Annotated in this window: 49 protein-coding genes and 1 pseudogene; 30 read left to right on the top strand and 20 right to left on the bottom strand. The window is 37.2% G+C overall.

From position 1 onward, the window contains the following. Nucleotides 1-1,357: cache domain-containing protein (locus tag MRZ19_RS05155; protein ID WP_291031024.1), on the bottom strand; the 1,357-nt coding region annotated here is incomplete at its 3' end. Nucleotides 1,358-1,482: 125 nt separating this feature from the next. On the opposite strand from MRZ19_RS05155, the gene trpS reads away from it, so the two are divergent. The 7 genes from trpS to MRZ19_RS05120 all read left to right on the top strand — a co-directional run bounded on the left by trpS (nt 1,483) and on the right by MRZ19_RS05120 (nt 7,369). Continuing rightward, entirely contained in the window at nt 1,483-2,472 is a 990-nt protein-coding gene (gene trpS / locus MRZ19_RS05150) for a tryptophan--tRNA ligase (protein ID WP_291031022.1), read from the top strand. Beyond that, nucleotides 2,473-3,078: a dethiobiotin synthase gene (gene bioD, locus MRZ19_RS05145; RefSeq protein ID WP_291031020.1), complete on the top strand. Its 606-nt coding sequence runs from the start codon at nt 2,473-2,475 to the stop codon at nt 3,076-3,078. It begins immediately after the preceding gene. Nucleotides 3,079-3,156: 78 nt separating this feature from the next. Next, nucleotides 3,157-3,708 carry a DUF507 family protein gene (locus MRZ19_RS05140; protein WP_291031019.1) on the top strand — a complete coding sequence of 184 codons (552 nt, stop codon included), beginning with the start codon at nt 3,157-3,159 and terminating at the stop codon, nt 3,706-3,708. Next, nucleotides 3,708-4,847 carry a glutamine-hydrolyzing carbamoyl-phosphate synthase small subunit gene (gene carA / locus MRZ19_RS05135; RefSeq protein ID WP_291031017.1) on the top strand — a complete coding sequence of 380 codons (1,140 nt, stop codon included), beginning with the start codon at nt 3,708-3,710 and terminating at the stop codon, nt 4,845-4,847. Before MRZ19_RS05140 ends, carA begins: the two co-directional genes overlap by 1 nt. Then, nucleotides 4,847-6,010, top strand: a complete 1,164-nt coding sequence (locus tag MRZ19_RS05130; protein ID WP_291031014.1) for an aminotransferase class I/II-fold pyridoxal phosphate-dependent enzyme — start codon at nt 4,847-4,849, stop codon at nt 6,008-6,010. Before carA ends, MRZ19_RS05130 begins: the two co-directional genes overlap by 1 nt. Then, nucleotides 5,997-6,641: a pimeloyl-ACP methyl esterase BioG family protein gene (locus MRZ19_RS05125; RefSeq protein WP_291031012.1), complete on the top strand. Its 645-nt coding sequence runs from the start codon at nt 5,997-5,999 to the stop codon at nt 6,639-6,641. Before MRZ19_RS05130 ends, MRZ19_RS05125 begins: the two co-directional genes overlap by 14 nt. Then, nucleotides 6,641-7,369 (top strand): methyltransferase domain-containing protein, encoded by a 729-nt coding sequence (locus MRZ19_RS05120; RefSeq protein WP_291031010.1) that lies wholly within the window; start codon nt 6,641-6,643, stop codon nt 7,367-7,369. Before MRZ19_RS05125 ends, MRZ19_RS05120 begins: the two co-directional genes overlap by 1 nt. Here MRZ19_RS05120 and MRZ19_RS05115 read toward each other — a convergent pair. Then, nucleotides 7,353-7,670 (bottom strand): rhodanese-like domain-containing protein, encoded by a 318-nt coding sequence (locus tag MRZ19_RS05115; RefSeq protein WP_291031008.1) that lies wholly within the window; start codon nt 7,668-7,670, stop codon nt 7,353-7,355. The two genes, MRZ19_RS05120 and MRZ19_RS05115, sit on opposite strands and share 17 nt — an antisense overlap. Nucleotides 7,671-7,781: 111 nt before the next feature. Here MRZ19_RS05115 and MRZ19_RS05110 point away from each other — a divergent pair, with 111 nt between their 5' ends. The 5 genes from MRZ19_RS05110 to hemB all read left to right on the top strand — a co-directional run bounded on the left by MRZ19_RS05110 (nt 7,782) and on the right by hemB (nt 11,556). Beyond that, a complete protein-coding gene (locus MRZ19_RS05110) occupies nt 7,782-8,030 on the top strand; it encodes a tetratricopeptide repeat protein (protein WP_291031006.1) in 249 nt (82 codons plus the stop codon). Further along, nucleotides 8,021-8,392: a hypothetical protein gene (locus MRZ19_RS05105; RefSeq protein WP_291031004.1), complete on the top strand. Its 372-nt coding sequence runs from the start codon at nt 8,021-8,023 to the stop codon at nt 8,390-8,392. Before MRZ19_RS05110 ends, MRZ19_RS05105 begins: the two co-directional genes overlap by 10 nt. A gap of 265 nt (nt 8,393-8,657) precedes the next feature. Continuing rightward, nucleotides 8,658-9,341, top strand: coding sequence for a response regulator transcription factor (locus MRZ19_RS05100; protein ID WP_291031003.1), 684 nt, complete (start codon nt 8,658-8,660; stop codon nt 9,339-9,341). Beyond that, nucleotides 9,334-10,572, top strand: a complete 1,239-nt coding sequence (locus MRZ19_RS05095) for an ArsS family sensor histidine kinase (RefSeq protein ID WP_291031001.1) — start codon at nt 9,334-9,336, stop codon at nt 10,570-10,572. The genes MRZ19_RS05100 and MRZ19_RS05095 overlap by 8 nt, the downstream gene beginning before the upstream one ends. Before the next feature lie 9 nt (nt 10,573-10,581). Further along, the gene (gene hemB, locus MRZ19_RS05090) at nt 10,582-11,556 is read left to right on the top strand and encodes a porphobilinogen synthase (protein ID WP_291030999.1); all 975 of its coding nucleotides are present in this window, start codon (nt 10,582-10,584) and stop codon (nt 11,554-11,556) included. Here hemB and MRZ19_RS05085 read toward each other — a convergent pair. The 3 genes from MRZ19_RS05085 to MRZ19_RS05075 all read right to left on the bottom strand — a co-directional run bounded on the left by MRZ19_RS05085 (nt 11,542) and on the right by MRZ19_RS05075 (nt 18,452). Then, a complete protein-coding gene (locus tag MRZ19_RS05085; protein WP_291030997.1) occupies nt 11,542-12,123 on the bottom strand; it encodes a TaqI-like C-terminal specificity domain-containing protein in 582 nt (193 codons plus the stop codon). The genes hemB and MRZ19_RS05085 overlap by 15 nt on opposite strands. Continuing rightward, nucleotides 12,077-16,255, bottom strand: a complete 4,179-nt coding sequence (locus tag MRZ19_RS05080) for an Eco57I restriction-modification methylase domain-containing protein (RefSeq protein ID WP_291030995.1) — start codon at nt 16,253-16,255, stop codon at nt 12,077-12,079. Before MRZ19_RS05080 ends, MRZ19_RS05085 begins: the two co-directional genes overlap by 47 nt. A gap of 91 nt (nt 16,256-16,346) precedes the next feature. Then, nucleotides 16,347-18,452: an RNA degradosome polyphosphate kinase gene (locus tag MRZ19_RS05075; RefSeq protein ID WP_291030993.1), complete on the bottom strand. Its 2,106-nt coding sequence runs from the start codon at nt 18,450-18,452 to the stop codon at nt 16,347-16,349. Between the two features lie 143 nt (nt 18,453-18,595). On the opposite strand from MRZ19_RS05075, the gene purM reads away from it, so the two are divergent. From purM to MRZ19_RS05045, 6 genes are read left to right on the top strand one after another with little or no spacing between them, the layout of a single operon-like run. Continuing rightward, the gene (gene purM, locus MRZ19_RS05070) at nt 18,596-19,588 is read left to right on the top strand and encodes a phosphoribosylformylglycinamidine cyclo-ligase (RefSeq protein ID WP_291030991.1); all 993 of its coding nucleotides are present in this window, start codon (nt 18,596-18,598) and stop codon (nt 19,586-19,588) included. Nucleotides 19,589-19,644: 56 nt separating this feature from the next. Continuing rightward, nucleotides 19,645-20,469, top strand: coding sequence for an SH3 domain-containing protein (locus MRZ19_RS05065; protein ID WP_291030989.1), 825 nt, complete (start codon nt 19,645-19,647; stop codon nt 20,467-20,469). Between the two features lie 3 nt (nt 20,470-20,472). Then, nucleotides 20,473-21,255 carry a shikimate dehydrogenase gene (locus tag MRZ19_RS05060; protein ID WP_291030987.1) on the top strand — a complete coding sequence of 261 codons (783 nt, stop codon included), beginning with the start codon at nt 20,473-20,475 and terminating at the stop codon, nt 21,253-21,255. A gap of 43 nt (nt 21,256-21,298) precedes the next feature. Next, a complete protein-coding gene (gene raiA, locus MRZ19_RS05055; protein ID WP_291030985.1) occupies nt 21,299-21,679 on the top strand; it encodes a ribosome-associated translation inhibitor RaiA in 381 nt (126 codons plus the stop codon). After that, the gene (locus MRZ19_RS05050; protein WP_291030983.1) at nt 21,661-21,858 is read left to right on the top strand and encodes a sigma 54 modulation/S30EA ribosomal C-terminal domain-containing protein; all 198 of its coding nucleotides are present in this window, start codon (nt 21,661-21,663) and stop codon (nt 21,856-21,858) included. The genes raiA and MRZ19_RS05050 overlap by 19 nt, the downstream gene beginning before the upstream one ends. Beyond that, nucleotides 21,836-23,074, top strand: a complete 1,239-nt coding sequence (locus MRZ19_RS05045; protein WP_291030981.1) for a polynucleotide adenylyltransferase — start codon at nt 21,836-21,838, stop codon at nt 23,072-23,074. The genes MRZ19_RS05050 and MRZ19_RS05045 overlap by 23 nt, the downstream gene beginning before the upstream one ends. Here MRZ19_RS05045 and MRZ19_RS05040 read toward each other — a convergent pair. Genes MRZ19_RS05040 through rfaD form a run of 4 tightly spaced genes read right to left on the bottom strand, consistent with a single transcriptional unit; the run spans nt 23,051 to nt 26,612 of the window. Continuing rightward, entirely contained in the window at nt 23,051-23,485 is a 435-nt protein-coding gene (locus MRZ19_RS05040) for a hypothetical protein (RefSeq protein WP_291030978.1), read from the bottom strand. The genes MRZ19_RS05045 and MRZ19_RS05040 overlap by 24 nt on opposite strands. Beyond that, nucleotides 23,486-24,046, bottom strand: a complete 561-nt coding sequence (gene gmhA / locus MRZ19_RS05035) for a D-sedoheptulose 7-phosphate isomerase (RefSeq protein ID WP_291030976.1) — start codon at nt 24,044-24,046, stop codon at nt 23,486-23,488. Between the two features lie 10 nt (nt 24,047-24,056). Next, the gene (gene rfaE1 / locus MRZ19_RS05030) at nt 24,057-25,595 is read right to left on the bottom strand and encodes a D-glycero-beta-D-manno-heptose-7-phosphate kinase (protein ID WP_291030974.1); all 1,539 of its coding nucleotides are present in this window, start codon (nt 25,593-25,595) and stop codon (nt 24,057-24,059) included. Between the two features lie 3 nt (nt 25,596-25,598). Then, the gene (gene rfaD / locus MRZ19_RS05025; protein WP_291030972.1) at nt 25,599-26,612 is read right to left on the bottom strand and encodes an ADP-glyceromanno-heptose 6-epimerase; all 1,014 of its coding nucleotides are present in this window, start codon (nt 26,610-26,612) and stop codon (nt 25,599-25,601) included. 144 nt (nt 26,613-26,756) lie between these two features. Here rfaD and MRZ19_RS05020 point away from each other — a divergent pair, with 144 nt between their 5' ends. After that, on the top strand, nt 26,757-27,566 hold the full coding sequence (locus MRZ19_RS05020) for an HDOD domain-containing protein (protein WP_291030970.1): 810 nt from the start codon (nt 26,757-26,759) through the stop codon (nt 27,564-27,566). A 2-nt stretch (nt 27,567-27,568) separates the two neighbouring features. On the opposite strand, the gene ispG is transcribed toward MRZ19_RS05020, so the two are convergent. From ispG to MRZ19_RS05000, 4 genes are all read right to left on the bottom strand, one after another. Further along, nucleotides 27,569-28,654, bottom strand: coding sequence for a flavodoxin-dependent (E)-4-hydroxy-3-methylbut-2-enyl-diphosphate synthase (gene ispG, locus MRZ19_RS05015; RefSeq protein WP_291031031.1), 1,086 nt, complete (start codon nt 28,652-28,654; stop codon nt 27,569-27,571). A gap of 9 nt (nt 28,655-28,663) precedes the next feature. Then, entirely contained in the window at nt 28,664-30,841 is a 2,178-nt protein-coding gene (locus tag MRZ19_RS05010; RefSeq protein ID WP_291030967.1) for a WD40 repeat domain-containing protein, read from the bottom strand. Nucleotides 30,842-30,914: 73 nt separating this feature from the next. Further along, nucleotides 30,915-32,309 carry a glutamate--tRNA ligase gene (gene gltX, locus MRZ19_RS05005; RefSeq protein ID WP_291030965.1) on the bottom strand — a complete coding sequence of 465 codons (1,395 nt, stop codon included), beginning with the start codon at nt 32,307-32,309 and terminating at the stop codon, nt 30,915-30,917. 92 nt (nt 32,310-32,401) lie between these two features. Then, nucleotides 32,402-32,545 (bottom strand): hypothetical protein, encoded by a 144-nt coding sequence (locus tag MRZ19_RS05000; protein WP_291030963.1) that lies wholly within the window; start codon nt 32,543-32,545, stop codon nt 32,402-32,404. A 91-nt stretch (nt 32,546-32,636) separates the two neighbouring features. Here MRZ19_RS05000 and MRZ19_RS04995 point away from each other — a divergent pair, with 91 nt between their 5' ends. The 4 genes from MRZ19_RS04995 to MRZ19_RS04980 are packed head-to-tail and all read left to right on the top strand — an operon-like array spanning nt 32,637 to nt 36,110. Then, nucleotides 32,637-34,328, top strand: a complete 1,692-nt coding sequence (locus tag MRZ19_RS04995; protein ID WP_291030961.1) for an acetolactate synthase large subunit — start codon at nt 32,637-32,639, stop codon at nt 34,326-34,328. Between the two features lie 3 nt (nt 34,329-34,331). Further along, on the top strand, nt 34,332-34,805 hold the full coding sequence (ilvN, locus tag MRZ19_RS04990) for an acetolactate synthase small subunit (RefSeq protein ID WP_291030959.1): 474 nt from the start codon (nt 34,332-34,334) through the stop codon (nt 34,803-34,805). Nucleotides 34,806-34,814: 9 nt separating this feature from the next. Then, complete coding sequence (gene lpxD / locus MRZ19_RS04985) at nt 34,815-35,819, top strand: UDP-3-O-(3-hydroxymyristoyl)glucosamine N-acyltransferase (protein ID WP_291030957.1); 1,005 nt, start codon at nt 34,815-34,817, stop codon at nt 35,817-35,819. 39 nt (nt 35,820-35,858) lie between these two features. Beyond that, the gene (locus tag MRZ19_RS04980; RefSeq protein ID WP_291030955.1) at nt 35,859-36,110 is read left to right on the top strand and encodes a hypothetical protein; all 252 of its coding nucleotides are present in this window, start codon (nt 35,859-35,861) and stop codon (nt 36,108-36,110) included. Between the two features lie 45 nt (nt 36,111-36,155). On the opposite strand, the gene MRZ19_RS04975 is transcribed toward MRZ19_RS04980, so the two are convergent. The 4 genes from MRZ19_RS04975 to flhB all read right to left on the bottom strand — a co-directional run bounded on the left by MRZ19_RS04975 (nt 36,156) and on the right by flhB (nt 40,593). Next, entirely contained in the window at nt 36,156-37,607 is a 1,452-nt protein-coding gene (locus MRZ19_RS04975) for a replicative DNA helicase (RefSeq protein WP_291031029.1), read from the bottom strand. Between the two features lie 242 nt (nt 37,608-37,849). Continuing rightward, complete coding sequence (locus tag MRZ19_RS04970) at nt 37,850-38,011, bottom strand: hypothetical protein (protein ID WP_291030953.1); 162 nt, start codon at nt 38,009-38,011, stop codon at nt 37,850-37,852. Between the two features lie 9 nt (nt 38,012-38,020). Continuing rightward, on the bottom strand, nt 38,021-39,448 hold the full coding sequence (gatB, locus tag MRZ19_RS04965; protein WP_291030952.1) for an Asp-tRNA(Asn)/Glu-tRNA(Gln) amidotransferase subunit GatB: 1,428 nt from the start codon (nt 39,446-39,448) through the stop codon (nt 38,021-38,023). 83 nt (nt 39,449-39,531) lie between these two features. Next, nucleotides 39,532-40,593 carry a flagellar biosynthesis protein FlhB gene (gene flhB, locus MRZ19_RS04960; RefSeq protein ID WP_291030950.1) on the bottom strand — a complete coding sequence of 354 codons (1,062 nt, stop codon included), beginning with the start codon at nt 40,591-40,593 and terminating at the stop codon, nt 39,532-39,534. A 161-nt stretch (nt 40,594-40,754) separates the two neighbouring features. Between flhB and moaA the strand changes: the two genes are divergently transcribed. From moaA to queF, 4 genes and pseudogenes are all read left to right on the top strand, one after another. Continuing rightward, nucleotides 40,755-41,753: a GTP 3',8-cyclase MoaA gene (gene moaA, locus MRZ19_RS04955; RefSeq protein ID WP_291030948.1), complete on the top strand. Its 999-nt coding sequence runs from the start codon at nt 40,755-40,757 to the stop codon at nt 41,751-41,753. A gap of 100 nt (nt 41,754-41,853) precedes the next feature. Then, nucleotides 41,854-42,291 carry a DNA starvation/stationary phase protection protein gene (locus MRZ19_RS04950; RefSeq protein WP_291031028.1) on the top strand — a complete coding sequence of 146 codons (438 nt, stop codon included), beginning with the start codon at nt 41,854-41,856 and terminating at the stop codon, nt 42,289-42,291. 171 nt (nt 42,292-42,462) lie between these two features. After that, entirely contained in the window at nt 42,463-43,674 is a 1,212-nt protein-coding gene (gltS, locus tag MRZ19_RS04945; protein ID WP_291030946.1) for a sodium/glutamate symporter, read from the top strand. Between the two features lie 4 nt (nt 43,675-43,678). Further along, a pseudogene (queF, locus tag MRZ19_RS04940) lies at nt 43,679-44,147 on the top strand (preQ(1) synthase). A gap of 134 nt (nt 44,148-44,281) precedes the next feature. Here queF and MRZ19_RS04935 read toward each other — a convergent pair. From MRZ19_RS04935 to MRZ19_RS04925, 3 genes are read right to left on the bottom strand one after another with little or no spacing between them, the layout of a single operon-like run. Continuing rightward, complete coding sequence (locus MRZ19_RS04935) at nt 44,282-44,917, bottom strand: protein-L-isoaspartate(D-aspartate) O-methyltransferase (RefSeq protein ID WP_291030944.1); 636 nt, start codon at nt 44,915-44,917, stop codon at nt 44,282-44,284. Between the two features lie 2 nt (nt 44,918-44,919). Then, nucleotides 44,920-45,645, bottom strand: a complete 726-nt coding sequence (locus tag MRZ19_RS04930; protein ID WP_291031026.1) for a carbon-nitrogen hydrolase family protein — start codon at nt 45,643-45,645, stop codon at nt 44,920-44,922. Then, on the bottom strand, nt 45,635-46,663 hold the full coding sequence (locus MRZ19_RS04925; RefSeq protein WP_291030942.1) for a ribonucleotide-diphosphate reductase subunit beta: 1,029 nt from the start codon (nt 46,661-46,663) through the stop codon (nt 45,635-45,637). The genes MRZ19_RS04930 and MRZ19_RS04925 overlap by 11 nt, the downstream gene beginning before the upstream one ends. 93 nt (nt 46,664-46,756) lie before the next feature. Between MRZ19_RS04925 and MRZ19_RS04920 the strand changes: the two genes are divergently transcribed. Genes MRZ19_RS04920 through MRZ19_RS04910 form a run of 3 tightly spaced genes read left to right on the top strand, consistent with a single transcriptional unit; the run spans nt 46,757 to nt 50,360 of the window. Continuing rightward, nucleotides 46,757-48,907 carry a cation-translocating P-type ATPase gene (locus MRZ19_RS04920; protein ID WP_291030940.1) on the top strand — a complete coding sequence of 717 codons (2,151 nt, stop codon included), beginning with the start codon at nt 46,757-46,759 and terminating at the stop codon, nt 48,905-48,907. Further along, nucleotides 48,895-49,815, top strand: coding sequence for a flagella basal body P-ring formation protein FlgA (locus MRZ19_RS04915; RefSeq protein WP_291030938.1), 921 nt, complete (start codon nt 48,895-48,897; stop codon nt 49,813-49,815). The genes MRZ19_RS04920 and MRZ19_RS04915 overlap by 13 nt, the downstream gene beginning before the upstream one ends. Continuing rightward, on the top strand, nt 49,812-50,360 hold the full coding sequence (locus MRZ19_RS04910; RefSeq protein WP_291030936.1) for a UbiX family flavin prenyltransferase: 549 nt from the start codon (nt 49,812-49,814) through the stop codon (nt 50,358-50,360). Before MRZ19_RS04915 ends, MRZ19_RS04910 begins: the two co-directional genes overlap by 4 nt. The last annotated feature ends 173 nt before the right edge of the window (nt 50,361-50,533 follow it).

Here is a 50,533-nt window from a genome sequence, read left to right as displayed (position 1 = left end):
AAACATCTAACATATTATTGAGCACATTTTTTAATTCTATTAATTGTGGATTGTGAGGATTCTCTACAATTCTAGCTGTTAAATCTCCATCCTCTACTGCTTTAGCTGTTTCTGCTGATTGAGCAATGGCTTGGGAGTCTTTCCTTAACCCTTCCTGCACACTTTCAATATTGCGATTAATCGCTGCTGTCATAGTTCCTATTTCATCATTTGCTTTTGGCTTAACAAGATTAGGAGGAGTTTTTGTTTCGTGATTAAGATATTTAAAGAAATTTGTTAGCAAGCCAGATACAACTTGTAATCTTCCAATAACGGCAGTTCTGATATACAAGAACACACAAACTAGAATCACTATGATGGACACAATCGCGCCAATAATGATTGTATATTGAAGAGTGTGTACGGGCTGTAAAATGGATTTTAAAGGAGCGACAAACAACACAGTCCAATTTGCCGCATCATAAACCCCAAAAGAAGAAAGCCCTACAAGTGCTTCTTTGCCATCTGTTGTTTTGTAATCATACACACCATTTTGGTGTCTTAAGGAAGCATTTTTAATGGTTTCTATGGTTTTAGTATCACGATTGATTTCTGAGATGTTTTTAGACACAAAGGAAGAGTTAGGATGTGTTCCGATTGTTCCTGATTCTGTCATCACCACGCGATAATCCCCTTCAAAAGCATTTAAAATAGGGCTATTTACCCAATTTCCAATGTCTTCTAAATCCACAACAAGACCCACAGCTCCTACAGGTCTGCCATTAATATCATGAATGGGAACATTTAGTCCAACAACTAATCTGTCTTTGCGTCCATCAACATTTTGGATTGTTGGCTCTCCAATGGTTGGTTTTCCTGTTTGTAAAGCCTTTTGCACACTTCCAAAGTTTAAGATTGTCTCTGAGGCAGGAATGTGATAAAGCCCTCCTTGATTTTCAACATCATTGTCTCCTAGAATCAGTAAAAAATCTCCATTAGGAAGAATAGTGCCATTGCGTGTTGAATTAATATTTTTAAGATAGAGATATATAAAAACTGAATCCTTATCAGCATCTAGGGTTTCTTCTACAATTGTTGCTATTAAATCCCCTTCGCGCATTACATAGCCAGGCGTAGATTTAAGTGTTGCTTCAATAGTGCTTCGCAAAGTATCTGCAAATGCAAAAGTTTGATTAAATTTGCCTTGGATAGCATTTGCCGCTCTTAAAGAAGTATTTTGTAAAAGTTTTTTTGCTTCTTTAGTTTGGACAGATGTGCTAATAGAAACTACCACAGCAGTCATCACACCCATACATATAATAACGATAATAGCCAATAAGAGAGAGAGTCTCGTGCCTAATTTTAAGTTACCAAACATTCTATGTCTCCTTGTTTTAAAATACCAAAGTTGTAATTATTCCAAATCAATGTAAAAAATAAACTTAAAATGAATGCTAAAGTTGTTATAATTTTGCATTAAATTTATTTAAGGATTTTATGGAGATGAAAAAAGCACGCGTCTTTTCAGGCATTCAACCCACAGGCAATATACATTTAGGAAACTACTTAGGGGCTGTGAAAAACTGGGTAGAGCGTCAAGATTCCTATGAAAATATCTTTTGTGTGGTAAATTCTCACGCAATTACGCTTCCACAAGAGCCAAAAATACTAAGAGAGAAAACCTATAGTTTATGCGCAATGCTCCTTGCTTGTGGAATCCGCCCTAAAGAATCTACGCTGTTTATCCAATCAGAAGTGCAAGAACACACTTCTTTAGCGTGGCTTTTAACTTGTATCACGCCAATGGGTGATTTAAGCCGTATGACGCAATTTAAGGACAAAAGCCAAAAGAATCCTAAAAGCATTTTTGCAGGGCTTTTTAACTATCCTAATTTAATGAGTGCGGATATTTTGCTTTATAAGGCTAAGTTTGTGCCTGTGGGGGAGGATCAGAAGCAACATATTGAGCTAGCGCGCGATACGGCAATGCGTTTTAACCGCGATTATGGAGAGATTTTTGTTGTGCCTGAACCTTTGATTATACAAGAAGGGGCTAGGATTATGGGGCTTGATGACCCAACTAAAAAGATGAGTAAAAGTTCAAGCGATAAACCAAGCCATTCTATTGCCTTAATTGATGAGCCTGATGTGATTTTAAAAAAGATTAAAAAGGCAACAACAGATAGTGAAGGTATCATCGCCTTTGATAAGGAGCGTGCTGGCGTGTTTAATCTACTAACAATTTATCAATGTTTTTGCAAGCAGGATAGGGATAGCATTGAAAAAGAATTTAGCGGAAAGGGATATGGAATCCTAAAAGAGCGTGTGGCTGAAGCGGTGATTGAGGGCTTGCGTCCTATCCGTGAAGAGTATCACAGGCTAATTTTAGAGCAAGAATATTTACATAAAATCTTAGAAGAAGGCGCACAAAACGCCCAAAAAATCGCTAGTGCAACTTATAAACAAGCAAAAGAGAAGATGGGGTTAATTTGAGTGAAAATTTTCATCGCTGGAAGCCACACGGATGTGGGGAAAACTGCTGTTAGTGCCGCCCTTTGCTATGCTTTTAATTTAGAATATTTTAAGCTTGTGCAAGCAGGGATTCCACAAGATTGTGAGAGAATCAAAACCCTCTCTCCAAAGACTAAAATCCATCCTAATGGAATCACCCTGCAAACGCCTGCAAGCCCGCATATTGCGATGAAAAAGGAGGGGGTTTTTTATAGGGGGTTAGAAATTCCACTTCCACAGGCGCGAAATCTCTTGGTTGAGAGTGCAGGAGGGCTTTTTACTCCGCTTGATTTAAAAATGTGTATGATTGATTATTTAGAGGCTTCTAAACTCCCTTGCGTGCTTGTTGGAGGATATTATTTAGGCGGGATTAATCATATTTTATTAAGTTTGCAGGCTTTAAAGGCGCGTAGGATTGCGCTTTTATGTTTAGTGATTAGCGGGGAGCAAAATTTAGAAATGGATTCCTTTTTGCAAAACTATGCACAAGTTAGAATCGCTCATTTTGAGATTTTTAACAACACACAAAGTTTTAGAGAAAATGCGCTTGCTTTAAAGCAAGAAATCCAAACCTTCAAAATCCTATAACAAATCTAACAAAAAGCGATTTTTTAGCGACAAAACGCTAAAATCACAAAAATTTATCTCCATTATAAAAGGTATGCTATGAAATTTAGACTTGCACACGCACCCTATATCGCAAATAAAATAGCACTAGATTTATCCGCTTGTGGCTTTGTTAGCATTCTACACGGGATTGAAGGCATTGCAAAAGTTGCAGAAAAATTCATTGCAGAGAATATCCAAGAAGAAGCACGCATTGAAGAGAAGGCTAGAGATTTACTAGAGGAAAATTTAGATGAAATTGAATTTATGCAAGTTGATGAACACCAATTGTTTTGGCGCATTAAGAAAAAGCTTGCAGAGAATGAAAACTTCATTTTAAGCTTTGAAGACCGCTATAACAATTTAGCACATAAAATTTTAAATGAGCTTTTTGAAGAAGATTTAATTGACTCTGCCACTTCTGAAACACGCATTGTAAATGTGATTTTTAAAGCGATTAATGGTTACTCAAAAATGTATAATCAGATTGAAGACATTGTGCAAGAACGCATTGCAAATTATAAGCGTAAAATCATCTTTGGCAGTGAAGAATATGATTTAATCTTTGATAAGCTTTATCAAGAAGAGCTCAAAAAGAAAGGATTCCTATAATGCAAACCCCTTTGAAAAACGCTTGGATTTACTTAGAAAATGGAATCTTTTTCCAAGCAAAAACCTTTGGTGCGGATATTACAAGCGTGGGTGAACTTGTTTTTAATACTTCTCTTACAGGCTACCAAGAAATCACCACAGATCCAAGCTATGCAGGACAATTTGTGTGCTTTACAATGCCAGAGATTGGAATTGTAGGAACAAATCCGCAAGATATGGAGAGTCGCGGAGTTTTTGCAAAAGGAATCTTATGCCGCCACTATAATGAAAATTATTCAAATTTTCGTGCAAGCGAGAGTTTAAGCGCACTTCTTAAACGCCATAATGCAATGGGGATTTGCGAGATTGACACGCGCTTTTTAACCAAAACACTCCGTAAGAGTGGTGCAATGATGATGGTAGCTTCCACAGAAATTACAGACAAGGAAGCATTAAAAGAGATTTTACAAAATAGCCCTAGGATTGAAGAGATAAATTATATTAAAGAAGTGAGCACAAAAGCCCCTTATCAGCACACAAATGGGAATTTTGACTTCTCTTTAATGGATTATTCCACGCCTAAAACGCAAAGGAAAATCCTAGCCATTGACTTTGGAATTAAGCGAAGCATTTTAAATCAGCTTGTCAATGCGGGCTTTAGCGTAGAAGTGATTCCCCATAGTTTTAATGCACAAGAGCTTATTGCACGCTTTACAAAAGGTGATTTTGATGGAATCTTTTTATCTAATGGACCAGGAGATCCACAAGTTTTAACACAAGAAATTGCTAAGATTAAAGCCTTAATTGAAGCAAAGATTCCACTTTTTGCGATTTGCTTAGGGCATCAGCTTTTATCCCTTGCGCAAGGCTATCCCACTTATAAGCTAAAGTTTGGACACCACGGCGGAAACCACCCTGTGAAAAACTTACGCACAAACAAGATTGAAATCACCGTACAAAACCATAATTACTCTGTGCCAGAATCCATTGTAGAAATCGCAGAAGTTACCCATCGCAATCTTTTTGATGGCACGATTGAGGGAGTGCGTTATAAAAATGCTCTCATTTGCTCTTTTCAACACCATCCAGAAGCAAGTCCGGGACCTTTAGAATCAACTATGCTTTTTAAAGAGTTTGCCACGCTTTTAAAGCAAGCATAATGCAACATTCTTTGGAATCTAAAGCCCTAGAATATTTACAACGCTTAAAAAAGGATTCCAACTTCCGCTCCCTAACCCCACAAAAACACAATTCCACACTTTTAAATCTTGCAAGCAATGATTATTTAGGGCTATCTAGCAATGCAGATTTTAATGCACGCTTTTTAGATTCCGCTCTTTTTAAAGAGCATTGCCATTTTAGTGCGTCTTCTTCGCGCTTGCTTAGTGGAAACTTTGAAATTTATAGCCTACTAGAGACGCATTTAAAAATGCTTTTTAACAAAGAAGCCTTGCTTTTTAATAGCGGTTACCACGCAAATGTTGGAATCCTAAATGCGCTTAATGCCCTAAATGTGCTTTTTATCGCCGATAAATCCATCCACGCAAGCCATATTGATGGGCTAAAAAATTTTAAAAAGCCTAGCTTTAAGCGTTTTTTACACAATGATATGGAATCCCTAGAATCCTTGCTTGCTAAAAATACAAAGCATTATGATGCGATTGTAATTTTAAGCGAGGGGCTTTTTAGTATGGAGGGGGATTTTGCGCCTTTGGAAAAACTTGTGGCGTTAAAAAAGGAGTTTAAGAATGTGCATTTATACATTGATGAAGCCCATAGCATTGGGAGTTTTGGACAAAACGGGCTAGGGCTTTGTAAGCATTTAGATTTGCTAGAACACATTGATTTTTTAATCTTAACCTTTGGCAAATCTCTATCATCAATGGGGGCTTGCGTGTTGTGTAATGGAGTTTTTAAGGATTATTTTATAAATTCAGCGCGTTCTTTAATTTATTCTACTGCCTTGCCCCCTATCAATCTTGCACGCACGCTTTTTGCTTTTTTAGAACTTCCTAAGCTAGAAGCACAAAGGGCACATTTAGCAAACTTAAGCAAGGATTTTAAAGCTCTTTTACAGCAAGAATTAGACTATGAAGTTTTAGGCGATTACAACATTATAAGCCTAGTGTTAAAAGAGAATGCAAGGGCGGTGCATTTTTCAAAAATGCTTGCAAGGGAAGGCTATTTTGCTCCAGCGATTAAAACGCCAAGCGTGCCACCAAATAAAGCTCTTTTGCGCTTTTCTTTGATGGCAAATATGGAATCCAAAGCCTTAGAAAACTTAGCAAAAGTGCTAAAAAAGATCACCTATGCAACTTTATAAATCTTATCACAACACACAAGAAGTTTTCTTAATCTTTGGCGGTTTTGCTTCACATTTTAGCCATTTTGAGCCGTTTTTTAGGGATTATCTTCTTCTTTATAATTACACACATTTAGATTTTAACGCACTCCTACAATCCTTCAATGCTTTACCAAAGGATTGTAAAATCACGCTGATTGCCTTTTCTATGGGCGTTTTTGTTGCGCGCATTTTTCTAAGCATACAGAATTTTAAGCCCCACAAAGCCATTGCGATTAATGGCACAGAATATGGAATCCAAAACGACTATGGAATCCCACTAGCACTTTTTAGACGCACGCATCAGCAATTTTTGAAGCATCAAGACTTCGCATTTGCGCAATTTAAAAGCAATCTTTTTGGGGAACATTTAAATAAGACGCGCAATTTTAGCTTTTTGGATTCCAACATTTTATGCGATGAGCTTGCCTTTTTTATGGAAACTTGTGCTAAACATAGCACGCTTTTAGAGCCAATTGCTTGGGATTTTGCCCTGATTTCAACAAGGGATTTAATCTGTAACCCTAAAGCACAGCGCGCATTTTGGAGCGGTAGGGCGAACATTATTGAGCTTAATGCGCCCCATTTTGCCTTTTTTAATTGGAAATTTTAATGCTTCAAAAAGATTCCATACAAAAGCGATTCCACACTGCTAAAGCCACTTACAAACAAAATGCAAATATCCAAAATGGAATGCAAAAAACTTTGCTTGCCCTTTTAAAAAAACACGCACCAAATCACTTGGAATCTGTCTTGGAGCTTGGTTGTGGTAACGGAGATTTTAGTAAGAAAATTATGGAATCGTTTTTGTGTAAGGATTATTATGCGCTAGATTTAGTAGATTTTTCTAGCGATTTTGTGGATTCTAACATTTGCTTTTTGCAAGGGGATTTTGAGCATTTAGACTCACTTTTACCAAGCTTAAAATTTAACTGCATACTCTCTAATGCGGCACTGCAATGGAGCAATCAACGCACTTTACTTCCGCTTTTAAGCCAAAGATTAAAGCCAAATGGAATCTTATTATTTAGCACTTTTGGGACAAATAATTTTAAAGAGTTAAAAGAGTTATTTGGCTTAAGCCTTGATTATTTGGATTTACAAGATTATCCTATACTTTTAGAAAATTGTGAGATTTTAGAATGCTTTGAATCCACACAAATTTTGCGATTTAACAGCCCTTTAGAAATTTTTAAGCATCTTCAAAACACAGGCGTTAATGCGCTAAAACGCAACTTCACGCTTAAAAAAGCGCATTTAAAGGAATATGAAACAAGATTCCAAAACGCCCTAACCTATCACATTCTTTTTATTTGCGCAAAGCTTACAAGCAAGAGCTAATCTCTTCATCTAAAAAATAAATATTTGTATAGCCACGACTCACTAAATCACTCCCTAGCAACGACACCGTGTGTCCGCTGTAACAATTTAATAAAATCTTTTTATCCGCATTGTCTTTTAAAAATGTTTGAAGCTCTTCTTGTGTGGTGAGATTAACCGCCCCTTGCAAATGCCCCTCCATAAAGTCTAAGGGCATTCTAATATCCACAATTACCCAATCTTTTGTTCCAATAACCTTTGGCAAATCCTCTTTAAAAATTGCTTGCGCTAGGCTTTGATGATTTTTTCCATAAGTTTTCATCGTATTCCTTTAAGAAAAGATTTTTAGCTCGCATTATAACGCTTTAAGATTCCAAAAACGCCACAATACCAAAAATTATGCTAGAATATGGACTTTATTAAAAGGTGCGGTATGAAAACTCTAACACTCGCTAGTATCTATGAAATCCAAGGGCATCGCCACGAAGCTGCAGAAATTTATAAAACCATTTTAGAAAAAGACCCTAGCAACACAGAAGCAAAAATCGCACTAAAACGCCTAGTTAGCAATCGCAAAAACTATGGCAAGGCAAATGAAGATATGCTAAATTTATTTATCCAAATGGATAGTAGCGTGGAATTTAACGAATTTGAAAGGTGGTTATTGCAATTATGGAATTAAAAGAAGCGATTTTACAAACCTTAGCCGAGATTGACACAAATACGGAATCTATCCCTGCACTTGAGCGCGATGCGCTTTTAGATGTATTGCCAACTGCACAAAGCGACAAAAACACCAACACGCAAAGTCCTTATGCGCGCAAAATTGAAAAGCTAGATTTTAAAAACACAGAAGAATTAAAAGCATTGCTTAGCAAGCACTACTTAGAAGAAGAGAAATTTTTAAACGCATTACAAGAGAGAATCCTTGTGCTCTTTGAAGGCTTGCAATCGCCAAATAACCGCAATATAGAAAATAAAGTGGATATGATTCTGAATTTTTTAGAATACACTTTAGCTATTATTGATGAAAAAAAGAGCTAAAAATGAAAAAATTTTATTTATTTACTTTTGATTTACTATTTTTCTTTATAATTCCAATATCTCAACGGGATGAGTTGAGAGACAAACTTAAGCAATTAAGTTTGGGTTTCCTTTTAGGAAATATGTTTCATCCACTCCTCCTTTGTTTAAGGACACTTAGTGTGAGTAAGTTCTTTGAAAATATTATTTTTTCTAGCAGGTATTTTCCTAGATTTTTATTTAACCCCCTAAAATACCCAATCCTCCTTTTTGTTAGGAAAATACTATGCTAGAAGTGTTGATGATAGAAGATGATTTAGAGCTTGCGACCATTCTTAGCGAATATTTGAAAGCTCATGATATAAATGTAACAAATTATGATGAACCATATACTGGTATGAGTGCGATAAACACTCGACATTTTGACCTCCTTCTTTTAGATCTAACACTCCCAAACTTAGATGGGCTGGAAATTTGCAAGAAAGTCGCAAAAGAAAAGCATATCCCAATAATAATCTCTTCTGCAAGACACGATATAGACGACAGAGTCTTAGGGCTTGAATATGGTGCTGATGACTATATTCCAAAACCTTATGACCCAAAAGAACTTATCGCAAGAATCCATAGTGTCCTTCGTAGATATAATTTAGCAAAAAACCAAGACTACACAGAAATTTCAATACTTCCTTTCCGTCTTGATAAAGGGAGCAGAGAAATTTATTTGAATAATGAACTTTTAGAGCTGACTAAAGCAGAATATGAAATTTTATGCTTTATGCTAGAGAATGTTAATCAAGCCTTAACGCGTGATGCCATTGCAACATACGCAGATTCTATTAGCCCAGATTCTAGCAACAAAAGCATTGATGTTATCATTGGACGTTTGCGCTCTAAGATTGAAAAAAATGGTAAAAAATACATTTTTTCCGTGCGTGGAATCGGATATAAGCTCCAGTTAAAAGATGATTAAAAATTCCATTATTGTTAAAATCTCAATCCTATTTATCACGGCAATTATTGGATTGAGTGCTTTTTCTTATTATTTTATCCGTGAAGAGATTCATAAAGAAAACTTAGAAAACCAACTCAAATACAGCCAATTTCTTGCCACAATCAACCGACTTGTGCGTTTTGGTGGCAATGTGGATTTGATTGAAAAATATGTTTATGAGCTAGGATTACAGCAAATCCAAGAAGAAGATGTTCGAGAAAAATTTGAAAATCATTTAACGCCAAATCTTACAAGCGGAATCATTGCAAAAATCATCAAGCAAGAAAATGGTGTGTATTTATTCTTACAAACCCCAATAGAGTGGAAGCTCTATGGAGATTTACACAAAAATAAGCTTTTTAACTACTATCTTATCACATTTTTTGCATTTTTAGTGGTGGTGTTTTTATTTGCCCTTGTGATTAAAAGTATTTTGCCTCTTAAAACTTTGCGCAAAGAAATAAGAAAATTTGCCAATGGACAAACAAATATTAATTGCAAAATTAATCAAAGCGATGAAATCGGAGAGCTTTCGCGAGAATTTGAAAATGCAGTGGAGAAAATTAATGCCCTAAACCAATCCCGCCACTTGTTTTTACGCTCTATTATGCACGAGCTAAAGACGCCTATTACAAAGGGTAGAATCACAGCAGAAATGATTGATAATTCTTTGTATAAAGAACGCTTATGCAGTGTGTTTGACCGGTTAAATTCTTTAATTAATGAGTTTGCAAAAATTGAAGAGTTAAGCTCACGCAATTATTGTCTTAACAAGCAGAATTACGCATTAAAAGACATTTTACACCAAACTTTTGCAATGTTGCTTTTAGATGAAGCGCAAATCCAAGAGCTTTTTATTTTGCCTAGTGAAAACTCTATTTTGCGCTGTGATTTTGAAATGCTAACTTTAGCGATAAAAAACTTGTTAGATAATGCACTAAAATACAAAAGCAAGGGCAAGGTAGAGTTACGCATAAAGGGCTATGATTTAGAAATTCTAAATTTTGGAGCACCACTTCCTTACGCGCTGCAAGACCATTGTAAGCCCTTTTTTAAAGATGAAAAGTCTAACAAAAATGGTGGGCTTGGACTTGGAATTTATATTGTCAAAAGCACACTAGAATCACAAGGCTTAACCCTTGACTACACGCACAGCGGCGATAAAAATCTTTTTATCATCAAAGGTGTTATTGTCCAAAATCACAAATAAAGGAATCCTATGTTTAAGCGTTTAAGAAGGGTTAGGCTAAATAGCGTGGTGCGGAATCTCATTGAAGAAAATAGCCTAAGGGTGCAAGATTTAATCTATCCTCTTTTTATCACACACGGAGAGAATGTTAAAAACGCTGTTGCAAGCCTACCTGATGTGTATCAATTGAGCATTGATAATGCGCTAAAAGAATGCGCTAAACTTAGTCAATTGGGGATCAATGCGATAATGCTTTTTGGGATTCCATCTCTTAAAGATAGCATAGGCTCTGAAGCACTAAGTGAGCAAGGCATTATTGCTCAAGCTTTGTGTGCAATCAAAGAGAAATTTCCGCATTTGCTCTTATGCGTGGATTTATGCTTTTGTGAATACACAGACCACGGGCATTGTGGAATCTTAAACCCAAAACTTCAAAGTGTAGATAATGATTTAACACTAGAGATTCTAAACCAACAAGCCCTTGTGCTAGCAAAAGCGGGTGCGGATTTGATTGCGCCAAGTGGAATGATGGATGGAATGATTCTATCACTGCGCCAAGCACTAGATGACGCAGGATTCTTACACATTCCCTTAATGAGTTATTCTACAAAATTTGCTAGTGGCTATTATGGACCTTTTAGAGATGTGGCACAAAGCACGCCAAGTTTTGGGGATAGAAAAAGTTACCAACAAAACCCTGCAAATCGTAGGGAAGCAATCCTTGAAAGCTTAGAAGATGAAGCGCAAGGGGCGGATATTTTAATGGTAAAGCCCGCCCTTGCTTACTTAGATATTGTAAGAGATATTAGAGAGAGAAGCTTACTTCCCCTTGCTGTGTATAATGTAAGCGGAGAATATGCGATGCTAAAATTTGCGCAAAAAGCCGGGTTGATTGATTATGAGCGCGTATTAATAGAAACAATGCTTTGCTTTAAGCGTGCGGGAGCGGATATTATCATTACTTATCACGCAAAAGAGATTGCAAAATTACTAAATGGAATTTAATTTATCTATTATTTCTATCTCATCGTTTGTAAGATTGTAGAGTTTATAGACTAAAGAATCGATTTTGGATTCCAACTTTTTTGTATCAATTGTAGAATCTTTTGCTTTAGATTCTAGGATTTTATCTACAAGCTTTACAACTTCATCGCACAGGGACTTATTGGATTTTGTGATTTGTGGGATAGGGAGATTTAATAAATTATTTGTTTTTAACTCTCCCTCAATCCCACCGCCCATATAAAAGCTTCGCATTGCAAAATATATAAACTTAGAATTTAAAAGCCCTGTAAGATATTTCATATTCTGCTCCTGCCCTGTGATGAGATTTGCTGGAGCTGGAGCAAAAAATCCTTTTTCTTCATACACAAAACAAGGCTCTTTTGCCATAATGCAAGGGTAAAGAATCTTCCCTTGACACACCCTTTGTGGGAGTTTTAGCCCCCCATAGAATCTAAAGGCTTCGCACAACTCTTTCTCAAAATTTTCTACAAGCAGTTTTGTAAGCTCTAGGTGTTTGCTATCAATGCTTGCTATAAGCAATAGAGCTATGATTGCCCCCCCCCCCACATTCTATAAGCTTTATTTCATCATCGCTTAAGTGATAGAGTTTGAAAACCATTGTATCAAGTTTGGATTCTAGCTCTTTTGTGTTCTTGCCTTGCTTTTTAGATTCTAGTATCTCTTGCACGATTTGTATAAACTCCGCTTCAGTTTTAGAATCCACTTTAGGAATTGGGAGTCGCTCTAAAAACGCCTTTTTATATCTATATCCACTCTCACCTAGCCCACCACCTGCATAAAATTTCTTAAAAGCATAAGTGATAAGTTTAGAATGCAAGATGCCCAAAAGATAATGCAAAGAGTGTGTAAGGTTTTCATTCCCACTTAGAATAAAGCTTGTCGCTTCTGCGTAAAAATTACCAAACTTAAACTCTCCACTATCTAAGTGAAACTGCGGCTCTTTTACAATCTCGCTATACACAATCTTTTCTTTTGCAAACTCTTCTAAATACGCACAATTTCTAAGGTTATAGGGTGTTATCCCTTTATCAGCTCTTTTGGCGATTTTATCCCAATGTGTGTCTAAATGTGCTTTTAGGGCGGGATAGTCGTTTATATCAATGGGTGGGATTTTGACTTTTTTAGATTCTGTGTTTTTGGCGATTCTAGTATCTTGCGTGAGATTTGTAGGTTGCTGAAGCTCCTGCAAAGATTGCGTAAAAGACGAATCGCTTGTAGTATAGCCATTGTGCGTGTTGATTATCCACAATTGCGCCCACTCATAGCTATATCTCTTAATATCTCTGCCACGCAAAATAGGCTTAATGAGTTGCTCTGTGCGTTCCCTTTCTGTAAGCATAATTTCGCCCTTGTCGTTGTGTTTGTGGATTGCCACGCCGACTTTGTCGCTTCGCAATGACAAAAAGGGCTTGAGAGAGGCTTGTGTATCATCACAATTGCGTAAAATCTCATCTCTTTTATTAGAATCTATAATAAAGGCTTCGTTATAGCCCGTTAGGATTCCACGATATATAGAAATATCCCATCGCTTTAGCGGTGTGCCGATGGCTTCAATTTTAGCTTTAAGGGCGGCGGTGGCAGTATCTTGGAAAATGAAGCTTTCTGCACTTAGGCTAGATTGTAAAAGGCGTTTTGGTGTGATGTGCCTTTGGAGCGGGGCTTTACTTTTAGTGTCGTAGTCTTTGGGATGTGCGTAGTAGAAAGTGTGTTTAGAATCTTGGTTTTTTGCTTTGATAAAGCTTAGGATACTTGTATCCACAGAGGCAGAGTCAAAGACTTTTATACCATTTAGCTCTATGTAGTAAAGCAGGCTTGTGTTTTTGAGTAGAAATTCTCTTAAAGGCTCACCATATCCTGCTCGGCAGTATTTATTGCTTGTGATAAAGCTTAAGATTCCATTGTGTTTTAGAATCTTGTGTCCTTGCTCGTAGAAGTAGGTGTAAATATCGCTTGTGCCTTTGTAGATTCTAAAGGCTTTTTGAAGTTGTGGTTTTAGGTGCTTTATCTCTTCTTGGCGGATATAAGGCGGATTGCCTATGACTAAATCAAAGCCTAGAAAGTCGCTTTGATTATTCTTGTGCAGATTTTTGAAATTTCCTTTTTGCTTGTTTTTATTATTACTTACTATTTGTTCTTGCGTTAGCCCTGTGTCTAATAGCTTTGAAAACTCTATACGCCATTCAAATGTTTTAAAAATTTTATTGTGTTCTTTTTTGAGATTCTCTAGTGCTTGTTGGGCTTTTTCTTTATCAACTTCATTTGTTCGTGGAAAAAGTCCGTTGATTCTCACATTATTTTTTAAAAACTCATAGTGTTCTGAGAGTTCATCTATTCCATATTTCTCATAATTTTTTGAATACTCATCACACTTTTCACTCAGTTGCAATAACTCTTCTTTAAATTTTGTAGCGAGATGGATTTGCAAGATATCTTTTTTCGCCTTCTTTATCTTTTCTATATGGTCATCTCTATTTGTGTAACGACAATTAAAATAATCGCTTTCTAGCCTTTGGTATTCCTTGATTTTTTCCTTAATATTTATAAGGAGCGGATCAAAGATTGGCAAATATGAAGTAAGGGCGTTACCGCATTTAATATTTATATCAATATTTGGTAGGGTTTCTAGCTTGTGAATGTTGGAATCTAATTTGCCATTTTCAAAAATATAATAACTATTTTTTAGCAACTCTATCCATAGTCTTAAACGCGCAATTTTACAGCTAATAGGGTTTATATCCACACCAAAAAGACAGGATTCTATGATTTGTCTTTTAAGAGTAAAAAGGGCTTTTTGGTTTTTATGGTTTTGCTCTTCCTCGCTTTTTGGGCGTTTATAGTGGAATCCTTGCTTTAACGTGTCGTTTTCTATCTTTAAACTAACATCTTTTAGCCCAGAAAGTGTGAAATAATCAAAGTAATAGCATAGATAGTTTAAAGCTGAGGCTAGGAAATGCCCACTGCCAACAGATGGGTCACAAACCCTTATAGAAAGAAGTGCTTCTTTTAGTTTATCCCTTGCCTGTGTGTTACCACTTTTTAGCTCAAGTTTTAAGTATTCTCTAGCATTTTCTAAATCCTGCACATTTGCACTAAAGAGTTTATTAAACTTCTCTAAAATGATTTTTTCTAAAGCTTCTTTACACATATATTCTGTGATAAAGCCGGGCGTGTAAAAGCTACCTTCTTTAAAGCCATTTAGCTCTTCAAACACAAGCCCTAAAATCCTAGAATCCATAGCATTATCACTATCGGTGATTTCGTCTTTTTCTTGTGTCTTTTGTTGTGTTTGTTTGTCTTGCTTAGTCTTCACTCGTTTTTCAAAGTCTTTGTCAAAGTCAAAGGCGTTTAAAAAGTCAAAAAGATATGCTAAAAATGGAAGTTTATCTGTGATTTTCTTGTGAGTGTTTATATCACGCACTTGGGTGTTTCTATAAGGCACTATGTCAAAATTATCCAAGTCTTTAATGGAGAAATGGGATTCTAATTTTTTTCTAAGAAACAAAGATGAGTTAAGATAGGGGAGATAATTAAAGCCCTTATCCCTTTGTCTTTCCTTATAATGTTTAGCCAACACTTCAAAAAATAAATGCTCCAAAGTTTTAAAATCTTTAATTTTCTCCTTTGTTAAAAAAGCTTGGAATCCATTTTTACTATTAAAGTGGCTTAGATTTGTCTCAATCAGTTTTAAGAATAAGATTCTATTTAACCATACAATGAGTAACTCCATAGATTTATCAAAAAGCTCTAGGGAATCGCTTGGCTTTTTTGTCAATTTTGCTTGGATTATTTTAATAAAAGAAATATTTTGTTCTGTGTCTATTTCTATCTTATTTGTTTTAGAATCTTGCTTAAGCCCTAGAACAAAAAGCAATTCATCAAAAAACTTTTGATTTATGCGGTTACTATCTGGGCGATATTCAGCAAATAAATAGTTTTTATGAAAAACTTTAAAAATATTTTTATATTTTTCACAATCGCTTTCAAAAAGTCTTAAATCAATATGCAAGCCATAAAGGAATCTATCAAAAAGATTTGTTGCGCATATCCCTTGAAAAAACGCATCAGAAAAAAGTGCTTTTTCAATTTCTTCGTAAAAATCTTGATTGTTAGAAATAACACTACCCTTTTTATTTTTATTCTCATAAATTTTTTTAATACAAGGATTTTTATAAAAAAGTTTTTCAAATTCTATTGCTTTAAAGATATAAAAATTAAAAAAATCAGTAAGGATAATAAACTTTAAATCCACATTGCCATTTTCGCGTTCTCTTATGTAGTAGAGTATGGCTTCACGCATTGCTTTAGCCGTGGTGTTTTGTGCGCTAAACATTTCACTGCGATTATCTGGCTTTTTTGCTTCAAAAATCACTTCTACATTTTCATTTGTAAGAACTAAATCTATGGTGCTATTTTGATTTTGTTTGCTTTGGTGGTATTGCGCTTCAACGCAGCCTTTAAAACCTACATTTTCTAAAAATGGTAACAAAGCATTTGATACAAGCCAAGATTCAGACTTTGCATCTTTGTGGTTATAAATCTGTGTAAGATATTCTAAAACGCTATTTTTAAAAGTTTGAAACTCCACCTTGTCAATGCTTTGCTTATAATAAAGCGGATTGAGATTCTCCTCTAAACTCTCTTTTTCAAAGATTAGTCTTGGTTGTATTGCTTTTGACATTTTATGCCTTATTGTTTTAAATGCATTACTTTTAATCTTGCTTAAAAGTTGGAATCCAAAATGCGATTCCAACTTTTTTATGGGGGGGATTTTAACTCTCTTTAAACATTCTGCTTGCAAGCTTTTTTGCTTTTACTGCACGCTCTTCTTGCTTAAGAGAAGAATACAATGCATTTGTGTGTTCCTCTAACATTTTTTGACTATTCATAAGTTTTTCATTTTCTTTTGGAGCTAGCTTTGTGTATTCTCCATTAGGATTTAATGCGTGTGCTTTAGCATTATCTTCACTTTGGATTTTTATGATTCCAAAAAGCTTATTGGCTAATGCCTCATCAAAAATTGGCGTCATCAACTCCACGCGTCGCTCTAAATTTCTTGGCATTAAATCCGCACTTGCAAAGTAGATTGGCACTTCTGCGTGTTTAAAGTAATAAATCCTTGCGTGCTCTAAATATTTGCCTACAATAGAAATCACACGGATGTTTTCACTTACTCCCTTAATCCCAGGTCTTAAGCAGCAGATTCCACGCACAATTAAATCAATCTTAACCCCCGCATTAGAAGCTTTATAGAGTGCTAAAATCACATCGGTATCCACAATAGAATTTGCCTTTAAAATAATCCGTCCTTCACTTCCCATCTTAGCTTCATTTTCAATTAAATCTAAAATTTTTGGCTTGATTTGTAAAGGTGCTGCAAGCAATGCATTGAGTTTAGATTTATGCGAGAATCCAGAGAGATTATGGAAGAACTTTGTCGCATCTTGCGTAAAATCGCGCTTAGAAGTCATATAACTAATATCAGTATAAATTTTTGCTGTGCTTGGATTATAATTGCCTGTGCTTAAATGCACATACTCACGCAATTCTTTGCCGATACTTTTAATCACTAGGGCAATTTTTGCGTGCACCTTAAGCCCCGGAACTCCATAAATCACGTGCGCTCCAGCGGATTCTAATGCTCTTGCCCAGTGGAGATTATTCTCTTCATCAAAGCGTGCTTTTAACTCTACAAGGGCAGTTACTTGCTTGCCATTTTCAGCTGCTTCAATGAGTGCTTTGACAATGGGTGAATTTTTACCGACGCGATAAAGTGTCATTCTAATAGAGAATACATCAGGATCTTTTGCAGCACTTTGGATGAAATTCACCACAGGATCAAAACTCTCATAAGGCTGAAAGCTTAAAATATCTTGGCTATCAAGCACAGAAAAAATATTTGCGTTAGAGTCAAGGGGGGCAAGAATCTTAGAAGAGTAGCTTGGGAATGTGAGTTTTGCGAAGTTTTTATTCCCCACAATCTCCCAAAGAATATTAGAATTCATTGGTATTTCGCACTCATAAATATCCTCTGGCGTAACTTGAATGTATTGTGTAATAAAGTTTTTTAACTCATCATCGTTAGTTTTTCCAATCTCTAAACGAATAATCTCCCCTTTTCTACGCGATTTTAGTCCCTCCGTCATTAATGCCATAAAATCATCGCCCTCTTCTTCTTCAATCTCCATATCCGCATTCCTTGTTACCCTAAATGCGCTCCAACTTAGCACTTTAAAGCCCGGAAATAGCTCATTTGTAAATTCTGCCACAATAGAATCGGTATAAAAATAAGTGTCTCCTAAACGCACAAATCCCGGAAGCATTCTTGAAATGCGCGTCATTCCAAATTTAATTTCACTAGGATTGTCTAAATTTTGCAGCTTCAAAGCTAACACATAGCTAAGATTATTTAAATGTGGAAAAGGATGCGTTGCATCTACGGCAATTGGGACGACAATAGGATAAAGATGGTTTAAAAAATATTGTTGCAAGTCTTGCTTTTCTTGTTTATTGCCTTGCGCATAAGTTTTAATGTGCAATCCAAGCTTACTAAGCTCCTCTTTAATTGCAAAATAGCAAGCCTCCAAACACTTTTTTTCATCCTTTAAATAACTTCTAATGTGTTCTAATTGATCTTTTGGTGTTAGCCTATCAGGACCGCTCTCTGTAATGCCAGCACCATAAAGCCCTTTTAATCCTGCCACACGCACCATATAAAATTCATCTAAATTTGTGCCATAAATTGCGATAAACTTAAGCCTTTCTAAAAGCGGATTATTTGTCTCTTGCGCTTCGCTTAAAACGCGTGTGTTAAAGCGTAACCAAGATAACTCCCTATTGATAAAATTACTTGCTTTATTTAAAGAATTTTGCGCCATAACAACCCCTTTCTAGGAAATTTATCCTATTATATATGCTATTGTGTTAAAACCGCCTTGAATGCTTGTAGAAATGCTAGAATTTCTAAGCTTTAAGTTGCTTTTGTGTATGATTGTGTTTTGAAATTGCTTTGGGATTAAAAATGGATAAACTAAACTACAAAGATTCTGGTGTAGATATTGCTGAAGGAAATGCGCTAGTAGAAGACTTAAAAGGGCTTGTAAAACAAACTTTTAGCCCAAATGTATTAGGCGGAATCGGTTCTTTTAGTGGTGCATTTTTGCTGCCTAGTGGTTATAAAGAGCCAGTCCTCTTAGCTGCCACAGATGGTGTTGGCACAAAGCTAAAGTTAGCCATTGATAGTGGAATCCTAAATAGCGTTGGGATTGATTTAGTTGCAATGTGTGTGAATGATTTAATTTGTAATTTTGCAACGCCTATGTTTTTTTTGGATTATTATGCCACAGGAAAGCTTGATAAAAATGCTGCATTGCAGGTGATTAGTGGAATTACACAGGGTTGCTTAGAAGCACAATGTGCGCTAATTGGCGGAGAGAGCGCAGAAATGCCCGGAATGTATCAAGGCAAAGATTTTGATTTAGCAGGATTTGCAGTGGGGATTGCTGAGAGAGAAGTTGTAGAGCGACCATCTCAAGCAAAAAAAGGAGATGTGTTAATTGCCCTTCCAAGTAGTGGAATCCATTCTAATGGCTACTCTTTGGTGCGTAAAATCTTAAAGAAGCACGCTATCAATTTGGATTCCAACTTTGAAGGAAAACCCTTAATTGAAACTCTACTTGCGCCAACAAAAATTTATGTTCAAACCTTTAAAAAACTTCAAAGCAAAATTAAAGCCCTAGCGCACATCACAGGAGGAGGGCTCATTGAAAATCTCCCACGCGCCTTGCCAAATGGTGTGTGCGCAAAAGTGATTGAAAAAAACATTCAACCATTGCCAATTTTTGAAATGCTTTGCCATTATGTGCAAGACGCAGATAAATACAGGACATTTAATATGGGTGTTGGAATGGTGCTAATTGTGGATTCTAAAGATGCAGATTTTGTTGTCAAGGAATCTGGTGGCTATCTCTTAGGAATGCTTGAGAGTGGAGAAAAAAGCTTGGAGTTTGTGTAAAATATGATTTTTTGCTATAATCCAGCCTAAAATCCTAACAAGAGAATAAACGCTAGATGCTTGAGAGCCTAAAAAAGATTCTAAAGGTTTATCCTTTACCTATTTTTGTATTATTATTAACCTTTGTAGCGTATTACTCAGCTTTTGAATTTTTAAAGCAAAAAGAATCCACACAAGCCCCCATCTCTCAAGAAGAGTCTATGCAAAGTATTCTAAGCGCAGAAACCTCACAAGAAATAATGCAAGAAATTCCAAAAGAAGCAGAAACGCCAGATAGCCAAATGCGCATAGAAGAGCCATTAACAATACCTCAGCAACTTCCAGAAACTAAGCCTATTGTGTATCTAACAAGTGCGGTAAAATCGCTAAATATCCGCCAAGACACAAACACACAATCTGCTATTGTTGGCAAGCTCACTCCTGCACAAATGGTTTTAAGCCTTGATGAAAAAGATGGTTGGATTTTGCTTGCGGATTCTAATACGAAAGAACCTATTGGTTGGGCATTGAAGCGTTTTATCGCAGAAGTAGAAGCTCCACAAAGTATTGCAGAAACAATGCAAAATTTAGATTCCCAAATGGCAGACTTAAAAGCCACACAAAGTGTGGAATCCCAAAATGTAGAATCCAAAATAGATTCTAATCTTACAAATCCTAAAACACCAGAAATTCCACAACAAACAACGCTTTATGCCTCCAGAGTGCCAAGCTTAAACATTAGAGAAGCCCCTAGCACAGAAGCTAAAATCCTAAATAAACTCACACCAAACGATGCAGTTAGCATTGCAGAAGAGAATGGGAGCTGGGTAAAAATCCAAGATTCTAATGCTAGCGGTAAGAACGGATGGGTTGTGCGCCGCTCGTTGATTTTACGCAATTAGTCTATGCAATTTGCAGTTATTGGCAATCCCATCTCCCATTCACTCTCCCCTATCCTACACAATTACGCCTTTAAAATGCTAGGAATCTCTGGCTTTTATGGACGCTATTTATTAAAAGAAAATCAATCCTTCTACCACCTAAGAAGTTTGCATTTAAAAGGCGCAAATGTTACTTTGCCCTTCAAAGAAATCGCCTTTAACTCTTGTGATGCAACCTTTGGAATCGCGCGTGATATTGGGGCTGTTAACACCATTGTCTTTGAAAAAGGCAAAATGCTAGGATACAATACCGATGCTTTAGGATTCTATCTTTGCATTGAAAATTTAGCCCCAAAAAATGCTCTAATTATTGGTGCTGGAGGCTCTGCAAAAGCGATTGCACATCTCTTAAAACAAAAAGGAATCGCTGTTACACTCCTTAACCGCTCTAAAGAGCGACTAAAAGGTTTTAAAGATTTTGAGTGTTTTACCTTTGAAGATTTTATCCCTAAAAATACTTATGACATTATTATTAACACCACTCCAGCGGGGCTTACAAATGACGCTCTCCCCTTGCAAAAAGAACATTTAACCCCCATTATGCAAAGCGCACTCCTAGCCTTTGATTTAGTCTATGGCAAAGAAACGCCTTTTTTGGCACTTGCAAAATCCTTAAACATAACAACTTCTGATGGCAAAGCAATGCTGATTAATCAAGCCATTTTAGCCTTTGAAATTTTTATGGAATCCCAAAGCATTGCATTTGATGCAAAAATTTTACGCAAAAGTATGCAGCATATTCTTTAATGTGCTACAATAACTCTCACTTCATAAAAAGGAGAAAGAAAATATGCACACAACCATTACCTCCCGTCACTTTGAACTTACCCAAGCAATGAAAAACTATATCTTAAGCCTTACACAAAGCCTTGAAAAATATCAACTTGATATTCTTAGTGTGCGCATTATTGTAACTTACCAAGAAAAAAAAGGGAGCAAAAAGGGCGAGAAAAAGAAAAAACGCTCCTTTGGCATTGATATTACACTATCCTTAGCGCATTCTAATACGCTTGTAATTAACCAAATTGATAAGGATTTCTATGCGGCTGTGGATTTAGCAATTGGTAGAATGCACAAGATTCTACGCCGTTACCACGATAAGCACAATAAGAAATTTGCCACTCGGACGCAAGATTTAATGGTAAGCACAATTTGCACGATGAAGCCCTAGCAAGCAAGGGCGAAGATGAGATTGTGCCGATGGATTTAGATTTGCACAAGCCTTTGGACATTGAATATGCGCTAGAACGCTTAAAAAGCAGCTCCCAGCAGTTTTTTGTCTTTAACGATAAGGATTCTAAAATGCGCGTTCTTTACAAGCGGATTGATGGAAAATACGGACTTTACTAAAAAAATCTATCTTGTTGGTGGGGCTGTGCGTGATGGGTTACTTAAGCTAGCCCTTAAAGATAAAGATTATGTGGCAGTGGGCTTTAGCGAAGAGGATTTTGCACATTTGCCTAAAGTTGGCAAAAGCTTTCCTGTTTTCTTACAAAAAGATGGTTCTCAAATTGCCCTAGCAAGACGCGAGAAAAAGACGCAGCACGGCTATAATGGCTTTAGCGTAGAAACGCAAAATGTAAGCCTTTATGAAGACTTAAAACGGCGTGATTTAAGCATTAACGCCATTGCTTTTGAGGAAAGCACGCAGACTTACTATGACCCCTTTAATGGCATTAAAGATTTAAAAAACAAAACCCTACGCCACATTAGTTTAGCTTTTTGTGAAGACCCTTTGCGCGTGCTTAGGATTGCAAGACTCCGCACTAAACTTGGAGTAGAATGGAAAATCCACAAAAGCACAAAAGCTTTAATCTATAAAATGCGCGATGAGTTATGCTATTTAGAAAAAAATCGTGTGTATAAAGAAGTAGAAAGCGCACTCTTAGGGGAAAACTCCCATTTATTTTTTGAAAGCCTTTTTGAACTTGGCGTGCTTGATAAAATTTTCCCTAGCATTTACGCACTCACTACTTTAAAAGCAGAGAATTTGCATCCCCTAGAAGCATCCGTTTTTGCGCACACAATGGAAGTCCTAAAGCACACAGAATCTCAAAAAAACTCCAAACAACGCTTGGTTTTAAAGTTTGCTGCACTCTACCACGACATTGCAAAGCCCTATTGTTATCGCAATTTTGGCAACTCACAAGGACACGATGCTTTAAAAATTATTACTTCGCTTTTAGATATTGCAATCCCAAATGCGATCAAAAAGCCTATGTTACTTTTAATCCAAAACCACATTAAAATCCCCTTGCTTCCACAAATGCGCCTTAGTCAATGCGTGGCGTTTTTTGACTCTTACAAAAAAGATTCCACATTGCTAGAACTCCAAATTGCCTTGCTTTTAGCTGATAAACAAAAACAGATAAGCCAAAAATTTTTGGATTCCAACTTTTTAGACTTTAAAGAAACTTTACTAAATACCTTTAATGCGCTTTTAAACTATTCCCCAAAAGAATGGATTGCACAAAACAATCCCAATCCAAAGGCTATAAAAACACACATTTTAAAAGAAAAAATGAGAATCTTAAACAAGCATTTATCCCTTCAAAAATCCCTTTAAATCCCCGCTAAATCCAGCAATCTTCACACACTCTAAACACAATGCTAAAGGCTTGTCGTTAAAGAATTTAATCTGCACCTTATGGGAATAAATCCCTAGAAAAAAGCGCAAATCATAAGCAAGCACGGCTAAAAAATCTGAATTTTTTAAATTCTGCAAACAATCTCTACAACCACACAAATGCACGCAAGGTGCTCCTTGATTTCTAAAAACAATTTCTTGGACTTTTGCTTGGTAAAGTAAAACCTTTTGATACTTGTTGTTAGGATAGTGAAAATAAATTCCATTTGCATCTGCATTTAAATCGCTAAAATCTGCTTGGATTCCACCATTTTCTAACTGCTTAAAGAGTGCGTTTTGCAGAGAAAATCCATCACTAGAACATACAGAAATGATTTTTTCAAAAAACATCTAATAGCTTTTTTCAATCAAATCACAAAGAATATGCCCCATTAAAATGTGCATTTCTTGGATTCTTGGCGTATCATCACTAGGAGAGATTAATAGCACATCACAAAGTTTGCGCATAGCCCCACCATCTCTACCGCTAAAGCCTAAAGTCTTACAGCCCATTTTGCGTGCCTTTTCTAGTGCATTTAGCACATTTTTACTATTTCCACTTGTAGAGATTCCCCATAGCAAATCCCCCTCCCTTCCCAATGCTTCAAGCTGCCTAGAAAACACATAATCATAGCCATAATCATTGCCAATAGCCGTAAGAGCACTAGTATCTGTTGTAAGTGCAATTGCGCTTAAGCCTTGTCGCTCTTTTTTATAACGCCCTGCAAGCTCCGCTGCAATGTGCTGTGCATCTGCTGCACTTCCACCATTGCCACAAACGAGAATCTTATTCCCCTTCTTTAGCGTGTCAATTGCCATTTTTGCTGCAATCTCTAAAGTGGGCACTAGAGATTCCATCTTTTGCGCACTTTGCAAATGCGCTTGTATTTCGCTTAAAATTAATGTTTGCATTGCAATTCCTTTATAAATTTTTAATTTTTTGGATTAAATTAGTCGTGCTTTTGCCCTCCACAAAATCAATCAAACGCACTTCCTTGCTAAATTTTGCGCCCACAACTTCCTTATTTTTATAATCCGCACCCTTGACAAGCACATCAGGGCGGATTTTTGCAATGAGCTCCTCTGGCGTATCTGTGTCAAACACCACCACAAAATCCACGCATTCTAAGGCGCAAAGTTGTGCGATTCTATCCCTCTGGCAATTCACAGGACGCGCATTTCCTTTTAAGCGTTTAATGGAAGCATCGTTATTTAATCCAACAATTAACAAATCTCCTAATTTACGCGCCTTGTGGAGATAATCCAAATGCCCTAAATGCAAAAGATCAAAACAACCATTGGTAAAAATCACCTTAAACCCTTCTTGCTTTAGCTTTTCTAAAGTTTTTAAAAAGGGAATAAATTCGTCTTGTTGAATCCATTTATCCCTATAAAAATTAAGCACCTTGCGCTTTAAAATCTTACTGACTTGGGAATTGAAACCAAAATTCTCCTGCTTAACATCAAAGATTTTTAAAAATTCCGCATTTGCAAGTGTGGAATCTAAAAGATTATTGCGCTTTAAATGCGCCAAAATCTCTTGCTTGCTTGCTGTTGCTGAACCTAGCTTGCTAACGACCACAGCAGCAGCTGCATTTGCAAAATACACGCTTTGAGAAATAGGCTTACCTAAGGCTAACATATAGGCAAGTGATGCAATCACCGTGTCTCCAGCCCCCGTTACATCAAAGACTTCCCGCGCAATAGTTGGAATCCTTTTTATCTCTTTTGCGGCACTTTCTCTAAAAGCGATTCCATCTTCGCTAAGCGTGATTAAAGAAATCTCTAAATCACATAAATCTTGCAAGCACACAAGGGCTTCTTTTAAGCTAGCTTCATCGCCAATTGTAATACTAGTGGCTTCTGTGGCTTCCTTTTTGTTAGGCGTTAGAAGTGTCGCGCCCTTGTATTTTGTATAATCCCTGCCCTTTGGGTCGGCTAGGATTTTTACGCCTTTACTTTTTGCTAGAGCAATTAAGCGTTGTGTAAGCTCCACACTTAGCACACCTTTTTGATAATCACTTAACACAACGCACGCAATGTTGGAATCCAAAATCAATGCTTCTGTGAACTTTAAAATAAATGCTTCGGCTTCTTTAGTAATTTGTGTTTTATCTTCCCTATCCACACGCACAACTTGCTGGTGTCCAGCGATAATGCGCGATTTTTGCGTGGTTGGGCGATTTTTTTCAAAAAAGATTCCATCTGTGTGGATTCCTAACTTTTCTAACTCCGCTTTTAGCGTGCTTCCTGCTTCATCTTTCCCTGCAATTCCACAAATCCAAACGCTAGAATCTAAACCCACAAGATTGCTAGCAACATTGCACGCACCGCCTAAATTTAAGGATTCTTTTTTTACATCAATGACTTGCACAGGGGCTTCTGGCGAAATGCGCTCACAATTCCCCCAAATATAATGATCCAAAATCAAATCCCCAACAACTAAAATCTTTGGCTTCACTTCTTATCCTACAATTGCATCCCACAAGCCATTTGCGTGGATTTCCTTAATTTTAAGCAAATAATCTCTCACCCCATATTCTAAAGAAAAGCGCGGAGCGTAGCCTAAAAACTCCTTTGTTAGCGTAATATCCGCCTCTGTGTGTGTTTGAAAAAACGCATAAGGATTGTCAAAATACTCCACTGCAAACTCGCCTAAATTCTCTTTTAAGCAAGCAATAATATCATTAAAAGAGCGTGCATTGCCACTTCCTACATTATACACACCGCTTTTTTTAGATTCCATTGCTTTAATGTTTGCTTGAATCACATCTTCAATATACACAAAATCACGCTTTTGCTCCCCTTTTTTAAACAAGCGCACCCTTTTTTGCTTCAAAGCTTGTAGCCCAAGCTGTAAAACCATTGAAGCCGTTTTGCCCTTATAGACTTCCTTGTTTCCATACACATTAAAATAACGCAAGCCCACAATGCTTAAATTAGGATATTCCTCCAAATATTTTTGCGTAAGATTGTCCATCATAAGCTTTGAAAACCCATACACATTTTCTGGAATCTCACCGCTGCCTATGCGATTTGGTGCAGGGGAGTTTCCATACACACCCGCACTTGAAGCATAAATCATTTTTACCCCTTGATGCACACATAAATTTAGCAAGTCCTTGTAAGCATTAACATTTGTGCGTAAAATCTCTTCTTGATGAATTATTGTCGTATCAGAAATTGCCGCTTGATGAAAGATATAATCAAAATTATAGGTTTCCAATCTCTCTAAATCCGCTTTATTTGTAATATCCCCAACAATCACTTCACCTTTAAAATCTAATAAATTCTTAAAATGTCCAAGCGATTTAAAATGCCCATTGCTAAAGGTTTTCTCACTTCTAAAACTATCAAAAACAACTACCCGCGCCCTATGGTGTTTTTGAAAATAAAGTGCTAAATTTGAACCAATAAATCCAGCCCCACCTGTAATGAGAATCCTTTTGCCCTCTAAAGAATCATCAATGTATTGCATTGCATTTCCTAAAAATTCTTAAAATAACTCTTAGGATTATAACAAAAACCCTACAATATTGCGCCAATTAAGGTTCAAAAATAGATATTTTATGTTATATTTATAAAAACTTTATTGCATTTATATTTTTTGAGAGTTATTATAATGAAAAGTCTTATTAGTGCTGATATTGAAGCACTTCCTCCCTTGCCACAAACCATTGTTGCACTTCAAAAAATTTGCCTAGACGAAGAAACAACGATCAAGCAAGTTACTAGCATTATTGAAAAAGACCCCTTTTTGACAGCAGAATTGATTAAATATGCAAACTCCCCCATTTATGGTTACACGCGAAAAATCCACTCTGTTTTTCAAGCCGTTTCTATGTTTGGAATTTCCACAGCAAAAGGGCTAGCTATTGCAAGTGCGGTAAAGGCAAGCTTTCAGATTGATTTAAGTCCCTATAGCATTAACACCAAGCAATTTGTTAATGTTGCAAATTTAAAAAGCGCATTTTTATTCCAATGGTATCAAGATAAAAAAGAGTTATTAGGAATCTTAATGCCTTGTGCACTTGTAATGCATATTGGAATGGTAATCATTACAGATTGCGTGAAAAAGAAAAACAAAGAACAAGAGTTTGTGCAAAAATTTAACCCCCAAGCCTTTATAGACTCAGAAAACACATTTCTTAATTGCAATCAATTTAAAATTTTAGAGCTTTTGTTTGAGCATTGGAACTTTGAACGTACAATGGTGCAAACTGCGCACTATCTCTTAGAAGATGAACCGCCAAAAGATTTAGAGCCCTACATTTATCCCTTAAGAGTGATAAATGCACTCATTAGCCCTTTTAGCATTGCAGAGCAGACACAAATTAACACTGCCTTGCAATACATACGCCACTACAAATTAGATATGGATTCCTTTAATGCCACTCTTAAAAATATTAAGTTGCTACAAGAGTCAATGTAGCTTTATTTGCCTTCTTTCTTAGCTTGCAACATTTCACCTTCTGTCTTTACCACTTCTTTAATAAACACATCAATAAGCTCCTCTTGCTTATACTTACCAACAATCTCACCTTTTTTAATCACAAGCCCATCTCCATTCCCAAAGGCAATGGCGACATCAGCGTGCTTTGCCTCCCCTAGCGCATTCACAGCACAACCCATAACAGAGAGTTGCATTGGTGCGGTAATTTTTGGCATCCTTTGCTTTAATTCCTTTAAAATCGGCACTAAATCTGCTTGCAATCTCCCACAAGTAGGGCAAGAGATATAAGTAATGCCTTCCTTTTGCCGCCCACTATAACGCAAGATTCCACGCGCAACTTCAATTTCTTTCTCTAACTCCCCCGTGATTGACACGCGCATCGTATCTCCAATGCCCTCCATTAAAAGCCCACCTAAAGCCATAGAGCTTTTAAGCATAGAAGATTCTAAATCGCCAGCTTCCGTAACGCCTAAATGAAAAGGATATTCCACTAAAGGACGCAGCATTCTATACGCTGCCATTGTGCGCTCCACATCGCTTGCTTTTAAGGAAACTTTAAGATTTGTAAAACCAAAATCTTCTAAAAGCTTAATGTTATAAAGGGCGGATTCTACCATTCCCTTAGGTGTTGCGCCATACTTTTTTTCAAATTGCTTCTCTAAACTCCCAGCATTCACACCAATTCTAATAGGAATCCCCCTTTCTTTGCACGCATCAACAACAGCTTTAATCTTTTCTTTTGAACCAATATTGCCGGGATTTATGCGGATACAATCCACACACTCAGCGGCAATTAGCGCAAACTTATAGCGGAAGTGAATATCAGCAACAAGGGGCAGGGAAACCATCTTTTTAAGTGTTTTTAGTGCATTTGCATCCTCACTATCACTCACAGCAACACGCACAATATCGCAACCTGCAAGTTGCAAACTATCAATTTGTGCTTTTGTTATCTCTAAATCAGAAGTCTTGCTAAAAGTCATACTCTGCACAGAAATGGGCGCATCGCCTCCTATTAACACATTTCCTACTGCAATTTGCTTTGTTTTATAGCGTTGTTTGATTATGGATTCCAACTATTTACCTTCTTCTTCGTGCTGATGTAAAGGCTGTTCATTAATAGATAGCAAAGAGTCTGCTATGATTGTGCTAAGATAGCCTTTGGGATTTCCATCAAAGGGAATGCTATCTAGTTCATTTTGCAAACCCATTTCATAAACAACCTTCTTAAGCTCTTCATCTTTACCATAACGCTCAATATAATATTGAAAAGTTTCTTTCCAAGAAATGTTTTCTAGCGCACCTTCTTTGCCCGGAGCATTTTTTGAAAATTCCGCCAAATACGCAATCTTTAAAATTGCTGCAATTTTATCAATCCAGCAGTCAATGTGCAAATAATCCTTTAGATGATCTAGCACATTCTTACCATTGCCTACAACAGCAAAACTAAAGGCGATCTTTTCGTGTTCCTTAAAGGTGTCGTATAGAATCTTATATTCAGGCATTGAGCGCAACTCATAATGCTCCTCTGCAAGCTTGAAAGCTTCACTTAACTTATTTTCACTGCACGCTTGGGAGAAGTTTTGCTTAAGTTGAATAGTTTCAATTTTAGAATTTGCAATATTTTTAAAAGGTGCCATAGAAGCTAACAATTTGCACATTTCAAGAGCTTTTGCAAAATCAGTTTGATTCTCTAACGCATTGATTCTTTGGACAATTTGATCGCCAATAAAAAGCGCACTTTTATAGATAAGCACATCTTTTAAAAATGGAAAGCGTTCAGTCATTTTGAAGTATTCTACAAAATTTTTTGCGCGGTATTCTTTGTCGGCTTGCACATATTTATCGCTATTTCTAAGCAACATCATCACAGAATCCTTTTTGCATTTTGCCAAAGCAAAAGGACGCAATAAGTCCTGCGCTTTTGCCAAATTTCCTTTTGGATCTTGGAATAATAAGCGTTTGCAAACTTCAAAAGTTTTATTCCATAAATTCTCCACTTCTTCATAAGCAATTGTGTCTTTAAGATACGAATGTTGCTCACTTAAGCGATAAGCTTCCGCATAGTTTTTTGCTTCCAATGCATCCATAAACTTTGCTGTAAATTCCTTTTGCTGCCAATAATAATCAAACTCTTCTTTTTTTGCTTTGTCTAGCATAAAAGGTTCAATAACAGCCGTTGCCTCTTGCATTTGATCCTTTGCTAACAAATCAATTGCCTTTGCTAAAGCCTCTTTCCATTGCGATTCCAACTTCTCGCAATATGCACGCATTGTTTTTAAAAAAATATTTTTTTCTTGAATCACGCTAAGCGCACCCTTTAAATCATCTTTGTTTAAAAGTTCAAGCATTTCTTCGCGCGCTGCATCAATATCTACAATTTCTACCACACCATCAGAATATCCAATGTAAAGCAAATTTTTGTCAAAACGCATTGTGGTGATTCCGCTTTGTTCTAGAGTTATGGATTCTATTAACACATTATCACTTAAACGGATAATTCTAAGCTGTTTATCCTTCCCCCCTACAATAGCAAAGTCTTCTTCGGGTAATTTATGGCAAATTGTTAGCCAAGCTCCCTGTAAAAAAATCTCACTTTCAATCCTATCTTCTGTGATATTATAAATCAAAGCTTTTCCCTCTTTTGTTACGCAAAATAGCTTTGTATTTTCTGCATAAAAAAAGGCATCTTCAATTAAATATTCCACTTTAAGTGTGGCAACTTGTGTGTTTTTAAGGCTATTAAAAATCGTTGCATTCTTGTCAAAAGATGCAGAAAAAATCAAACTATCATCTTCGCTAAAAACGATAGAAGAAATCGTATCTGGAAGAGGTGGAAGACTAAAGACAAGCTGATAATTATCCGCTGAATACACAAGTACACGCCCATCTTCGCCACCGGTAGCTAGCAAGCTATCATCGCAAGAGTAGGCAATTTTTGAAATTTGGAGTTTTTGCCAAGTCAGCTGTGCAATGGGTGCAATCTCTGGGGTGGTATTAATAACGATTCCTTTTGTTGCCTTAGCAAATCCCATAGCAACTTTAGAAGTGCCATAAGAAACTGCAACAGCCTTGCTAAAATGGTGCAAAGATTCTAAATCTTTTCCTAATTGCAATGCTTTGTCAATCACATAATCTTCTTTTGAGAATCGAGAAACATTATAAAAATTATCCACACAAATAACAGAATCCTTATCAATTCCAATCCCCAAGGCACTTCCAACAAGTCTCATCTTTGTTTTTATCGGAAACATCGCAAACTCCTATCCCAAAAAATCCTAGCAAATGATAATTATACTCTTTTCTCTTTTAAAGTCTGTTTTAGCACTACTTTAAACTCTCAATTGCCTTTAAAATCCGTTCCTTTGTCTCCTCAACACCTAATGTAGCAATAAGCGGCGCAATTCCAACGCCCCCGCTTCTTCCTAATAGAGCATAGCGCAAAGGCATAAATAAGCTTTTTGCCTTTAATCCTTGAAAATCCGCAAATGCTGCAATCTCACTCTCTACTTCTTGTGGCGTTTCTAAAGGTTTTTTAAGTGTGTTTAAATACACAAGAAACTCTTTAAAAAAATGGATATTTTCCTCGCTTTTGACTTTTTGGTGCATTTTTTCATCAAAGGATTCCACAGGTTTTAGACACTCTTGTAAAATGCAAACGAATTCCACTAAAGTCTTTGAACGCTCTTTAATCTCAGGATACAAAATCTCTTGCGCCTTTCCACTAGGCACATTTGCGCCATAAAAAGGTAGAATCGTATTTAGCGATTCCTTATCTAGCGCATTTAAATAATGCGCATTTAGCCAAAGCAGTTTTTCTGCATTATAAGAGGAAGGGGAAGAATTTAGAGCATTTGGATTAAAAAGCTCTAGCATTTCTTGCATTGAAAAAATTTCTTTATCGCCATAACTCCAACCTAAACGCACTAAAAAATTTAAAAGTGCTTGGGGTAAATATCCTAAGTCTTTATATTCCATTACACCCATTGCACCATCGCGTTTGCTTAATTTTTGCCCTTGTGGGTTTAAAATCATAGGCACGTGAAAAAAGCGTGGTACTTCAAATCCTAATGCTTCATACACCACAATTTGTTTAGGCGTGTTGCTTAAATGGTCATCGCCACGAATCACATCGCTAACACCCATAAGCGCATCATCAATTGCAACAACAAAATTGTAAGTTGGCACTCCATCGCTTCTTGCGATAATAAAATCATCTAACTCTTTTGCATTAATGCGCATTTCCCCTTTTATGCTATCTTTAAACACAATCTCACCCTCAAGGGGAGCTTTGATTCTAACAACAGGCTTCACACCCTCTGGTGGCGTGCCACTAAAATCCCTATAACGCCTATCATACTTCCACACTTGCCCCTTTGTTTCTGCTTCTTTGCGCTTAATGTCTAATTCCTCTTTTTGCATATAGCAATAATATGCCTTCCCCTCCTGCAATAAACGCTGCACATACTCCGCATACAGCGCAAATCTTTGGCTTTGATACACCACTTCGCCATCATAATCCATTCCCACCCAATCAAAGGCTTGGATAATTGCATCTTTAGCATCTGTGGAATTGCGTGCTAAATCTGTATCTTCAATGCGCAATAAAAACTTCCCCCCATTTGCCCTAGCATATAAATAATTAAAAAGTGCCGTGCGTAAACCTCCAATATGCAAATAACCCGTAGGAGATGGTGCAAAACGCGTGACAATATTACTCATAAATGCTCCTTATAAAGCAATCTTAAAATGTGGAATCTTATCTTAAAGATTCTAAAATTCTTCCCTTAAAATTACAGAATGCGAAAAACAAATCACATTGCGCCCCTGCTTCCTTGTGCATCCTTAATTATTTGATTGATAAAATCCTCTAAATTTTGTGCAATTAAGTTTTCAATGCTTGTAATTTGTGTAACAAAAAATTGATTAAAATTTCCCAAAGATATTCCTAATACCATCTAATACCCTAAATATTTATTTGCTTAGAATCTTAAAAGCGTTGTTAAAGTTTTGTTAAAGTAGAATCAATAAAAATTATTAGGAATATTTATGCGCTTAAATGGTTCTGAAATGGTGATGCACGCCCTTAAAAACGAGGGTGTAAAGGTTGTTTTTGGCTATCCCGGTGGGGCTGCACTAAATCTTTATGATGAGATTTATAAGCAAAATTTCTTTGAGCATATTTTAATCCGCCACGAACAAGCAGCCGTGCACGCAGCAGATGGTTACGCAAGAGCAAGTGGTGAAGTGGGGGTTGCTATTGTTACAAGTGGACCGGGCTTTACAAACACAATCACTGGAATCGCAACTGCCTATATGGATTCCATTCCCTTAGTCATTATTAGCGGGCAAGTGCCTACAAGTCTTATTGGCACAGATGCGTTTCAAGAAATTGATGCTGTGGGAATCTCACGCCCTTGCACAAAGCATAACTATCTTGTCAAAAGCATTGAAGAGCTCCCTAGAATCTTAAAAGAAGCCTTTTATATCGCAAAAAGCGGACGCCCGGGACCTGTGCATATTGACATACCCAAAGACATTAGCGCAACAATGGGTGTTTTTAATTATCCTAGTGAAATTAAACTACAAACCTACAAACCCACATACAAAGGAAATTTAAGGCAGATTAAAAAAGCAGCACAAGTGATTAAAGACTCTAAAAAGCCTTTGCTTTATCTTGGTGGTGGAGCAATCACATCAGGAAGTGCTAGCATTATCAAAGAGCTATGTGAAACCACACAAATTCCAGCCATTGAAACACTAATGGCGCGCGGAATCCTACCCCATAATCATCCCAATTTAATCAGTATGGTAGGAATGCACGGAAGCTATGCTGCAAATATGGCAATGAGCGAAGCAGACTTGCTAATTGCACTTGGTGCGCGCTTTGATGATAGGGTTACAGGAAAGCTTAGTGAGTTTGCAAAATATGCACAAATCATTCACATTGACATTGATCCAAGTAGCATTAGTAAAATTGTGAATGCAAATTATCCTATTGTTGGGGATATTAAGAATGTTTTAGAGGAGCTATTACCGCTTTTACAAAAAGACTATAATCCTAAATCCACGCTTGCTTGGAGAGAACAATTAGAACGCTATGACAAACTCCATCCCTTAAGCTATAAGGATTCCACAATTCCGTTAAAACCACAATGGGTGCTTGAAAAACTAGGCAAAATGCTAGGCGACTCTGCCCTTATTAGCACGGATGTCGGACAGCATCAAATGTGGGCAGCACAATTTTATCCCTTCACCTATCCTAGACAATTTATCACAAGTGGAGGATTAGGCACTATGGGCTTTGGCTTACCTGCTGCAATGGGGGCAAAAAAGGCATTCCCTGATAAAATTTCCATTAACATTAGCGGCGATGGTTCAATTTTAATGAATATCCAAGAGTTGATGACTTGCTCTGTGTATGGAATCGCTGTGATTAATATCGTATTAAACAATAATTACTTAGGAATGGTAAGGCAGTGGCAAACCTTCTTTTATGAGAATCGCTATTCTGAAACAAATTTAGAGCAACAGCCGGATTTTGTGAAACTTGTAGAATCCTTTGGTGGTTATGGTAAGGTGTGCCACACAAAAGAGGATTTTACAAATGCACTCCAAGAGGCAATTGCTTCTAATAAGCCAGCATTGCTTGATGTGCGTATTGATAGAATGGAAGATGTTTTGCCAATGGTGCCAACAGGCGGTGCATTGTTTAATATGATGCTAGAGTATAAGGAGTAAGCAATGCAAATCAAACGCATAATCACCGTAACAGTGCTCAATGAACACGGCGTTTTATCGCGCATTAGCGGGCTTTTTGCAGGACGCGGTTATAATATAGAATCTCTAAGTGTTGCACCCATTTTGGATTCCAACCTTTCGCGCATAACCATTGCCACAAAGGGAGATGATAAGGTGCTAGAGCAAATCCTTAAGCAACTCCACAAGCTCATCCCTGTGCTAAAAGTGCTTGAAGATGAGCAGATTATTGAGCAGGAATCTTTGCTTGTAAAATTCAATGCAGATTGCAATTTAAGCGCAATTAGCACACTCTTTAATGGCTTTAATGGAAGGCTTTTAGAAGCAAATGAAAAATGTTCCATTTTTATTGCCTGCGATACGCACGCACGCATTAATACACTTCTAAATGCGCTAAAAATCCATAAACCAAAAGACATTACCCGTAGCGGAATCCTAGCGATTGAGTCTAATAATTAAAGGGAAAGTATGGAGCTAAAAGAGATTGTCGCGCTTTTAAAGGATAAAGATGTCCTAGAATGCGTAATGTGCTATCATAATGGGAAGTGGCAAGCGCATTCTAATTTTTTGGATTCCAATTTGATAATCAACCTAGAATCGCCACAAAATGCCACTTGCAACTCCATCACTTTTTTAGAAAAAGATCAATACATTGAAGAGATTAAAACAACAAAAGCAAAAGCAGTTTTAACACGCAAAGAACATTTAAATGTGATTCCAACTTCCGCCTTTGCGCTTGTGTGTGAAAGCCCCTACCTTGGAATGGCTTATCTTACAGAATGCTTTGCCGCGCCACTTTTTAATAGCGCAACTCCACCAAAAATTGCTAAAAGCGCGCAAATTGCTAGCAATGTAGCCATTGGCAATGGTAGCGAGATAGGGGAAAATTGTGTGATTTTAGCAAATGTAAGCATTGGGGAAAATGTCAAAATCGGATCAAATTGTGTGTTATTCCCCGGAGTTTGCATTTATAATCATTGTGAGCTAGGAGATAATGTTAGAATCCACGCAAATAGCGTGATTGGAAGCGATGGTTTTGGCTATGCACACACCAAAGATGGAAGGCATATTAAAATTTATCACAATGGCAAAGCCGTGCTTGAAAATGATGTGGAAATTGGCGCAAACACAACAATCGACAGGGCTGTCTTTGGTGAAACGCGCATCAAGCAAGGCACGAAGATTGATAACCTTGTGCAAATTGCGCATAATTGTAACATTGGCGAATTTTCCATCATCGTTTCACAAGCAGGCATTTCAGGCTCTACCTCAACAGGACGCAATGTTGTTTTGGGGGGGCAATGCGGAAGTGCTGGGCATTTGCACATTGGCGACTTCACGCAAGTAGGAGCGCGCGGAGCGATTTCAAAGAGTCTGCCTGCAAATGGGAAGTTTTCAGGACATCCGCTCTTACCGCTTAATGATTGGTTAAAATTACAAGCACTTTTAAAAAAAATGTTAAAAAAAACTTAAAAATTTGCTACAACTTGCTCACATAAATAAAGGAAAACAATGCGACAAAAAATTAAAAAACTCTCTTATACAATCCCCTTAAAGAGTAGCCTTTTAAAAAAAGGCACTATTGAAGTCTCCGCCTTTGATCTTCCTAACCAAGATAGCAAAGACACAGGAGCGGTTACTATCAAAGTTAATGTTAATGACACACTAAGGGATGCTACACAAAACGAACAATCCATAATGATTCCAAAAAAGCGAATTAAAGCCTTACGCAAAGCGTTGAAAAAAATTAGCAAAAAACTCTAAAAGTCCAAAAACTTCCCAAAAAAGTTGGAATCGCAAATATAAAATCTAAATAAATGGCACTTCTATTTTATCCCCTTGTCCATCATCTTGTGGGGGAATGAATTTTGTCTGTGTTGTTTCTGCATTTTCAAATGTAATTTGCAATGCTGACATTGAATCGCTTGTATCAATAAAGCGCGTGCAATGCTTTTGGAACACAAGCTTTACCATACCTGTTGGACCATTGCGCTGTTTGCCAATGATTATCTCTGCTTCCTCTTCATTTTTGAACACAAAAGTGCTTTTATACTCTTTACCCTCTTTTTTAAAGGCTTCTTCTTTCTCTTTCTCATCTTTTAGCTTATACACTGCATCACGATACACAAACAAAATAATATCTGCATCCTGCTCAATAGAGCCTGACTCTCTTAAATCTGAGAGCATAGGACGCCTATCGCTTCTTGACTCAAGGCTTCTATTAAGTTGTGAGAGCGCAATAATAGGAATCTCTAATTCTCTTGCTATCATTTTTAGCCCACGGCTAATTTCACTCACTTCTTGATGTCTATCCCTGTTGCTTGCCCCACTCATCAACTGCAAATAATCAACCACAGCAAGTCCAATTTCTGGATGCTTGGACTTAATTTTACGGAGTTTTGTGCGTAGCTGATGGATTGTTAGGATGCTATTATCATCAATAAAAAGCGGTGCCTTACTCATCACATCTACGGCATATGAGAGATTCCTCCACTCATCATCTTGCAAATTCCCTACACGCAAATCCTGTAAAGCAATAGAAGTTTTGGCTGCAAGCATTCTTAGCATTAATTGTTCTGCTGGCATTTCAAGACTAAAAAACGCCACTCCGCGCCCTGTGTCTAATGCTTTTTGCGACATATTTAACACAAGCGTTGTTTTGCCCATTGCAGGGCGTGCTGCAACAATGATTAAATCTCCGTTACCAAAACCCGTTGTTATTTTATTTAAACTTGTAAATCCTGTATCCACACCAATTAGCAAATGATTTCCGCGCGCCTTCATTTTATTGATATATTCCATTGTGGCCTCTGAGATTTCCTTGGCACTTCTAAAATCACGGCTTTGTTGCACATTTGTGATTTTATAAAGCTCACTTTGGAGATAATCCATTATCTCTTGTGTGTTAGAATTTTCATCGCTTGTTGATTCTTGAATTTTAGTTGCAAAAGAATGCAATTTACGCTTGATGGAAGCATTGCGGATTTCATCTGCATAGGCTTTCACATTTCCAATTGGGCTTGTTGTTAGCACATTTAAAAGCTCTTCTTGTGGAATAGGGCGAGCTTTTGTAGAAAGCTTTAAAATAAACTCTTCATCAATGGGGCGATCGGTGCGGTGTAACTCTAACATTGCAAAAAAAATGTTTTTATGGGGTGCATAAGAGAAATCTTCAGGAGCTAGTAACTCTGCTAGTGTGTCTAAGCGTTCAGAATCAAAAAGGATTGAGCTTAAAACTGCACGCTCAATTTGCATTTGCATTTCCATAATCTTCCTTTAATTTTATATCAAAAAAATAAATGTGTAAGCACACTTAGCGCATACACATAGGAGAAAAAACCAACAATGGGAATAAGATTTATCAAAGAAAGTGGAATAATCACACTTTTAATCTTGCCTTTTTGTGCCAACCTTAAACTCTCATAAGAAACATCGCCACAAAAATTTTTATCACAGCCCACGCCAACCAAGTGCTACTAAAGCCAAAATCCACGCGCAAAAACTCATACAATACCACATACAAATTTGCGCCATATAAGGATTCCACAGAACAATAAAAATGCAAGCAACAAAGGCAAAAACGAAAGTCCTAGCAAATAAGGTGTAAAAAAATCACGCCTTGCAAGCTTAGAGTATTCTTTTTTTCCTAGTGTTTTGGATTCCATATTTTAGCTTTATTGCAACTTCTCTTTTAAAAGTTCATTCACACGAGCAGGATTTACTCCCTTAGCATTTTTCATCACCTGCCCTACAAAGAATCCAAAAAGCTTATCTTTTCCATTTTTATATTCAACAACCTTGTCTGCATTAGCCTGCAACACAGAATCAATCACGCTTAAAATTGCTCCCTCATCATTAACCTGCTCTAATCCCATTGCAGAAATCAAAGAATCCACATCACCACCGCGTTTTTCTACAAGAACATCTAAAATTTCTTTGCCACTTTTTCCACTAATTTTGCCTGCATCAATGCGTTTAACCAAAGTTGCAAGCACGCTAGATTCTATCCCACAATTTTGTAAAGTATTCTCTCCTTTTAGTCGCCCCAAAAGTTCTGTTGTAAGCCAAGTTACCGCACCTTTTGCGCTTGCTCCAAAATCAAGCATAGATTCAAAATACAATGCCATTTCAAGTTCATTTGTTAATACGCTTGCATCACTTGCTTTAATCCCAAAATCACGGATATAGCGTTCTCTTTTCTCATCGGGCATTTCTGGAATCTCTTTACCCTCGCGCATTAATGCTTCATCAATAAACACAGGGAGCAAATCAGGGTCAGGGAAGTAGCGATAATCTGCTGCTTCCTCTTTGCCACGCATTGAGCGCGTTGTGCCTTTTGTTGTGTCAAAAAGCCGTGTTTCTTGCACAACTTGTGCTTCATACTTGCCATCCTCCCACGCAACAATTTGCCGCTCCACTTCGTATTCTATTGCCTTTTGGATAAATTTAAAGGAATTTAGATTCTTAATTTCTACGCGCGTATAAAGCTTAGAATCCCCTTTTGGGCGAATAGAAACATTCGCATCACAACGGAAACTGCCCTCTTGCATATTTGCATCACTAATTCCAAGAAAGCGCACAATAGAGTGCAACTTTTTAAGATAAGCAATGGCTTCATCACTACTACGCATATCCGGCTCACTTACAATCTCTAAAAGCGGTGTGCAAGCGCGGTTTAAATCCACTTTAGAAAACTGCCCTTCGTGGATATTTTTCCCTGCATCTTCTTCCATATGCGCACGCGTTACGCCAATGATTTTTTTTGCACCATTCATTTTAATTTCAATCTCTCCACGCCCCACAATTGGAATCTCAAATTGACTGATTTGATATGCCTTTGGTAAATCCGGATAAAAATAATTTTTACGCGCAAATACAGAATTTTGGTTAATCTTGGCATTAATTGCCACACCAAAGCTAATTGCCTTTTTTACAACTTCGCGATTTAATACAGGCAAAGCACCGGGCAAGCCCAAACAAGTTGGACAAACATTTTTATTAGGGTTATCCCCAAAACTTGTTGCGCAAGAACAGAAGATTTTTGTTTTTGTATTAAGCTGGACATGCACTTCAAGTCCAATGATGGTTTCAAAAGCACTCATTTTAGCCCCTTGTAATCATTTATTATAAGATAATGTTAGCGTATTCTAGCGTGTTTTACATTGTAGTAATATTTAACTTATCCTTACGCACTTTTACGCCCATCATTGATGCGTTGCACTTCAAGCAGCACATTTACCATTGCTTGATAAAGTGATTCTGGAATCTCTTTATCAAGTTCAACATCTTTATACAATGCCCTTGCAAGCGGTGGGTTTTCTATGATAGGAATTGCGTGTTCTGTGGCGATTTCTTTAATGCGTTGGGCTAGGAAATCTACCCCTTTAGCAAGCACGCGTGGCGCACGCTCTTTTTGATTATCATAGCGCAACGCCACCGCATAATGCGTTGGGTTTGTTACTACCACATCAGCACTTGGGATATTTTGTAGCATTCTTTTTCTTGCTGCTTGAAACATTAAAGAGCGGATTTTTCCCTTAACTTGTTGGTCCCCTTCTTGGTTTTTAAATTCATCTTTGACTTCCTGCTTGCTCATACGCAATGATTTAAAATATTGATACCGCTTAATCATATAGTCCACACTTGCCATTACCAAAAAAAATGCTAAAAGGATTCCAATTAAAACAATTGCCTTATCCCTAAACCATAGCATTTGATCTCCAAGCGGAAGGAGTGCAATGGTTGTTAGCTCGTGCATAAAGCCAAGAAATACAAAAAAAGCAATCACAAATGCCGTAAGCACCTTAAAGGTAATCAAAAAGCCATCTAATAACTTTTTTAATGTGATGAGATTTTTTAATCCCATAATGAAATTTAGCTTTTGAAGCTTGGGTTGGATGGCTTTAGTTGTTAGCAAAAAGCCACTTTGAGAAATATTTGCAATCACACCTATTAACATCAAAGCCCCAAAAATAGGTGCTAGCAAATACAGCACTTGAAACATTAAAGATAGGGTTAGGGACATCGCATTTGAACGCGTAAATTCTTGGGAGAAGCCTTGATAGATTTGCTCAAACACACCGCCAAGCCCACGCACCCAAAAATTAAAACACAAAAACACTAAAGCCAAGCCCACAACAAGCCCTAAAAACGCATTGACATCAGGGCTTTTAATGACATTGCCTTCTTCGCGTGCCTTTTGTATTCTCCGCCCCGTAGGAGCTTCTGTCTTTTCCTCATCCGCCATAACTCTCCCTTAATATAAAGTTAAAGCTCTCTTAAAGCCTTGCCACATTTACGATTCCAACTTTTATTAGAATGCGTATTTTACCAAAGAAATGCGCACATATAAATTTTCACAAAATCATATTTTTTGTATGATTCCATAATTCCAAACAAGGAGCGTGTGTGCTAGTTGATAGCTTTGGTAGAACCATTGATTATATGCGCATTAGCGTAACAGAACGCTGCAATTTCCGCTGCGCTTATTGTATGCCAAATACTCCGATGGATATAGGCAATGAAACCCAAGATGTGCCCTTAGATGCTATTTTAAATTTTATTCAAGTTGCCATTAATGCAGGGGTAAAGAAAATTAGAATCACAGGGGGAGAGCCACTTTTGCGCTCTAAAATTGTGGAATTTATCGCTAATATTTGTAAAATCGCTCCCCATATTGATATTGCCCTAACGACAAACGCCTTTTTGCTAGCTCCCATAGCACAAGACTTAAAAAATGCTGGATTAAAGCGCATTAACATTTCCCTAGACTCCTTAAACAAAGAACATATTAAGTGCATCTCTAAAAGAGATGGATTAGATAAGATTCTACTTGGCATTCAAAGCGCACGCAAAGCAGGCTTAAAGATTAAGCTTAATATGGTGCCACTACGGGGAATTAATGACTCTGAAATTGTAGAGATTTTAGAATACGCCATAGGTTTAGGTGTGATGGTGCGTTATATTGAGTTTATGGAAAATACGCACGCAAGGAGCGAAATAAGGGGCTTAAAGCTAGCTGAGATTTTAGAGTATATCCGCAAAAAATACCAAGTGCAACTTTTCAATAAAGAAACTTTTGGACCAGCAGTGCTTTTTAAGATTCCACAAAAAGAAATCAAACAGAAGTTAAATTGTGCTTTAGAGCAAGATTATATTTTTGGAGTGATTGCTCCCCATAATGATGACTTTTGTAAAACCTGCAATCGTATTCGTCTAAGCAGTGAAGGTAAACTTATCCCCTGCCTTTACCACGAAAATGCAATCAGCGTTAAAGAGGCAATGTTAGAAGGTAACACACAAGAAATTTTAGAACGCCTAAAACTCTGCATCTCCACAAAACCAGAGAAAAATGATTGGAATGCAAATGCGATTTCCAAGCGCGCCTTTTACCAAACAGGAGGTTAGTTCTAACCGCAGATTTACAAACACAAGATTCTAAAGGATAATAATTTTCTTTTAAGATTCTTTGGAATAAAATTTTGGAATCAAAATTAAAGGAGAAATGATGCATAAAGTTACCCAAAGTCTAAAACAAATTCAAGCAGATTCTGCTGTGTTTTACATTAAGCTACACAATTACCATTGGAATGTTAAAGGTGGGGATTTCTACCCTGTCCATAGAGCATTAGAAGAAATGTATAATGGAATCGCAAAACAAATGGATGATGTCGCAGAGCGCATTTTGCAAATAGGAGAAAAACCCTTTGTTACACTAAAAGATATGCTAGCAACAAGCAGAATCCAAGAAGATAGTGCAACTTGTTTTGATTCTAAAACAATCCTTACAAAAATTTTGCCAGATTATGAATATTTTTTACAAGCTTTTAAGGAGCTTTCAGATACCGCAGGTGCAGTCAATGATAAAGCAAGCGTTGCATTAGCAGACGAAAAAATAGCAAGTTTAGAAAAAGCTGTTTGGATGCTAAGAGCACAGCTTGCGTAATTAAAACTCTTTATTTGGAATCCTTTTTTGGATTCTAAATGCTACTTTTATTCTCATTTTATCTGCATTGATACAATAATACACAAAAAATATATAATCCTTGAACTTCTTATGCGTTTCTAATTAATGTTGCTTTAAAATGCCATTTAATCTTAATAGAAAGGTTTGTCTATGGTTTTAACATTTAATTTTTACGCAACCTTGCTTGCTATGGTTTTTGTTTTGCTTCTTGGACGACTTATCATTAATCGCAGTCAATTTTTGCGCGATTATAATATTCCAGAACCCGTAGTTGGCGGAATCATTATTGCGATTTTGATTTTTATCCTTTACACTTATGGTAAAATTGAATTAAAGTTTGACAGCTCTTTAAAAGATCCTTTAATGCTTGCATTTTTTACAAGTATTGGCTTAAGTGCAGATTTTGCTTCCCTTAAAAAAGGAGGAAAAATCTTAATAGGATTTTTGTTTATCGTTACAGGATTGCTCTTTTTGCAAAATATCGTGGGCATTAGTGTAGCGACACTCCTAGGAGTAGATCCAGCAATTGGACTTTTAGGTGGCTCTGTTACAATGAGTGGAGGACACGGCACAGGTGCAGCGTGGGCAGATATTTTCAAAAATCCCCCTTATAATTTTAGCGCAGCAACAGAAGTGGCAATAGCAAGCGCGACATTTGGACTTGTAATGGGCGGACTAATTGGTGGTCCAGTAGCGCATTATCTCATCAAAAAGCACAATTTAACGCTTCCTTCAATAAGCTCTCAAGAAGAAGTCCCAACAGGCTTTGAAAAACCAGAAAAAGAACGCTTAATTACCGCAACTTCTTTTGTAGAATCCTTAGCGTTAATTGTGATTGCACTCTATATCGGAACAGAAATTGCAGCATACGCACAAGGCAAAGGCTTCACTCTACCAACATTTGTATGGTGTTTGTTTATGGGTGTAATTTTGCGCAATGTCTTACAGGCAACAAAAATGCATCAAGTCTTTGATAGAGAAGTTTCAGTGATTGGAAATGTTAGCCTATCGCTATTCTTAGCATTTGCGCTAATGACAATCAACCTTTGGCAACTCGTTTCTTTAGCGATTCCTATGCTAGTTATCCTTGCGTGCCAAGTTGTGTTGATGGTGCTTTATGCGGTTTTTATTACCTTTAGGTTTTGCGGCAAAGATTATGATGCAGTCGTGCTTGCAGCAGGGCATTGTGGATTTGGACTAGGAGCTACACCAACGGCAATGGTAAATATGCAAACAGTAACACAGCACTATGGAGCAAGCCACACAGCATTTATTGTTGTGCCGCTTGTGGGTGCGTTTTTTATTGACATCATTAATGCACTTGTGATTAGCGCATCACTAAAATTGCCTTTCTTTGGTTAAATAAATGGAATCCCTAAAGCATTTAAGTGCTCGCACGCAATATGTGTTCAGCTATGATAAGAATCTTTTAGAAACCTTTAAAAATAAGCACAAAGGGCGCGATTACTTTGTAAAATTTAATTGCCCAGAATTTACAAGCTTTGTCCAATCGCAGGGCAACCAGACTTTGCTACAATTTATATTAGCTACATTCCAGAGCTTAAAATGGTAGAATCCAAATCGCTCAAGCTTTACTTTTTAGCTTCCGTAATCACGGAGGATTCCACGAAGATTGCGTCAATATAATTCTAAATGACTTAGTAGAGTTAATGCAACCACGCTATTTAGAAGTGTGAGGGAAATTTACTCCGCGTGGTGGGATTAGCATTGATCCTTATGCAAACTATGGAATCCCAAATACAAAATATGCGCAAATGGCAGAATACCGCTTGCTAAACCACGATTTATATCCAGAGAAAATTGACAATCGCTAAATTATAGCGATTTTTTGTTTCTATTGTGCTATAATCACAACTGCTTTCCACTGCAAAGAAAGTTTTCTGTTTATCCCCCTTTTTAAAGATGCTTTCTTGCGTGGAAGGCTTAAACTCTCTTATAAACCCAACAACTAATTCCGCTCTAATCCATTCACAACAGGCACAAACACACAGCGTTCAAGCTCTTCTTTTTGTGTTAGGATTCCGTTTTGTTTTTTAAAGCGCGTGATGATTTGTGCTTGATTAATTAGCATTGGAGCAACTAGGATTCCGCCTTCATTGAGTTGGTTAATAAGACTTTGGGGAATCTCTTTTGTAGAAGCAGAAAATAAGATTCTATCATAAGGAGCAAAGGTAGCCCAGCCATTTTGCCCATCATCAAGCTTTGTATTGATATTGTAGATGTTGCAGAGTTTAATGCGCCCCCTTGCTTCAAGCCAAAGTTTTTCAATGCGTTCAATGCTAAAAACACGGCGGATAATTTTACTTAAAATTGCTGCTTGATAGCCACTTCCACAGCCAATTTCTAGCACAGAATCCGCTCCCTCTGGTTGTAAAAATTCTGTCATTTTAGCCACAGTTAAGGGGGAGCTAATCCACTGACTCGCCCCCATAGGCAATGCATCAAGGGCGTATGCTAGGTGCTTAAAGCCATTGGGAACAAAAATTTCACGATTAATACTTAAAAATGCCTTTTCAGTTGGTAGGCTAAGGGGAAAACGCTTAGAAATCTCAAGCACCATATTAGCAGTTTTTAATGCTTCCACTTTTAGTTTAATCCGATATTAATGTATTTTCGCGCTTGTGCAATGGTGCTAAAATCAGCCTTTAAGCTAATCATTTCCTTGCTATCATCTGTTGTTGCAATGCCAAAAGGCGTGATGATTCCACTTCCTTTAGCGCAAGTGTCGTTTGCGCTACTGCTTGCAAGCACAAAGCTTTGTGTTGTGATTGCTAGGGCTTTTGTGAGTGTTTCAAAGTTATCTTTACGCTCTTTTCCCCATTGCGCTGGAACAACAATCAAATCACAGCCCTTAAGTTTTTGCCAAAGTTCAATAAAGCGCAATTCAAAGCAATTCATTGCCCCACAAGTTAATCCATCAATTTTAAAAGGCGCAATCTCGGCAATATCGCCACTTTGAAAATGCAAATGCTCATTGCCTAGCGGAAAGAGTTTGTGTTTGCTTTGTTTATGGAGCAATTCACCTTTGTGAAAAACCTTTAAATTATTGTAAAAGCCCTTGCGGTATTTTTCAATCATTGTTGTAATAATTGTGCGATCGCTTGATAATGCAAGTAGGGTTTTTGTCGCTTCTTTTGCAAATTCACTTGCTTCATCCATTCTTTGGTAGCAAAAGTTTGTCAAGCACACTTCTGGAGCTAGAATAATGGAATCACCTCTGCATTGGATAATAAGATTCCGCAAATGTTCCAAATTTTCTTCAAAATTTTGTTTTGTTTTTATCTGCAAAGAATAAAGTTGCTTAGAAATCATCAAAATTAATACTCCCTTTTGCGTAATTTGTAACATTTCCTTCAAAGAAATTTGTCTTTTGTTCGTTAAATGAGCTAAAAGCATCTACCCATTTCATCGGATGCCTTGCGTTATAAAGAGCTGGTAGCCCCACGCGTTTTAAACGACTATCTGCAAGATAACGGATATATTCTTGGATAATCTCACTAGTAAGCCCTAAAATTTGCCCTTGCGTGATGTAATCTCCCCAAGCGGATTCTACACGCACTGCTTCTCTAAACATTTCAATCACTTCATCAATTAAATCTTTGGTAAAAAGATGGGGAGATTCTTTTTTTAAGGAATTGATCATATTTTGGAATAACAAGAGATGTGTAACTTCATCGCGCTGGATAAAGCGAATCATTTGCGCACTGCCTAGCATTTTTCCGCTTCTTGCAAGGGTGTAAAAAAAGGCAAATCCACTATAAAAATAAATTCCTTCTAAGATTTGATTGGCAAACATTACTTTCAATAATGTGGATTCTGTGGGATTTACAGAGAGCTCTTCATAGACATTGGCAATGTAGTTGTTTTTGCTTTTGAGTTGAATGTCTGTGCGCCACATTTCATAAATTTCATCTGTGTTTGCAGAAATGGATTCTACCATTACTGCATAGCTTTGGGAATGCAAGGCTTCTTCAAAAGCTTGTCGCACTAAAATTAAGTTGATTTCTGGGCTTGTAACATAGGGATTGACATTATCAATTAAATTATTTGTTTGTAAGGAATCCATAAAGATGAGTTGCGCTAAGGCTCTGTCATAGCCAACTTTCTCTTCTGGTGTTAAGCCATCAGAATAATCGCGTTTATCTTGTGTCATATTGACTTCTTCTGGAAACCAAGAGTTTGCAAGCATTATTTTCCAAAGATTATAAGCCCACTGGTATTTGATTTTATTTAGTTCAAAAATACTTGTAGGATTCCCTCCAAAAATACGGCGTTCATTCACGCCTTCTTGAGAGTTTGGATTGTAAATCTTTTTGCGGTTAATCATCATTATGCCTTGCAAAAAAAATAAAAGAATTGTTAAAATTTTAAGAGTGCAATTATAGCCTTATAGATTTAAAACTGAATTATTTTTAGGAATAAAATGGAGATTGTGAAACTAAACATTAGTGGAATGCATTGTAGTGCGTGTTCTGCTACTATTGAAAAGAATTTGCAAAAGATTCCCTCTATCACAAACATTAAGATTAACGCAATTAGTGGGCACTCTAAAATTGCTTTTGATAACACAAAGATTTCTAAAGAAGAGATTGCTAGCCTAATCACTTCGTATGGTTTTCCTACAAGCCTAGATGATTCTAAAGCGCAAGAAGTGGCATATATTAAGGGACTAAAGCAACGCTTATTTGTTGCGATTCCGCTTTTTTTAGGGATTTTTCTTTTGCATATGGGAGGATTCCATAGTGCTTGGAGTGGTGCTTTACAGCTTATCTTAGCAAGCGTGGTGCAGTTTTATTGCGGGTATCCTTTTTATAAGGGGGCTAAGAGTTTTTTAAAGACAAAATCAGCGGATATGAATGTGTTAATCGCACTTGGCACAAGTGTGGCGTATGTGTATTCTTTGTATTTGTTTGCTTTAGGGGGGAGTGTTGATTTTGAGGATGGGTTTTATTTTGAAGGAAGCAGTGCTGTGATTTGCTTTGTGCTTGTGGGGGAGTATTTAAAGGCAAATGCGAAGAAAAGGGCAAGCGATGGTGTGGCAATGCTTGCTTCTATTCTCCCCACACAAGCAAGGCTAAAGTTAGAATCCAATTTAACAAAATGGGTTGCCATAGATGGAATCCAAAAAGGCGATGTGTGCTTGGTTTTAAGTGGGGAGAAAATCCCCTTAGATGGCGTGGTGCTAAGTGGCAAGGCGGAAGTGAGTAGTGCGCATATTAATGGAGAAGAGTTGCCAAAGCTTGTAGAGAGTGGGGCGGAAGTTGTTGGAGGGAGCTTGGTTTTAAATGGGGAACTTACCATTGAAGCAACTAAAGATGCCAATGCGTTTTTTGTGTATGAAATGCTAGATTTGCTAGAGTTATCCCAAAGTCAAAAGCCCGCTATTGGAAGGATTGCAGATAAGATTGCAAGTGTGTTTGTGCCAAGTGTGGTGGCAATTAGCCTGCTTGCGTTTGTGGTGTGGCTAGCTTTGGGGAAGGGTTTAGCCTTTGCGCTATCCATTGCTGCTTGTGTTTTAGTCATTTCTTGTCCTTGTGCTTTAGGGCTTGCGACGCCTTTAGCCATCGTGTGTGCTAGTATGCGCGCTAAGGGCTTAGAGATTTTAATAAAAAGCCCAGAAATCTATGAAAAAGCAGGGCAAATTCAAACCATTATCTTTGATAAAACAGGCACGCTGACAAAGGGGGAGATTGTGGTTAAAGAATGTAAGGTTTTCACGCAAAAGGGCGAAGATTTTGTAAAATCCATAGCAAAAACCTTGCAACACAACAATCCCCACCCAATCGCAAAGGCGATTTTAGAATTTACAAAGGAATCTAAAATGCTAGAGTTAGAGAGCAAGGAATACACAATTGCAAAGGGTGTTAAGGGCGAAATTTTAGGGGCGTCTTATTATTTTGGTCAATTAGAATGGGTGGAAACTTGTGCTAAGGTTAGCACTCTAAAAAATGAAAACGCCATTGCGCTAGCAAGAGAAAATGAGCTTTTAGCCCTGTTTTATTTACAAGATTCCATTAAAGAGAATGCAAAGGCTACGATTAATGCGCTTAAAAAACGCGCAATTACTCCTGTGATTTTAAGTGGGGATAACGCACAAAGCGTAGAAAAAGTGGCAAAAGAGCTTGGGATTAGAGAGTATTTTGCATCCATTGCGCCTGTGCAAAAGGCGCAAATTGTGGCGGAGTTTGCTAAAAAGGGCGGTGTGTGCTTTGTGGGCGATGGGATTAATGACGCTCTAGCCTTAAGGGAAGCAAGTTTTGGAATCTCTTTTATTGATGCGACGCAATTAGCGCAAGAAGTGGGTGATGTGCTGTTGTTAAAAAATGATTTGTGGGGGATTGTGGAAGTGTTTGATCTTGCAAATGTAACTTTACGCAATATTAAAGAAAATTTATTTTTTGCCTATGTGTATAATATTGTGTTAATTCCTATTGCTGCAGGTGTGCTGTATCCCCTTTTTGGAATCGTTTTACAGCCCGCATTTGCTGGGGCGGCAATGGCATTAAGCTCGCTTAGTGTGGTTAGCAATGCGCTTAGAATTTCAAAAATAAGATTAGAAAAATGCGAAAAATAATTCTCTTTTTATGCTGTGTAGTGTGCGTCAATGGTGCGTTTGGCTTGGATTATTTTGTGCTAAAAAAAGAATATCGCTTTAAAAATGAAGAAGTGTATGCAAAGGACTTGTTTGAAGGGATTGTAGAGGATTTTTTGCTTTTTAAGATTCCAACTAGCTCTAATAATTATCAGGTTAAAAGTAGTCAAATTATTAAGGCTTTTGAAAATGAAGGCATTGTGGTTGGTGCTGAAGTGCCTATTATTACCTTTAAGCGTGCGTTTGGTGGGGAGCAAAAGGGGATTAAGAATTATATCTTAAGCGAGTTGTTAAAAGAATACAAAAAGAATAATATCCAAATTGAAGCAATCCATTTAGAGCAAATCACGCCTGTGGATTTTAAAGAAGATGCGATTAAGTCTATTGATTTTCCCGCAAAGCTGCTAAAGCGCAATACAGGGAGTTTTGACATTGTTGTAGGGGAGCAAAGGGGGACGCAAATAAGGAATCGGAAAGTGTATTTTAAATATGTCATTGACGCAAAACTTCAAGCAATCCAAAGCAGTGAGCCTATTAGTGGGAGAAATGGGGTGAATTATAAGAATGCACATTTAGTTTGGATACCTTTTGAGAAAATTAGCAGTCCTTTAATGGAAGAGAGTGAGATGGGGAGAGTTGCAGTGCGCTCTTACACGCCAAAAGATGTGATAATCACGCAAGATAGGCTAATTCCAAAGCGTGTGGTAAAAAAGGGGGATAGGATTTTAATTAGCGTGGTAGAAAATGGGGTGTTGCTAGAATTTACGCTTGAAGCGCAAAAGGACGCCGCTGTGGGCGATGTTATAAAGGCGCGAGAGATTGATGATAGGAATGGCAAAAAGACTTATGAAGTGGAAATTTTAGCAGAAGGCAAGGGGAAATTGTTATGAAGCGCGTGATTATAGGGATTAGCGGAGCAAGTGGGGCAGGGCTTGGCTTAAAATTTTTAAAATCTCTGCCGTGTGAGATTGAAAAATATTGCGTGATGACAAAGGGTGCTAGGGAAGTTTTAAGGCTTGAAGAGGGTGTGGGGGAGTTTGATTTTAAAAAAATTTGGAATCTAAAATTGCTAGATGATGAAGATTTAGGGGCGTGTATTGCAAGTGGGTCTTTTGTGTGTGAGGCGATGGCGGTGATTCCTTGTTCAAGCGATGTGCTAGCAAAAATTGCGTGCGGGATTAGCGATACTTTGCTATTGCGTGCAGCAAGTGTGGTGATAAAAGAGAAGCGCAAATTGCTTTTAGGAGTTAGAGAAATGCCCCTTAGTGCAATAATGCTAGAGAATATGTTAAAGCTCTCTCATTTAGGCGTGGTGATAGCACCGCCTATTTTTGGGTATTATGCTGGGCGGAGTATGGAGGAAATTGAGAATTTATTAATAGGAAAATGGTGCGATAGTTTAGGTATTGCTTGTGATTATAAACGCTGGGAGTAATTTAACAAGTTTCTTTTTATTTCCCTTTTAATTTTTATCTCTCCTTAAGCTTTTATAGCTATAATTCCATTTCCTTTTTTGCGCTAAATTTTAATCCCTTAAATTAGCACATTATGATGAATTAGTTTCAACTAATTGAATCTCTAGTTTTAATCAGTTTTTAGTTTCTTGAT

It is taken from the genome of Helicobacter sp. (assembly GCF_022770205.1).
Lineage (GTDB): Bacteria > Campylobacterota > Campylobacteria > Campylobacterales > Helicobacteraceae > Helicobacter_D.
Note: the sequence above shows the minus strand (reverse complement) of the source record. Positions and strands in the feature narration are given on the sequence as shown.

Excerpts from the sequence above, each read along its gene's own strand:
- flhB (WP_291030950.1), bottom strand. The coding sequence starts at position 40,593 with ATGGCGGATGAGGAAAAGACAGAAGCTCCTACGGGGCGGAGAATACAA.
- MRZ19_RS05060 (WP_291030987.1), top strand. The coding sequence starts at position 20,473 with ATGCAATTTGCAGTTATTGGCAATCCCATCTCCCATTCACTCTCCCCT.
- ilvN (WP_291030959.1), top strand. The coding sequence starts at position 34,332 with ATGCAAATCAAACGCATAATCACCGTAACAGTGCTCAATGAACACGGC.
- MRZ19_RS05040 (WP_291030978.1), bottom strand. The coding sequence starts at position 23,485 with ATGTTTTTTGAAAAAATCATTTCTGTATGTTCTAGTGATGGATTTTCT.
- MRZ19_RS05120 (WP_291031010.1), top strand. The coding sequence starts at position 6,641 with ATGCTTCAAAAAGATTCCATACAAAAGCGATTCCACACTGCTAAAGCC.
- MRZ19_RS05105 (WP_291031004.1), top strand. The coding sequence starts at position 8,021 with ATGGAATTAAAAGAAGCGATTTTACAAACCTTAGCCGAGATTGACACA.
- gmhA (WP_291030976.1), bottom strand. The coding sequence starts at position 24,046 with ATGCAAACATTAATTTTAAGCGAAATACAAGCGCATTTGCAAAGTGCG.
- hemB (WP_291030999.1), top strand. The coding sequence starts at position 10,582 with ATGTTTAAGCGTTTAAGAAGGGTTAGGCTAAATAGCGTGGTGCGGAAT.
- purM (WP_291030991.1), top strand. The coding sequence starts at position 18,596 with ATGGATAAACTAAACTACAAAGATTCTGGTGTAGATATTGCTGAAGGA.
- gltS (WP_291030946.1), top strand. The coding sequence starts at position 42,463 with ATGGTTTTAACATTTAATTTTTACGCAACCTTGCTTGCTATGGTTTTT.
- MRZ19_RS04915 (WP_291030938.1), top strand. The coding sequence starts at position 48,895 with ATGCGAAAAATAATTCTCTTTTTATGCTGTGTAGTGTGCGTCAATGGT.
- MRZ19_RS05000 (WP_291030963.1), bottom strand. The coding sequence starts at position 32,545 with ATGGTATTAGGAATATCTTTGGGAAATTTTAATCAATTTTTTGTTACA.
- gltX (WP_291030965.1), bottom strand. The coding sequence starts at position 32,309 with ATGAGTAATATTGTCACGCGTTTTGCACCATCTCCTACGGGTTATTTG.
- MRZ19_RS04920 (WP_291030940.1), top strand. The coding sequence starts at position 46,757 with ATGGAGATTGTGAAACTAAACATTAGTGGAATGCATTGTAGTGCGTGT.
- MRZ19_RS04950 (WP_291031028.1), top strand. The coding sequence starts at position 41,854 with ATGCATAAAGTTACCCAAAGTCTAAAACAAATTCAAGCAGATTCTGCT.
- lpxD (WP_291030957.1), top strand. The coding sequence starts at position 34,815 with ATGGAGCTAAAAGAGATTGTCGCGCTTTTAAAGGATAAAGATGTCCTA.
- MRZ19_RS05095 (WP_291031001.1), top strand. The coding sequence starts at position 9,334 with ATGATTAAAAATTCCATTATTGTTAAAATCTCAATCCTATTTATCACG.
- MRZ19_RS05115 (WP_291031008.1), bottom strand. The coding sequence starts at position 7,670 with ATGAAAACTTATGGAAAAAATCATCAAAGCCTAGCGCAAGCAATTTTT.
- MRZ19_RS05080 (WP_291030995.1), bottom strand. The coding sequence starts at position 16,255 with ATGTCAAAAGCAATACAACCAAGACTAATCTTTGAAAAAGAGAGTTTA.
- MRZ19_RS05020 (WP_291030970.1), top strand. The coding sequence starts at position 26,757 with ATGAAAAGTCTTATTAGTGCTGATATTGAAGCACTTCCTCCCTTGCCA.
- MRZ19_RS04995 (WP_291030961.1), top strand. The coding sequence starts at position 32,637 with ATGCGCTTAAATGGTTCTGAAATGGTGATGCACGCCCTTAAAAACGAG.
- MRZ19_RS05010 (WP_291030967.1), bottom strand. The coding sequence starts at position 30,841 with ATGTTTCCGATAAAAACAAAGATGAGACTTGTTGGAAGTGCCTTGGGG.
- carA (WP_291031017.1), top strand. The coding sequence starts at position 3,708 with ATGCAAACCCCTTTGAAAAACGCTTGGATTTACTTAGAAAATGGAATC.
- MRZ19_RS05100 (WP_291031003.1), top strand. The coding sequence starts at position 8,658 with ATGCTAGAAGTGTTGATGATAGAAGATGATTTAGAGCTTGCGACCATT.
- MRZ19_RS05130 (WP_291031014.1), top strand. The coding sequence starts at position 4,847 with ATGCAACATTCTTTGGAATCTAAAGCCCTAGAATATTTACAACGCTTA.
- MRZ19_RS04975 (WP_291031029.1), bottom strand. The coding sequence starts at position 37,607 with ATGCAAATGCAAATTGAGCGTGCAGTTTTAAGCTCAATCCTTTTTGAT.
- MRZ19_RS05110 (WP_291031006.1), top strand. The coding sequence starts at position 7,782 with ATGAAAACTCTAACACTCGCTAGTATCTATGAAATCCAAGGGCATCGC.
- MRZ19_RS05045 (WP_291030981.1), top strand. The coding sequence starts at position 21,836 with ATGGAAAATACGGACTTTACTAAAAAAATCTATCTTGTTGGTGGGGCT.
- MRZ19_RS04930 (WP_291031026.1), bottom strand. The coding sequence starts at position 45,645 with ATGATTTCTAAGCAACTTTATTCTTTGCAGATAAAAACAAAACAAAAT.
- MRZ19_RS05065 (WP_291030989.1), top strand. The coding sequence starts at position 19,645 with ATGCTTGAGAGCCTAAAAAAGATTCTAAAGGTTTATCCTTTACCTATT.
- MRZ19_RS04980 (WP_291030955.1), top strand. The coding sequence starts at position 35,859 with ATGCGACAAAAAATTAAAAAACTCTCTTATACAATCCCCTTAAAGAGT.
- raiA (WP_291030985.1), top strand. The coding sequence starts at position 21,299 with ATGCACACAACCATTACCTCCCGTCACTTTGAACTTACCCAAGCAATG.
- MRZ19_RS05140 (WP_291031019.1), top strand. The coding sequence starts at position 3,157 with ATGAAATTTAGACTTGCACACGCACCCTATATCGCAAATAAAATAGCA.
- MRZ19_RS05075 (WP_291030993.1), bottom strand. The coding sequence starts at position 18,452 with ATGGCGCAAAATTCTTTAAATAAAGCAAGTAATTTTATCAATAGGGAG.
- gatB (WP_291030952.1), bottom strand. The coding sequence starts at position 39,448 with ATGAGTGCTTTTGAAACCATCATTGGACTTGAAGTGCATGTCCAGCTT.
- trpS (WP_291031022.1), top strand. The coding sequence starts at position 1,483 with ATGAAAAAAGCACGCGTCTTTTCAGGCATTCAACCCACAGGCAATATA.
- MRZ19_RS04910 (WP_291030936.1), top strand. The coding sequence starts at position 49,812 with ATGAAGCGCGTGATTATAGGGATTAGCGGAGCAAGTGGGGCAGGGCTT.
- MRZ19_RS04925 (WP_291030942.1), bottom strand. The coding sequence starts at position 46,663 with ATGATGATTAACCGCAAAAAGATTTACAATCCAAACTCTCAAGAAGGC.
- MRZ19_RS05125 (WP_291031012.1), top strand. The coding sequence starts at position 5,997 with ATGCAACTTTATAAATCTTATCACAACACACAAGAAGTTTTCTTAATC.
- MRZ19_RS04970 (WP_291030953.1), bottom strand. The coding sequence starts at position 38,011 with ATGGAATCCAAAACACTAGGAAAAAAAGAATACTCTAAGCTTGCAAGG.
- rfaD (WP_291030972.1), bottom strand. The coding sequence starts at position 26,612 with ATGCAATACATTGATGATTCTTTAGAGGGCAAAAGGATTCTCATTACA.